The 56,007-nt window shown below is 70.7% G+C and carries 53 protein-coding genes and 2 pseudogenes (2 of these 55 only partly in view); 30 read left to right on the top strand and 25 right to left on the bottom strand.

Annotation, left to right across the window (positions count from 1 at the left end; genetic code table 11):
- From ACZ5XS_RS19090 to ACZ5XS_RS19080, 3 genes are all read right to left on the bottom strand, one after another.
- Positions 1-863, bottom strand: partial view of a carbohydrate ABC transporter permease gene (locus ACZ5XS_RS19090; protein WP_468652798.1) — the 5' portion only. Its footprint begins 76 nt before the window's first position; 863 of the gene's 939 nt are visible here — the first part of the coding sequence; it begins with the start codon at positions 861-863; its stop codon lies off the left edge, out of view.
- 88 nt (positions 864-951) lie between these two features.
- A complete protein-coding gene (locus ACZ5XS_RS19085) occupies positions 952-2,343 on the bottom strand; it encodes an ABC transporter substrate-binding protein (RefSeq protein ID WP_468652704.1) in 1,392 nt (463 codons plus the stop codon).
- Between the two features lie 400 nt (positions 2,344-2,743).
- Entirely contained in the window at positions 2,744-3,829 is a 1,086-nt protein-coding gene (locus ACZ5XS_RS19080; RefSeq protein WP_468652702.1) for a LacI family DNA-binding transcriptional regulator, read from the bottom strand.
- A 241-nt stretch (positions 3,830-4,070) separates the two neighbouring features.
- On the opposite strand from ACZ5XS_RS19080, the pseudogene ACZ5XS_RS19075 reads away from it, so the two are divergent.
- Both ACZ5XS_RS19075 and ACZ5XS_RS19070 read left to right on the top strand, forming a co-directional pair.
- A pseudogene (locus ACZ5XS_RS19075) lies at positions 4,071-4,340 on the top strand (hypothetical protein); the annotation flags it as partial.
- Positions 4,283-4,879, top strand: a pseudogene (locus tag ACZ5XS_RS19070) (LLM class flavin-dependent oxidoreductase); the annotation flags it as partial. The pseudogenes ACZ5XS_RS19075 and ACZ5XS_RS19070, both read left to right, overlap by 58 nt.
- Positions 4,880-4,941: 62 nt before the next feature.
- Here the strand turns inward: ACZ5XS_RS19070 and ACZ5XS_RS19065 are convergent.
- Complete coding sequence (locus ACZ5XS_RS19065; protein WP_468652700.1) at positions 4,942-5,574, bottom strand: TetR/AcrR family transcriptional regulator; 633 nt, start codon at positions 5,572-5,574, stop codon at positions 4,942-4,944.
- A gap of 96 nt (positions 5,575-5,670) precedes the next feature.
- On the opposite strand from ACZ5XS_RS19065, the gene ACZ5XS_RS19060 reads away from it, so the two are divergent.
- On the top strand, positions 5,671-5,883 hold the full coding sequence (locus ACZ5XS_RS19060; RefSeq protein ID WP_468652698.1) for a hypothetical protein: 213 nt from the start codon (positions 5,671-5,673) through the stop codon (positions 5,881-5,883).
- A gap of 222 nt (positions 5,884-6,105) precedes the next feature.
- A complete protein-coding gene (gene lpdA / locus ACZ5XS_RS19055) occupies positions 6,106-7,518 on the top strand; it encodes a dihydrolipoyl dehydrogenase (RefSeq protein WP_468652696.1) in 1,413 nt (470 codons plus the stop codon).
- Between the two features lie 401 nt (positions 7,519-7,919).
- On the opposite strand, the gene ACZ5XS_RS19050 is transcribed toward lpdA, so the two are convergent.
- From ACZ5XS_RS19050 to ACZ5XS_RS19035, 4 genes are all read right to left on the bottom strand, one after another.
- Positions 7,920-8,150 (bottom strand): hypothetical protein, encoded by a 231-nt coding sequence (locus ACZ5XS_RS19050; RefSeq protein ID WP_468652694.1) that lies wholly within the window; start codon positions 8,148-8,150, stop codon positions 7,920-7,922.
- Positions 8,151-8,291: 141 nt separating this feature from the next.
- Positions 8,292-9,356 (bottom strand): M14 family metallopeptidase, encoded by a 1,065-nt coding sequence (locus ACZ5XS_RS19045; RefSeq protein WP_468652692.1) that lies wholly within the window; start codon positions 9,354-9,356, stop codon positions 8,292-8,294.
- A gap of 38 nt (positions 9,357-9,394) precedes the next feature.
- The gene (locus tag ACZ5XS_RS19040) at positions 9,395-9,742 is read right to left on the bottom strand and encodes a hypothetical protein (protein ID WP_468652690.1); all 348 of its coding nucleotides are present in this window, start codon (positions 9,740-9,742) and stop codon (positions 9,395-9,397) included.
- Entirely contained in the window at positions 9,739-11,298 is a 1,560-nt protein-coding gene (locus ACZ5XS_RS19035) for a S8 family serine peptidase (RefSeq protein ID WP_468652688.1), read from the bottom strand. Before ACZ5XS_RS19035 ends, ACZ5XS_RS19040 begins: the two co-directional genes overlap by 4 nt.
- Before the next feature lie 525 nt (positions 11,299-11,823).
- On the opposite strand from ACZ5XS_RS19035, the gene ACZ5XS_RS19030 reads away from it, so the two are divergent.
- The 4 genes from ACZ5XS_RS19030 to ACZ5XS_RS19015 all read left to right on the top strand — a co-directional run bounded on the left by ACZ5XS_RS19030 (position 11,824) and on the right by ACZ5XS_RS19015 (position 14,941).
- Positions 11,824-12,066 carry a DUF5302 domain-containing protein gene (locus tag ACZ5XS_RS19030; RefSeq protein ID WP_468652686.1) on the top strand — a complete coding sequence of 81 codons (243 nt, stop codon included), beginning with the start codon at positions 11,824-11,826 and terminating at the stop codon, positions 12,064-12,066.
- 484 nt (positions 12,067-12,550) lie between these two features.
- Positions 12,551-13,030 (top strand): hypothetical protein, encoded by a 480-nt coding sequence (locus tag ACZ5XS_RS19025; RefSeq protein ID WP_468652684.1) that lies wholly within the window; start codon positions 12,551-12,553, stop codon positions 13,028-13,030.
- On the top strand, positions 13,027-13,440 hold the full coding sequence (locus ACZ5XS_RS19020) for a hypothetical protein (protein WP_468652682.1): 414 nt from the start codon (positions 13,027-13,029) through the stop codon (positions 13,438-13,440). Before ACZ5XS_RS19025 ends, ACZ5XS_RS19020 begins: the two co-directional genes overlap by 4 nt.
- Positions 13,441-13,789: 349 nt before the next feature.
- Positions 13,790-14,941 (top strand): acyl-CoA dehydrogenase family protein, encoded by a 1,152-nt coding sequence (locus ACZ5XS_RS19015; protein ID WP_468652680.1) that lies wholly within the window; start codon positions 13,790-13,792, stop codon positions 14,939-14,941.
- 23 nt (positions 14,942-14,964) lie between these two features.
- Here ACZ5XS_RS19015 and ACZ5XS_RS19010 read toward each other — a convergent pair whose 3' ends face one another.
- The 6 genes from ACZ5XS_RS19010 to ACZ5XS_RS18985 all read right to left on the bottom strand — a co-directional run bounded on the left by ACZ5XS_RS19010 (position 14,965) and on the right by ACZ5XS_RS18985 (position 21,947).
- Positions 14,965-15,486 carry a PaaI family thioesterase gene (locus tag ACZ5XS_RS19010; protein WP_468652678.1) on the bottom strand — a complete coding sequence of 174 codons (522 nt, stop codon included), beginning with the start codon at positions 15,484-15,486 and terminating at the stop codon, positions 14,965-14,967.
- Between the two features lie 31 nt (positions 15,487-15,517).
- The gene (locus tag ACZ5XS_RS19005; RefSeq protein ID WP_468652676.1) at positions 15,518-16,492 is read right to left on the bottom strand and encodes an LLM class flavin-dependent oxidoreductase; all 975 of its coding nucleotides are present in this window, start codon (positions 16,490-16,492) and stop codon (positions 15,518-15,520) included.
- Positions 16,489-18,918: a bifunctional acetate--CoA ligase family protein/GNAT family N-acetyltransferase gene (locus ACZ5XS_RS19000; protein ID WP_468652674.1), complete on the bottom strand. Its 2,430-nt coding sequence runs from the start codon at positions 18,916-18,918 to the stop codon at positions 16,489-16,491. Before ACZ5XS_RS19000 ends, ACZ5XS_RS19005 begins: the two co-directional genes overlap by 4 nt.
- Before the next feature lie 38 nt (positions 18,919-18,956).
- A complete protein-coding gene (locus tag ACZ5XS_RS18995; protein WP_468652672.1) occupies positions 18,957-20,036 on the bottom strand; it encodes an amidohydrolase family protein in 1,080 nt (359 codons plus the stop codon).
- A 98-nt stretch (positions 20,037-20,134) separates the two neighbouring features.
- Complete coding sequence (locus ACZ5XS_RS18990) at positions 20,135-21,097, bottom strand: electron transfer flavoprotein subunit alpha/FixB family protein (protein WP_468652670.1); 963 nt, start codon at positions 21,095-21,097, stop codon at positions 20,135-20,137.
- A gap of 70 nt (positions 21,098-21,167) precedes the next feature.
- Entirely contained in the window at positions 21,168-21,947 is a 780-nt protein-coding gene (locus tag ACZ5XS_RS18985; RefSeq protein WP_468652668.1) for an electron transfer flavoprotein subunit beta/FixA family protein, read from the bottom strand.
- Positions 21,948-22,090: 143 nt separating this feature from the next.
- Between ACZ5XS_RS18985 and ACZ5XS_RS18980 the strand changes: the two genes are divergently transcribed.
- From ACZ5XS_RS18980 to ACZ5XS_RS18950, 7 genes are read left to right on the top strand one after another with little or no spacing between them, the layout of a single operon-like run.
- Positions 22,091-23,413, top strand: coding sequence for a phenylacetate--CoA ligase family protein (locus ACZ5XS_RS18980; RefSeq protein ID WP_468652666.1), 1,323 nt, complete (start codon positions 22,091-22,093; stop codon positions 23,411-23,413).
- Positions 23,413-24,123, top strand: a complete 711-nt coding sequence (locus tag ACZ5XS_RS18975; protein ID WP_468652664.1) for a hypothetical protein — start codon at positions 23,413-23,415, stop codon at positions 24,121-24,123. The genes ACZ5XS_RS18980 and ACZ5XS_RS18975 overlap by 1 nt, the downstream gene beginning before the upstream one ends.
- A 23-nt stretch (positions 24,124-24,146) precedes the next feature.
- The gene (locus tag ACZ5XS_RS18970; RefSeq protein WP_468652662.1) at positions 24,147-25,058 is read left to right on the top strand and encodes an SDR family oxidoreductase; all 912 of its coding nucleotides are present in this window, start codon (positions 24,147-24,149) and stop codon (positions 25,056-25,058) included.
- A gap of 1 nt (position 25,059) precedes the next feature.
- The gene (locus ACZ5XS_RS18965) at positions 25,060-25,518 is read left to right on the top strand and encodes a Zn-ribbon domain-containing OB-fold protein (RefSeq protein WP_468652660.1); all 459 of its coding nucleotides are present in this window, start codon (positions 25,060-25,062) and stop codon (positions 25,516-25,518) included.
- Complete coding sequence (locus tag ACZ5XS_RS18960) at positions 25,515-26,663, top strand: thiolase family protein (RefSeq protein ID WP_468652658.1); 1,149 nt, start codon at positions 25,515-25,517, stop codon at positions 26,661-26,663. The genes ACZ5XS_RS18965 and ACZ5XS_RS18960 overlap by 4 nt, the downstream gene beginning before the upstream one ends.
- A 40-nt stretch (positions 26,664-26,703) precedes the next feature.
- Complete coding sequence (locus ACZ5XS_RS18955) at positions 26,704-27,948, top strand: acyl-CoA dehydrogenase family protein (protein WP_468652656.1); 1,245 nt, start codon at positions 26,704-26,706, stop codon at positions 27,946-27,948.
- On the top strand, positions 27,945-29,060 hold the full coding sequence (locus ACZ5XS_RS18950) for an acyl-CoA dehydrogenase family protein (protein WP_468652654.1): 1,116 nt from the start codon (positions 27,945-27,947) through the stop codon (positions 29,058-29,060). Before ACZ5XS_RS18955 ends, ACZ5XS_RS18950 begins: the two co-directional genes overlap by 4 nt.
- An 83-nt stretch (positions 29,061-29,143) precedes the next feature.
- Here ACZ5XS_RS18950 and ACZ5XS_RS18945 read toward each other — a convergent pair whose 3' ends face one another.
- Genes ACZ5XS_RS18945 through ACZ5XS_RS18920 form a run of 6 tightly spaced genes read right to left on the bottom strand, consistent with a single transcriptional unit; the run spans position 29,144 to position 34,548 of the window.
- Positions 29,144-30,301: an acyl-CoA dehydrogenase family protein gene (locus tag ACZ5XS_RS18945; protein WP_468652652.1), complete on the bottom strand. Its 1,158-nt coding sequence runs from the start codon at positions 30,299-30,301 to the stop codon at positions 29,144-29,146.
- 30 nt (positions 30,302-30,331) lie between these two features.
- Entirely contained in the window at positions 30,332-30,844 is a 513-nt protein-coding gene (locus tag ACZ5XS_RS18940) for a DoxX family protein (protein ID WP_468652650.1), read from the bottom strand.
- Complete coding sequence (locus tag ACZ5XS_RS18935; protein ID WP_468652648.1) at positions 30,841-31,752, bottom strand: SDR family NAD(P)-dependent oxidoreductase; 912 nt, start codon at positions 31,750-31,752, stop codon at positions 30,841-30,843. Before ACZ5XS_RS18935 ends, ACZ5XS_RS18940 begins: the two co-directional genes overlap by 4 nt.
- Before the next feature lie 23 nt (positions 31,753-31,775).
- Positions 31,776-32,954 carry a CaiB/BaiF CoA transferase family protein gene (locus tag ACZ5XS_RS18930; protein ID WP_468652646.1) on the bottom strand — a complete coding sequence of 393 codons (1,179 nt, stop codon included), beginning with the start codon at positions 32,952-32,954 and terminating at the stop codon, positions 31,776-31,778.
- Between the two features lie 57 nt (positions 32,955-33,011).
- Positions 33,012-33,791, bottom strand: coding sequence for an enoyl-CoA hydratase/isomerase family protein (locus ACZ5XS_RS18925; protein ID WP_468652644.1), 780 nt, complete (start codon positions 33,789-33,791; stop codon positions 33,012-33,014).
- 1 nt (position 33,792) lies between these two features.
- Complete coding sequence (locus ACZ5XS_RS18920; protein WP_468652642.1) at positions 33,793-34,548, bottom strand: SDR family NAD(P)-dependent oxidoreductase; 756 nt, start codon at positions 34,546-34,548, stop codon at positions 33,793-33,795.
- A gap of 85 nt (positions 34,549-34,633) precedes the next feature.
- Here ACZ5XS_RS18920 and ACZ5XS_RS18915 point away from each other — a divergent pair, with 85 nt between their 5' ends.
- From ACZ5XS_RS18915 to ACZ5XS_RS18870, 10 genes are all read left to right on the top strand, one after another.
- On the top strand, positions 34,634-35,776 hold the full coding sequence (locus ACZ5XS_RS18915) for an acyl-CoA dehydrogenase family protein (RefSeq protein WP_468652640.1): 1,143 nt from the start codon (positions 34,634-34,636) through the stop codon (positions 35,774-35,776).
- A 101-nt stretch (positions 35,777-35,877) separates the two neighbouring features.
- Positions 35,878-37,368, top strand: coding sequence for an aldehyde dehydrogenase family protein (locus ACZ5XS_RS18910; protein ID WP_468652638.1), 1,491 nt, complete (start codon positions 35,878-35,880; stop codon positions 37,366-37,368).
- A 36-nt stretch (positions 37,369-37,404) separates the two neighbouring features.
- Positions 37,405-38,979 (top strand): AMP-binding protein, encoded by a 1,575-nt coding sequence (locus tag ACZ5XS_RS18905; RefSeq protein WP_468652636.1) that lies wholly within the window; start codon positions 37,405-37,407, stop codon positions 38,977-38,979.
- A 4-nt stretch (positions 38,980-38,983) separates the two neighbouring features.
- Complete coding sequence (locus tag ACZ5XS_RS18900) at positions 38,984-40,135, top strand: thiolase family protein (protein ID WP_468652634.1); 1,152 nt, start codon at positions 38,984-38,986, stop codon at positions 40,133-40,135.
- A complete protein-coding gene (locus tag ACZ5XS_RS18895; protein WP_468652632.1) occupies positions 40,132-40,527 on the top strand; it encodes a Zn-ribbon domain-containing OB-fold protein in 396 nt (131 codons plus the stop codon). Before ACZ5XS_RS18900 ends, ACZ5XS_RS18895 begins: the two co-directional genes overlap by 4 nt.
- 239 nt (positions 40,528-40,766) lie before the next feature.
- On the top strand, positions 40,767-43,118 hold the full coding sequence (locus tag ACZ5XS_RS18890) for a sensor histidine kinase (protein WP_468652630.1): 2,352 nt from the start codon (positions 40,767-40,769) through the stop codon (positions 43,116-43,118).
- Positions 43,119-43,126: 8 nt separating this feature from the next.
- Complete coding sequence (locus ACZ5XS_RS18885; protein ID WP_468652796.1) at positions 43,127-43,555, top strand: roadblock/LC7 domain-containing protein; 429 nt, start codon at positions 43,127-43,129, stop codon at positions 43,553-43,555.
- A gap of 17 nt (positions 43,556-43,572) precedes the next feature.
- Entirely contained in the window at positions 43,573-43,941 is a 369-nt protein-coding gene (locus tag ACZ5XS_RS18880; RefSeq protein ID WP_468652794.1) for a DUF742 domain-containing protein, read from the top strand.
- On the top strand, positions 43,922-44,518 hold the full coding sequence (locus tag ACZ5XS_RS18875; RefSeq protein ID WP_468652628.1) for a GTP-binding protein: 597 nt from the start codon (positions 43,922-43,924) through the stop codon (positions 44,516-44,518). Before ACZ5XS_RS18880 ends, ACZ5XS_RS18875 begins: the two co-directional genes overlap by 20 nt.
- Positions 44,519-44,606: 88 nt before the next feature.
- A complete protein-coding gene (locus tag ACZ5XS_RS18870) occupies positions 44,607-45,395 on the top strand; it encodes a FadR/GntR family transcriptional regulator (protein ID WP_468652626.1) in 789 nt (262 codons plus the stop codon).
- A gap of 67 nt (positions 45,396-45,462) precedes the next feature.
- On the opposite strand, the gene ACZ5XS_RS18865 is transcribed toward ACZ5XS_RS18870, so the two are convergent.
- Genes ACZ5XS_RS18865 through ACZ5XS_RS18855 form a run of 3 tightly spaced genes read right to left on the bottom strand, consistent with a single transcriptional unit; the run spans position 45,463 to position 48,446 of the window.
- Positions 45,463-46,488: a TIGR03617 family F420-dependent LLM class oxidoreductase gene (locus tag ACZ5XS_RS18865; protein WP_468652624.1), complete on the bottom strand. Its 1,026-nt coding sequence runs from the start codon at positions 46,486-46,488 to the stop codon at positions 45,463-45,465.
- Positions 46,485-47,621 (bottom strand): acyl-CoA dehydrogenase family protein, encoded by a 1,137-nt coding sequence (locus tag ACZ5XS_RS18860; protein ID WP_468652622.1) that lies wholly within the window; start codon positions 47,619-47,621, stop codon positions 46,485-46,487. The genes ACZ5XS_RS18865 and ACZ5XS_RS18860 overlap by 4 nt, the downstream gene beginning before the upstream one ends.
- Before the next feature lie 3 nt (positions 47,622-47,624).
- Positions 47,625-48,446, bottom strand: a complete 822-nt coding sequence (locus ACZ5XS_RS18855; RefSeq protein ID WP_468652620.1) for an enoyl-CoA hydratase/isomerase family protein — start codon at positions 48,444-48,446, stop codon at positions 47,625-47,627.
- Positions 48,447-48,517: 71 nt separating this feature from the next.
- On the opposite strand from ACZ5XS_RS18855, the gene ACZ5XS_RS18850 reads away from it, so the two are divergent.
- The 3 genes from ACZ5XS_RS18850 (at position 48,518) to ACZ5XS_RS18840 (ending at position 52,539) form a co-directional block, all read left to right on the top strand.
- Positions 48,518-49,411 (top strand): crotonase/enoyl-CoA hydratase family protein, encoded by an 894-nt coding sequence (locus tag ACZ5XS_RS18850; RefSeq protein ID WP_468652618.1) that lies wholly within the window; start codon positions 48,518-48,520, stop codon positions 49,409-49,411.
- Entirely contained in the window at positions 49,408-51,009 is a 1,602-nt protein-coding gene (locus tag ACZ5XS_RS18845; RefSeq protein ID WP_468652616.1) for a GMC family oxidoreductase, read from the top strand. Before ACZ5XS_RS18850 ends, ACZ5XS_RS18845 begins: the two co-directional genes overlap by 4 nt.
- A gap of 114 nt (positions 51,010-51,123) precedes the next feature.
- On the top strand, positions 51,124-52,539 hold the full coding sequence (locus tag ACZ5XS_RS18840; protein WP_468652614.1) for a family 1 glycosylhydrolase: 1,416 nt from the start codon (positions 51,124-51,126) through the stop codon (positions 52,537-52,539).
- On the opposite strand, the gene ACZ5XS_RS18835 is transcribed toward ACZ5XS_RS18840, so the two are convergent.
- Both ACZ5XS_RS18835 and ACZ5XS_RS18830 read right to left on the bottom strand, forming a co-directional pair.
- On the bottom strand, positions 52,518-53,018 hold the full coding sequence (locus ACZ5XS_RS18835) for a MaoC/PaaZ C-terminal domain-containing protein (protein WP_468652612.1): 501 nt from the start codon (positions 53,016-53,018) through the stop codon (positions 52,518-52,520). The two genes, ACZ5XS_RS18840 and ACZ5XS_RS18835, sit on opposite strands and share 22 nt — an antisense overlap.
- A gap of 23 nt (positions 53,019-53,041) precedes the next feature.
- A complete protein-coding gene (locus ACZ5XS_RS18830) occupies positions 53,042-53,863 on the bottom strand; it encodes an enoyl-CoA hydratase/isomerase family protein (RefSeq protein WP_468652610.1) in 822 nt (273 codons plus the stop codon).
- A 109-nt stretch (positions 53,864-53,972) separates the two neighbouring features.
- Here ACZ5XS_RS18830 and ACZ5XS_RS18825 point away from each other — a divergent pair, with 109 nt between their 5' ends.
- Together ACZ5XS_RS18825 and ACZ5XS_RS18820 are read left to right on the top strand one after the other, a co-directional pair.
- Positions 53,973-55,097: an acyl-CoA dehydrogenase family protein gene (locus ACZ5XS_RS18825; protein ID WP_468652608.1), complete on the top strand. Its 1,125-nt coding sequence runs from the start codon at positions 53,973-53,975 to the stop codon at positions 55,095-55,097.
- Between the two features lie 20 nt (positions 55,098-55,117).
- Positions 55,118-56,007 carry the 5' portion of an acyl-CoA dehydrogenase family protein gene (locus tag ACZ5XS_RS18820; protein WP_468652606.1) on the top strand. Its footprint extends 289 nt past the window's final position, so the window shows 890 of its 1,179 coding nt (coding positions 1-890); the start codon lies at positions 55,118-55,120; its stop codon lies beyond the right edge, outside the window.

The following is a 56,007-nucleotide window of genomic DNA, read 5'->3' as shown; positions in this document are numbered from 1 at the left end:
GACACCGCGGCCGCGTAGTTGACCTGCTGGCCGGTGAAGGCGAGTGAGTAGGCGTAGAGGTTCGCGGTGTACGAACTGTCGATGACGTCGGGCGCGATGGCCTGCAGCAGCTTCGGTTCGTTGAACAGCTGGAAGCTGCCGATCACGGAGAACAGCAGGGTGAGCATGAGCGCCGGGCGCAGGGCCGGGAGCTTGATGGACCAGGCGGTCCGCCAGGCGCCGGCACCGTCCATCGCGGCGGCCTCGTACAGCTCCTGGGGGATGGTCCGCAGGGCCGCGTACAGGATGATCATGTTGTAGCCGACGAACTCCCACGTCACGACGTTCGCCAGACTCGCGAGCATCCATCCGTCGCTGAGGAAGTGGGGGACCGGCAGGTCGAACTTCTCACTCAGCTGGGCGAACGGCCCGAAGTCCGGCCCGTAGAGGTAGCCCCACATGAGGGTGGCGACCACGCTCGGGACGGCGTAGGGGACGAAGATGCCCAGGCGGATCACCCGTGCGAGGTGCAGCAGGCCGCTGTCGAGCGCGAGCGCGAAGAACAGTGCCAGCAGCAGCATCAGCGGGACCTGGATCACGAAGAACGTCGCGACCCGCAGGACCCCTTCCCTGAGGAGCGGGTCGTTCAGGGCCGTCACGTAGTTGTCCAGCCCGACGAACGCTGTCCCGCCTATCAGCCTTTCCTGGAACAGACTGAGGTAGGCGGCGTACCCGAGCGGAGTGAGGAACATCAGCAGGAACAGCACCATGAACGGTGCGACGAACAGGGAACCCGCCGCACCGTGGCGCAGGCCACCGAGCCGGTGACGCTTCGGCCCCGCTCGGCGCGGGTCCTCGGTGGAGGCCGCGGTAGTGGCAGTCATCATCGGGCCTTTCTGTGGGAAGAGGGCCGGCCGGGTGCGGGTCCCGTGCCCTTGCCGGGAAGCGTCGGAGCACGGGACCCGCCGGACCTCACGGGGTCTGAACGGTGAAGCCCTGGGTCTTGGCGTAGGGGGTCAGCCGCGTCTGCCACGCGTCGAGCGCGGCGACGGAGTCCTGCTTCTTGGCGAGGGACCTGCCGACCGTCTCGGTCCAGTCGGTGACGGCCTGGTCGAGGAACGGCGGCCACTGGAAGTCGGGTCTGACCGTCTCGCCGATCTCGGCGAACAGCTGGTTGACCTTCTGGCCGCCGAAGAAGGCCGACTCGGCACCGGCGAACACGGGGTCCGCGAGCAGCTGCTTCGTTGCCGGGAAGAACGACTGCTTGGTGTTGAACAGCTTCGTGCTTTCCGGGTCGCTGTTGAGGAACTGGGCGAACATCGCCGCCGCGATCGGGTTCTTGGTCACCTTCATGACCGCGCTGGTCGAGCCGCCCCAGTTGCCCGAGCTCGGCTTGGCGGGGTCCCACTGCGGCAAGAGGGCCGCCCGCCACTTGCCGGCGGTGGACTTGGCCGAGCCGGAGAGGAACACCGGCCCCCAGGCAGCGGTGATCCAGGTGGCGTACTTGCCCTTGTTGAGCCCGGAGAACCAGGCGTCGGTGAAGTCCGGATCGACGCCGATGACACCCTCCTGAGCCAGTCCGCCCCAGTAGGCCGCGAGCTTCCTGGAGATCTGGTCGTTGACGTCGATGGAGACGTTGCCCTTGCCGGAGGTCGCGTAGGGCTCGGCACCCGCCTGCCACAGCAGGCCGTGCCAGGCTGCGGCCTCGTTCGCGGCCAGGTTGGTCATGTAGACGTCCGGGTCGGCCTTGTGCAGCTTGCGCGCCGCGGCGGCGAAGTCGTCCCAGGTCTTCGGCGGCTCGATGCCGTGCTCCTCGAAGATGTCCGCCCGGTACAGCAGGCCCAGCGGACAGGTGTCCTGCGGGATCGCCCAGATTTCGCCCTTGGGGCCGCTGACCTGTCCCCACGTCCAGTTGACGAACGTGTCCTTCAGCTCGGACGCGCCGTACGGGCTCAGGTCCAGAAGGCTGTCGGTGATCGTGAACGTCGGAATCGCCTGGTACTCGATCTGGGCCACGTCCGGAGCGCCCTTGCCGGCCTTGATCGCCGTGCGCAGCTTCGTGTAGTGCTGCACGCCCTGGCCCGCGTTGACGACCTTGACCTTGATGGCCGGGTACTTCTTCTCGAAGAGCGCGACCTCCTGCTCGATCTCCGGGACCCACGTCCAGAACGTCAGCTCGGTCGGAGTCTTCATCGCCTTGTCGATGTCGGCCTGGCCGGCCGGCTTGTCGGAAGAGGCGGAGGCGCCGTCGTCGCTGCCGCCGCAGGCGGAGAGGGCGGCGCCCAGTGACACCGCTCCCGCGGCGGTGAGAAAGAGCCGGCGGCTCATCTGCGAGCGGCTGGGGATGGAGCTGGATGTGTCCATGGTGAACTCCCGCCAATGGCTGAGGGAATGGCACGCCGGGCGAGGGCGTGCGGAACGAGGGTGACGAGGGAGAAAGGGTGCTCGAACGTGACGGCCTGGACATGGAGGCCGACATGGCCCGGCTGTACGCCGTCGCGGACTTCGCCCGGCGGGCGTTCCGCCTGCTCACGAGGTGAGCCCGTGGCCGGGAAGAACGGGGTGGAGGACGAAACCGTTGCGGCGGGACTACTCGGTGGATGCCGTGTGATGGGGAGCGGATGCGTCGCCGCGTGACGGGGTGACCGCGAACCGCGGGAGCGTGGTCGGTGAAGAGACCAGGTGAGCACGGACCGGTACGGCGGCTCGCCTCGCGATCACGTGTCCGGCGGTGAAGACCGCTGCTTGGGCTGATCCGCCCGGGTCAGTCATGCGTGGACGTACCCCCGTTCAGAGGCGGACTGTGCCGGCCCCCACCCGAACGAGAGGCGGTACGCCGGCCACGGTCCGGGGTCGTCCGGGTCGGTGGGGGCGCGGTCGAGGCGCGGACCACGAGGTCGACCGGAGGATCGCTCGTCGGCAGGAGGTCCGCCTGCGGGTTCTCGATGGTGTGCAGGAGGCGTTTGAGTCCTTCTTGCGCCACGGCGTCGAAGGGCTGGCGAACCGTGGTGAGGGGAGGAGTCACATAGGCGGCGACGGGGATGTCGTCGAAACCGACCACACTGACGTCCTCCGGCACGCGTCGGCCGGCTTCCGTCAGCGCGCGGATGAGACCGATCGCCATGTCGTCGTTGGCGGCGAACACCGCCGTCAGGTCGTCGTCGGAGGCGAGTACGCGGCCCGTCGCGTAGCCGGACGCCGCCGACCAGTCGCCCTCGACGACGGGCGGTACCGCCCTGTCGTGCGAGGTGAGCGCCGCCCGCCAGCCCTCCAGACGGTCCCGGGCGGCATACCACCGCTGCGGACCGGCAAGGTGGTGGACGGTACGGTGCCCCAGGTCCAGCAGGTGCTCGGTGGCCGTGCGCGCCATCAGATCGGCGCCGACGCCGGCGGCCAACGCCCTCGCCGCGGGAAACGGCGGCGCACCGAGGACGAGCACCGGCACGTCGAGGCGGGCCGCCAGGTCTCCGTCGTACCCGTCGTCGATGGGCTCCGAGATGACGATGCCGTCCACGCCCTGATCGAGGAGCGAGTCCACGGCACCGGCCACTCCTGACGGGTCGCCTTCCACCGTGTTGACCACACGGAGGGCGTATCCCATGTCCCGTACGGCGCGCTCAACTCCCATGATCAGCGAGGCGGGCCCGTACAGGGCGGTGCCCAGCGTCACGACGCCGATGGACCGTGTACGCCCGGAGGCCAGCGCCCGGGCGGCGTTGTTCAGCCGGTAGCCGAGTTCCTCGGCGGCCTCCAGGACGCGTCGGCGTACCTCGGCGGAGACGTACGGTTCGTCGTTGAAGACCCGGGACACCGTCTTCTGTGAGACGCCGGCGAGCAGGGCCACGTCCACACTGCGAGGGGCGCCGGAAACCCCACCCCGTCTCGCCCCTCGCGTCATGGTGTCTCCCGATCGTGAGTCCAGCGCAACGCTGTCCGTCCGTGCGTCTGACTGCGCTGCCATGTCTACGCAGTCATGAGGCGTCCGTCAAGAGTTCGGAACGCATCCGTAATCTCGTTATTGATGGAACACAAGAGACCGCGCACCGGTCGCTGCTCGCTTCACCTGGTGGGTCTCACGACTGGACGAACCCGCCTGGGCGGTCGAGGATCCGCGGCACCCGACAGCGATCTGGCGGTTCACGCTGGAGCCGCAGAACGGCGGCACTCTGCTGAGGGAATGGATGCAGATGGGCCCGGCCCGCTCAGGTCTCTCCCTCGCCATCGACCGCATGCCGGACAAGGAGCAGAAGATCGTCTACGTGCGCATGCGGGAGTTCGAGGCCAACATGACCAGCACCCTGGAAGTGAGTACGACATCCCCGTCTACCTGGCCACCCTCTCGCCGAAGATGCTGCACCTGACCGGTGAGATCGCCGACGGCTGGCTGGGCACCAGTTTCGTACCCGAGGGCGCCCAGGAGGCGTACTTCGACCACCTGGACCGGGGCTTGGCCGGCGCCGGTCGCGAGCGCGCCGACCTCGACATCTGCCAGGGCGCCGAGGTCGCCTTCGCGGACGACGAGGACGCGCTGCGCGCGATGGTGGCCGGACGCAAGAAGGAACTGGCCTTCAGCCTCGGCGGCATGGGCTCCGCGACCACGAACTTCTACAACAACGCCTACAGCCGCCAGGGATGGGCCGAGGTGGCGGCCGAGGTCCGGACCCGCTGGCAGGCCGGGGACCGGGACGGCGCCGCCGGCCTGGTCACCGACGAGATGGTGCTGGCGACCACACTGATCGGAACCGAGGACATGGTGCGCGCGCGGCTGCGCGTGTGGCGCGACGTCGGTGTCGACACCGTTCGTTTCTATCCCGCCGGCGAGACCCTCGACGCCCGGCTCGCCACCCTGGGACGGGCCATCGGCCTGGTCCGCGACCTCGAGGATGAGGCGGCACGGTAACGAGAGGCCACGGCGGCCGAGGCGTGCCGCCAGGGGCCGACGCCGTCCACCAGGACCCCGTTTCAGGCCGACCGGGCGCTGATGCCGTCGGCAGCCAGGCCCGACATCAGCAGGGTGATCGCATGGAACGTCCTGTTCAGGGCGTCCTCCCGGTCCGCCGCGGCGGCGATGATCTGGTTGCCCTCGCACAGACCGGCCAACAGCAGCCGGGCGGCAGTGGGGACGGGAACGTCCGGTTGCAGTTCACCGCGTTCGGCCAAAGCGGTCAGCAGCCGTTCGGTCTGAGGCTGGGCGACGGTGTCGTTGATGTGCCGGTACTGCGCTCCCAGGACCGAGGGTGCCTGGGCCATCAGCTCTCGGTGCAGGGGGTCGTCGATGGTTCGCCGCAGGAAGGCGTGCGTGAGGCCGGCCACCGCGGCCATGGCGGGCTCGCCGGGTGCCGCACGGATCGCCTCGGACGTCACGTCTGCCAGGGCGCCGACCTGCTGGATCAGCTCCGTGTAGAGCTCGGCGAAGATCGCCTGCTTGTCCGGGAAGTGGTGGTAGAAGGTGCCCTTGCTGACCAGTGCCGCGCCGGTGATGGCCTCGACCGAGGTGCCCGCGAACCCGTTGTCCACGAACAACTTCCGGGCGGCCGCCACCAGGTCCGCCCGGGTCTGCTCCGCATACATCTGTCGTCGGTTTGGCCCTTGCATGCGACCATCGTATATTCGGTGACCCGAGGTCAGTGAATGACTTGAGGTCAGTCGTTGACCGTCATCGGCAATGCCCTCCGGAAGGCAGGCGGAGCCGTGGCAAAGCGCAGGATCGTGTGGCTGGGTGCGACGGGGTACATCGGGCAGCGTGTGCTGGCCTGGGGCGCCGCCCATGCGGCCCGGCCGGGTGCCGTCCTCAAGCCCGGTGCGCACGGCCCGGTCGCCGCCTTCGGCCTCGACACCCTCGGGCTCGGGGCCGCCGAAGCCGGAGTACACGAAGTCGACGGGGCGTCGGCCCGCCCCCGATGATGGCTGAACGGGCATAGATCACGGCGCCGGGACGCTGAAGCGGATGCCCGGGGAACCACCGCCGAGGTGGTGAACCACAGGGGCGCCTCCCTCGTCCTCCACCGGCTTCCCTGCGGCGGGCGGTGACGGATGCCGCCTCTGTCGAGTTGATGAACAGGTTGTTGGATAGGGAGCGAGTCGGCCCCTCACGGGAGCCGGCGCCCCAACGGAGAGGAACCTTCCATGGATGAGCAGGGCGAGCACTTCGACGTCGTCGTCCTCGGAGCGGGCCCCGGCGGATACGTCGCCGCCGTCCGCGCGGCCCAGCTCGGCAGGAGCGTCGCGGTCGTGGAGGAGAAGTACTGGGGCGGCGTCTGCCTGAACGTGGGCTGCATCCCCACCAAGGCCCTGCTGCGCAACGCCGAGCTGGCGCATGTCTTCACGCGCGAGGCGAAGACGTTCGGCATCAAGGTCGAGGGGAAGGTGTCCTTCGACTACGGCGAGGCGTTCCGCCGCAGCCGCAAGGTGGCGGACGGCCGGGTGAAGGGCGTCCACTACCTGATGAAGAAGAACAAGATCGCGGAGATCAGCGGGCGCGGCACGTTCCGCGATCCGCACACGATCCAGGTGGCCGACTACGACGGCAACACCCGCACCATCGGCTTCGATCACTGCATCATCGCCACCGGCGCGACACCGAAGCTGCTGCCCGGCACCCGCCGTACCTCCCGCGTGGTGACGTACGAGGAGCAGATCCTGGCCGAGGACCTTCCGCAGTCGATCGTGATCGCCGGCGCCGGCGCGATCGGCATCGAGTTCGCCTACGTGCTGCACAACTACGGCGTGAAGGTCACGATCGTCGAGTTCCTGGACCGGATGGCACCCCTGGAGGACACCGAGGTCTCCGCCGAACTGGCCAAACAGTACCGGCGCCTGGGCATCGACGTGCTCACCTCCACCAGGGTCGACTCCATCGACGAGTCCGGCCCACAGGTCCGCGTCACGGTCACCGGCAAGGACGGCGCGCAGCAGGTCCTGGAGGCCGACAAGGTCCTGCAGGCGATCGGCTTCGCACCGAACGTGACCGGTTACGGCCTGGAGAACACCGGCGTGACGGTCACCGAGCGCGGCGCCATCGACGTCGACGGGCGCTGCCGCACCTCCGTCCCGCACATCTACGCCATCGGGGACGTCACCGCGAAGCTCATGCTCGCGCACGCCGCCGAGGCCATGGGCGTCATCGCTGCCGAGACGATCGCGGACGCGGAGACCATGGAGCTGGACTACGCGATGATCCCGCGCGCCACCTTCTGCCAGCCGCAGATCGCCAGCTTCGGCTACACCGAGGCCCAGGCCCGGGAGAAGGGCTACGACGTCAAGGTCGCGAAGTTTCCCTTCACCGCGAACGCCAAGGCGCACGGCCTGGGTGACGCGAGCGGCTTCGTGAAGCTCATCAGCGATGCCAGGTACGGCGAACTGATCGGCGGCCACCTGATCGGTCCGGACGTCACCGAACTCCTCCCCGAACTGACCCTGGCCCAGCAGTGGGACCTCACCGTCCACGAGGTCGCCCGCAACGTCCACGCCCACCCGACCCTGGGCGAGGCCGTCAAGGAAGCCGTCCACGGCCTCGCGGGACACATGATCAACATGTAGCAGGGCGATGCCGTTCTCCAGACGTGGGCTCCGGACGTGAGCGCAAGAAGGCGCTACGTCAGATCGCCGGGCATACCACCCCGTCCACGGCGGACGACGATTCATTGCACGTGCGTCTGGGCGTGATGCCGTCGAAAGTTGGCATCGTGCCCCGGTGGCGAACGCATCGAGGGGCCGTCAACGGCAGGAGCGCAGCTCAGGCCACGGGCACTGCGGGCGGGCTGGGTGACGAGGAGGCGTCACCGCCCTGGACGGCGTTCCGGGCGCGGGCGGTCGCCGGGGTCGTGACAGTGAGGCGCCGGTCGCGCACTTCAGTACGCGTCCCGGCGCCTCTCGTCAGCCCTTCGCCGTTGCTCCCACGGTTCGTCAACGCTGCGATCCGGCGAAGGGGCTTTCTCTCGCTACTTGTACATGAACGTCGGGATCAGGCCGTTCTCGTGGAAACCGGTGATGAGTTCGCCGGCCTCGCACTTCGGCGCAGCGTTCGCGACCGCGACCACGTCGTAGACGTCTCCGTAGTTTCCCATCCAGTGCCACTGTCCGGTCGCTCTGGTCTCGGAGATTCGCTTCTTGAGCTCCTTGCCTTCCTCGGCAGAGAGGGCTCGGTCGGTAGGGATCTCTTGCGTAGTCATACGAGGCTCCTTCGAGAGAGGGGGGATCTCTTACAGAATCTGTCCTCTTCACCCGTCCTGCCACTTGAAGCACGGTGGTTGCATGGGCAACGAGTGAAGCCTGTCCGCACGGAGGTATCAGGTGCAGCTACAGGGTGGACTTCAGCGGACGTTGAGGGCGAGGGCCAGGAGCGCTGCCGAGACCTCGCGGATGACGTGCTCGGCCTCCTGGTACGGAGGCTGGAACGAGGTGCCGCATTCGATGGTGTAGCCGAGGGTTTTGGTGGCGGCAGGGGTGGTGAAATGGCGGCTGTAGGCGTAGTCGTCGCTGGTGCCGGAGGTGGGGTAGAGGCCGTATGCCGCCTCGAACCCGTAGTCGACGCCGCGCACTCCGCGGACTGCGTCGTTCATACGCTCGGCCAGTTCGGCGGCGGACTTCAGGTCCTGATGGGGAATGAACTCGCCGATGTCGTCGTCCTTGCGGCCGCGGACGGCGTCGAGTGCGGGGTTGCGGAAATTGTCGGTCGGGGTGGTGGACTGGTTCCGGTCCGAGCCCCAGTTGTGCAGGATCACGGGTACGGCGCTGTGGACGTCGACCAGCCAGCGGATGCGCGGATGGGTGTCGAGCGCCCAGACGACGTTGCGGGTCTCGGGCTCCGAGGCGGCGGACGGCCCCCGGTACGTCTGCGGGTCGCAGGGGTTGTCGGAGGTGTGGACGTCCGCGTCGGGGGCGAACTTGGCGATGTGGTCCCAGAGGAAGTCGAAATTGCGGTTCAGGTCCACGCCCGCGCAGGACGGGCTGCCGTGTCCGGCCGGTGCCGGACGGCGGTTCTTGCGCCACATCGCGTTGGCCGTCTGGCTGAAGGCGCGGCCGTCGGGGTTCACGCACGGGTAGAGGAAGAGGTTGAGGCTGTCGATGACGTGTCCCACCTGGGCGGCCGTGTACGACGTCGAGCCGTAGCCGAGGCCGGTGCCCAGACTGTGGGCTTCCAGCAGGTCTGCGGCGAGTGAGACGAGGGCGTCGGGCGGCGCCCATTCGCGGCCGTGGACACCGCCCAGGACCAGAATGCCGTCGGCGTCGTCGGCCGGCCTGGCCCCGATCCGCAGCAGGCGTGCCGTGCGGCCCTCGTGGGTGGGGTGGGGTGGCGTGAGGACCTCCGTCACCCCCGGGTGGACGGCGTGCAGGCTGCTGATCGCCGATTCGATCTCGGCTACGTTGAGGTACACGGTCACTCCGTCCGGACGCGCGGGTTGTCGGATCGTGGTCACTCCTTGCGGCCGAGCCCGCGGGGCAAGGCCCCCCGGGCCGCGAAGCGGTCGCCTTCGCTGACCTCCTGCTTCCTGGCCTGCCAGTTCTCCGTGACGTTCTCGACCGCGGTGATGTTCACGCGTGGTGCCGACCTGGCCGATCTGGCCGAGTCGAGCTGGTCCTGGCGGAAGTAGACGTCGAGGCCGAGGCCGGCCGCGGTGTCCCGGGCGATGGGGCGGCAGCCGGTGTCGGGCCCGGTCTCCTCGATGAACTTCCGCAGCGCGTCGGCGTTTTCGGCGACGACGTGGCAGCGCAAGACCGTGGGGACCTCGCCCGCGCCGCCTGTGCCGCCCGTGTCGCTCATCGCGGTGCCGTACGCCCGGCGACCAGTTGGGCGAGCGCGATGGCCTGCGCGGCGTTCACCCGACCGAAGCCGTAGTCGTCGTTGTGGCCGTTGCCGTCGTAGACGACACCCGGGCCGCCGATCTTGTCGGCCGACTGGTGCATGATCTCGCGCAGTTGGTCGCGGGTCAGGGCGGGACTGGCCGCCAGCGCCAGTGCCGCGCAGCCGGCTGCGCAGGGGGCGGCGAAGCTGGTGCCGGTGCTCGGGCCGAAGCCGCCTCCGGACGTCGTACTGAAGACATCGACTCCGGGGGCGATCAGTTCGACCTCGGGGCCGCGGGCCGCGTTGTCCTCCCGGTCCTTGTTGTTCGACCGGACCACCGCGATGACATCCGGATGGGAGACCACCTCGTCCAGCATGATGTCGACGTTCCTGCCGTTGCTGGCCGCCCAGAAGATCGGCAGTCCCTTGCCCTGGCGTCCAGTGGCGGCGGCGAATTCGAGGGCCAGCTTCAGCGTGTCGGTCAGGTCCCAGTCCGCACCGTTCGGGCCCAGGCTGCTGACCAGGATGTCCGCGCCTTGCTGTGCGCCGGCTCCGGGCTCGGTAGAGGGGTCGGCGGCGTACGCCACGGCACGGGCCAGTGTCGTCTGCGTGCCGACCTGGTCTCCCAGGCACGCCACCAGCATGAGGTCGCACTCGGGGGCCGCACCGACCCCGCCAGAGCCGTTGTGCCGGGCGCCGACCATCCCGGCGCAGAAGGTGCCGTGGTCCTCGTCGGGCATGCCCACGGTGTTCTGGGTGAAGGTCACGCCCACCACGCCGCTGCTGTAGAAGCCCGAGCCCGGGTGCAGCGCGTTGGCGAGATCCTTGTGGCGGACATCGAAGCCGTTGTCGATGACAGCGACGCGGACGCCCTCTCCGAGAGTCTGGTCCCACGCCTTCTCGATGTGGACGTCGGCGCCCGGCTTGCCGCCGTTGATACCGGTGTTGTCCCACTGCCACTGCCTGGGGTATTCGGGGTCGGAGGGGTGGAACCGGGGCGGGACGTGCTCGATGAACGACGGTTCGGCGAAGACGAAACGGTCGTTGTCGTGCAGCTCCACGGAGGCCGCGAGGGCGTCCTCGGCGGCCCTGGCCCGCACCTCGTACAGGTTCGTCGCGAAGCCGAGTTTGTTGACGACCGTCAGGCCGGCCGCCTCGATCTCGCGCTCCGCCTCCTCCCTCGAGAGCGACGGCTGCAGTTGGACGTTCAGCGCGTCGGTCGCGATACCGATCCTGCCGTTGGGCCGCCGGATGACCTTGCCCGCTGCCTCCGCCCTGGAGATGTCCTCCCCTACGTCGACCGCCGCTCGGGTTCGCCGGTTGGGCCTGACGAACACCCAGTGCGCTCGGGCGAAGGCGGCGGTGGTCGCGTCATCGATTCCCGCGTCACGCATCGCTCCCCGGGCACTGGTACCCAGCTCCGCCTCCGCGTCGGCGGCGGCCCTGACACCGTCCGTCTCCACTTTCACCGCGACCACATCGTCGAGTTCCTCCGCCTCGACGAGGTTGCCACGCTGGTAGTACTGACGCGACATCGCACTCGCCTCTTCTCATGGGCGTGGCTCTCCTCAGGGGCGCGGTCGTCCCGGCCGGATTCGTCACGGCGACAGGGCACTGCCCGAGAGATAAAACCCCGTTTAGGTAGGAAAACCCCCTTACTCGCCAGTCTCCTCGCCTCTTGGAAGGGGAGCAACCGCACGGTCCGCGGGGCCTGCGGGCTCCGTCCACACCTGGGAGCCGGCTGGTCGGGAACCGTGGAAGGTGGCGTCGCGGAGCACCGTGAAGGGCACGCCGACGTGTCGGCTCGTCCGGCGAGGCAAAGGGGGCCTGGATGTGGTGCTTTCCTGGTGCGATGTTCCTGGCCTAGCCGTTGGAGAACTCGACGGGAAGACGACCACGTGCCGGGAGGTGCCCGCCATGACCTCCATGAGGAGCCGGCCCCCGGTGAGCGTGAGGGGCCTCGGCGACCTTCGCGGACGCGGGCCCGGACTGGCGTCTGACCGCGGACCGCTTGGCCTGTGACAAGCTGTGCTTCCCACTGCCCGATCCAGGAGGCCACCATGACTGCAGAGCCCTCACCGCAGGAAAGTCCGGAGCCGGCCGACATCGAGGAGCCCGCGTCGGCCCCCGAGGACGAAGGCCAGGACGACTTGAAGCGCAAATTCCGGGAGGCTCTGGCGCGCAAGCGGGGCATGCAGGCGGACGCGGCCGCCCTCGCTGCGAACTCGGACGCGTCGAAGATCCGCGGGGCGCACGGCCCGGCTGCGAGTCAGCGGTCGTTTCGGCGTAAGAGCGGCGGCTGAGTCCAAAGGGCCGCCGGAGGGTACTCGGCAGGGCACGGTCCGGCTGCCGTGCGTTCCCACATCGGCACGTGCAGTCATGAACCGAACTGCGACGCGCGCTCCCGGGCTTGGCCGCGCCCGAGATGACGGGGCCGGCAGCGTGCCCGGCGCCGGAGTCCTCACCGGGCACGTCAGCGCCTTCGCCCCGATGCTCACCGAGCGCAAGGGCGAAGGACTCCCGAAGTGGTACGACGTTTCCGGCAGTTGACCTGGCCGCCATCCGCACCCTCGCCGCAGGCATCGACCGCGATGGGGATGCCGTCACCGCCGGCTCGCCCGCCACCTTGCCCTCGAACTCGGGCGGCGTCGAAAGACTTGCCTGCTGTGACTCGACTGTGACGGGAGGAGTGGCTTCCGCCACAGACGGGCCGGTGCGGCACTGATGAGGTGGCCGCATGCATGCCGCCCCTCGTGTCTCTCAAGCCTTGCCCCCGCTCGGAGGGGAGTGACGGGCGTGCTGGTGGCTTTCGGTCTCTTCGCGGCCTGCGCCGTCGGCTCGCTCGCAGCCGCGGCGAGGGTGGTCGCGATGGTGTTCCCCGGTCGGCCCGAGCCCTGGGTGGTGCATCTGCTGCGCCGTGCGGCGGGAACGGCCGCGTGGGCGGCCGCGGTTGTCCACTCGCTGGGGTTCCTTGCCGTTTCGATGTCAGAGCAGGCGTTCGGCGACGGCGCGGATTCGATTCCGGCTCCGGACTGCCGCGACGGCTTCGACGCGGAAACGAAACAGGGCCTCTCTCACCATCGGTCCTCGTATCTGCCACTCCGCTTCGACTGCGTCCGCGACGACGGCACGGTGTACTCCAGTGATCCCGGCTACGTGTGGATGAACTGGGCGACCGCGTCCCTCGCTCTTGCCGCCGCCCTGCTCGCCATCGGCGCGGGCTACGCGAACACGTTCCGCGCCCGGAAGGCCGCCGTGCGGTCATGACGCTGCTCCCGGTCTTCGTCGGGCTCGTGGTCGTCTGGGTCGCGCTGCGCGGGTTGCTGGTGCAGCCGAGGCTGCCGCTGTGGGTGCGGACCGCAGTGTTCTGGTCGGTGCCGCTCGGCGCCGTCACCTGGGTCGTGATCATGACGGCGGACGACCCCTTCCTGTTCCCGGAGACCGCCCCCTGCCCCAGGGAGCCGATGCAAAAGGGCATCATCGGGAGCGGGAAGGTCTCGGCAATATCCACCCCGTTTCCCCCGCGGGCCTACTGCCAGTGGGATGACGGCACCGTCTACGACCTTGCGCCCGAGGCCGTGTTCGTGTTCTGGGTCTGCTTCGCCATGACGGTCGTACCACTCGCAGCGGGACTGTGGCACGCCCTGCGGAATCCCGAGTCGCTCCTGCGCCGGTAGTCGCTCGCTGGTACGAACGAGGATGTGGCGAAGGCCGGCCTCGTGCTCCTGGCGTTGGTCGACGGTCCGGCCTGCCGGCAGATCCTCGGCCACCTCCACGACTCGCTGCGCACGGACACGATCGTGCTGAACAACAGCACCAGGCCTCCGCCGAAACGTCGAGTCCGGCCCGGCAACTCGGCCCGTCCCACGTCCACGCGCCCGTCCCACGTCCACGCGCCCGTGCTCGGCTCTGTGCCGGCTGCTGCCGCCGGCGCCCCTGCCGACGCTCCCACTACCGCCGTTCCCTCTATCCGCTAACATAGAATAATTAGATAGATGAATACCCTGTACCCCGCGAGGAGTGGCCGTGGACTTCGGGCTGACCGACGAGCAGGACCTGTTGCGCGCGACGGCTCGGCAGTTCGTCGCCGACGTGTGCCCGGCAGAGAAGGCCAAGCAGTGGGACGAGGAGGGCGTCGTGCCGCCCGAGCTGTTCGGGGGCATGGCCGACCTCGGGTGGTTCTCGCTTCCGTTCGCCGAGGAGGAGGGCGGTGACGGCGGCGGGCCGCTGGAGCTCATCCTGATCGCCGAGGAACTCGGGCGCGCCAGTTTCGATGTCGCCATGTGCTACATCGGCGTGCTCATCCCCGGGATCACGGTGTTCCGGTGGGGCAGCGAGGCGCAACGCGACTTCATCCGTACGCAGGTCATGACGGGCCGCCACCGGCTCGCCGTCGGCCTCAGCGAGCCGGACAGCGGGTCCGACGCCGCGGCGCTGCGCACCACTGCCGAGGACCACGGGGACAACTTCCTCGTCCGCGGCCAGAAGGCGTGGTGCACGGGCGGCGGCCTGCCCGACACGACCATCGCCACGTACGTCCGGACCGGGCCTCGCGAGCCCAAGCACGGCGGCATCAGCCTGCTGCTCGTCGATCCCGCGACCGAGGGCGTCGAGGTCCGCCGGACGCCGACGCTGGCCCGGCACATCCTGGGCACCAACGAGGTCTTCTTCAACGACGCCCTGGTGGCGAAGGAGAACCTCGTCGGCCCGCGCGACGAGGGCTGGAAGGTGATGCTCTCCAACATCGAGCTGGAGAAGGTGATCATCACCGGAGGCTACCTGGGCGCGGCTCAGGCCACGCTCGACGAGATGCTCGAATACGCCCGCACCCGGCACGCCTTCGGCCGTCCGATCGGCAACTTCCAGGCGCTCGCCCACGCCATGGCCGACCTGCAGACCGAGATCGACTCCGCCCGGCTGCTCGCCTACCGGGCCGCCTGGCTGCTCGCCCAGGGCAAGCCTTGCACACGGGAAGGGTCGATGGCGAAACTCAAGGGCTCGGAGACGTATGTGGCGGCGGCCCGGCTCGGGATGCAGGTCTGCGCGGGACACGGCTTCTCGACCGAGAGCGTGATGAGCTTCCGCTACCGGGAGTCGATCGTGGCCACGATCTCCGGGGGTACGAGCCAGATCCAGCGCAACGGCATAGCCCGCAGCATGGGGCTCAGGTCCTACTGAGCCCCGCCGCCCCGGCCCGCCGGCTACTCCTTCTTGGCCTCGCCGTCCTGGCCGGCCAGCCATTCCTGGTGCCGCGCGAAGTGGCCCTGGTCCCGGGTCACCCAGATCCCGGAGACCCGGGCCAGCACGGCCCGCGTCGGCAGCAGCACCATCTCTCCCGCGATGTACCAGCGCCTGCCCTCCCGCTTCTCCACCCAGGCCCGGACCTCCAGCGGCCGCTGCACCGGCACCGGCTTCACGAAGCTCACGGTCAGTTCCGCCGTCACGCTCAACACCCGGTGCAGTAGCGGAAGGTGGCCGAGACAGTCGTCCAGGACGGCCGCGGTCCAGCCGCCGTGCGCGACGTCGGGTCCGCCCTCCTGGTCACGCGGGCAGGACAGCTCGAAGCACGCCGACCCGTCCTCGTCGAGCCGCTCATGCTCAATCCCCAGTCGGCAGGAACCGGCGGCGCGGCACGCCCCGCACAGGGCCACCCCGCCAGGGGTGCGGGGCGGTTCCTGGAAGTCGGCCCCCGCCCAGGGACCCGTCGGTGGCGTCGTGGACATGATGTGACTCCTCTTGTCGGGCGTCGGAGCGTCAGGCATCGGCCAGCAGCGGGCGCAGCTTCCCGGCGATGAGCTGGACCTGCCGGGCCACCATCTCCTCGGGCATCCCGGCCAGCGAGGCCCACAGGAACACGCCCTCGACCGGCAACCCTGTCACGTACGCCTTGATGGCATCGGCGACCTCCTGCGGAGTGCCGTACAGGAACTGTCCGACTCCGGTCGCGCTCAGCCCCGTCTCCCGCCACTTCTCGGGGTCGATGGGGCGAGGGGCCGGCTGGTCGGTCCCCTCCACCATGTACCGGCGGTAGCTGTCCCATTGGTACGCCAGGTGTCGGCGCACCACGGGCCAGTCGCCGTCGGGGTCCTCGGTGACGAACGTGGTGAACGAGCCCTGCATACGGGCCGCCGACACGTCGTATCCGCTCTCGGCGAGCCCTTCCCGGTACGGCGTCAGCAGCGCCGGGTTGAGGGACAGCAGCCCTGTGCCGAGCCGGCCGGCCCGCCGGGCGCCCTGCGGACCCTGGTAGCCGAGCCAGATCGGCAGCGGATCCTGGACCGGGCCGGGGACGACCAGGGACTCGGCCCACAGGCCGCGGATCTCCCGTACTCGTTGATCGGTCGTGGTGTAGCGCTTGGTGAGGTCCGCTCCGTACAACCGGTACTCGGGCACCCGGTAGCCGGTGCCCAGACCGAGGTCCAGGCGGCCGTCGCTGATGATGTCCACGATCGCGGCCTGTTCGGCGATCTCGGGTGCCGCGTGAAGCGGTGCGGGGATGACCGCGGTGCCCAGGCGCACCCGGCGGGTGCGGGCGGCGGCCGCGGCGGCCATGGTGAGCGGCTGGGGGAGGTAGCCGTCCTCGAAGCCGTGGTGTTCGGAGAACCAGACCGAGTCGAGGCCGAGGCGGTCCGCTTCCTCGCACATCTCCAGGGCGAACCCGTACACCCGCGACCAACTCTGCCGCCACGGCGGTGGGTTGCGCAGGTCGAAGTAGATGCCCACCTTCACGAGGAACCTCCTGCTGCTGGGTTGTGGGCCAGCCGGATCGTCGCGTGCGCGACGGCCACGCCGTCCCCGGGTGGCAGGAGCCGTACCGGGCGCAGTTCGAGCGCCTCGATCCCGGGATGGTCCTCGACCATCGCCGAGATCCGCAGGACGGTCTCCTCAAGGGCTGCGAGATCCACACCCGGGCCGCCGGCCCGGCCGTCCAGCAGCGGGGCCGCCCGCAGCGAGCGGACCATCTCGCGGGCGTCGCGGTCGCTGAGCGGAGTGACGCGGTGGGCGACGTCCGCCATGAGGTCGGCGTAGTCCCCGGTGAGGCCGAAGGCGACCACCGGGCCGAAGACCGGGTCGGCGCGGACGGTGAGAAACGCGTCCGGTCCGGGGGCCGGTTCGCCGGCGCGTACGGCGATTCCGTACGCGGCGAGCAGTTCGGCGGCGACCGCCGCGGGGACCGGCCCGGGGGTGGAGGAGGCGATGAGCGACCGGGCCCGCTCGGCGTCGACTCCCGCGAGGTCCGGTACGACACCCGCGGGGGTGCTGCGCCAGGCCTGGTAGGCCGCCGCGTGTCCGAGCGAGGTGGCCGCGGCCTCGGGGAACGTGTACGTCGGTACCACCAGGTCGCCCCGGTGCAGGAGATCGGCGACGCCCGCGCCGCCCAGGAAGCTCGCCAGCACCGGTTTGTCGGGTCGGGCCGTTGCCGCGTCGAGGATCGCCGAGGCGACCTCGTCGGGCTTGTCCGCCAGCGGCGGCATGAACAGGACGACGGCCGCGTCGATGTCGTCGTCGGCCAGGGCGGCGTCGAGCGCCTGGCGGTAGTGGGCGGCCGTGGCCGTGGGCGTCAGGTCGATCGGGTTGGAGACGTCCGCGTGGGGCGAGAGGGCCGAACCGAGCGTCTGCCGGGTGTGCTCGCCGAGTGTGGGTACGCACAGGCCGCTCGCCGCGCACGCGCCGACCGTCAGCGACGCGGGGCCGCCGGCGTTGGTGATCACGGCGACCCGGTTGCCGGGCGGGGGCGGCTGGTGGGCGAGCAGGAGGGCAACGTCGAACAGCTCCTGGAGACTGCGGGTGCGGATCACGCCGGACTGGGCGAACAGCGAGCTCACGGCCGAGTCCGCATGGCCGGGGTGGACGGCGACGATCGGTTTGCGCGGTGCGATGCGGCGGGCGACGCGGGCGAACCGGCTCGGGTCGCCGAACGTCTCGACGTGCAGCAGGATCACCGAGGTGCCCGGGTCCTCCTCCCACCACTGGAGCAGCTCGTCGGTGGACACGTCCACGGCGTGGCCCACCGAGACGAAGCCGGAGAAGCCGAGCCGCAGCCGACGGGCGAAGTCGAGCACCGCGAGCCCCAGCGGCCCGGACTGGCTGGACATCGCCACCCGGCCGGGCGTGGGCAGGGCGGGCGAGAAGGTGGCGGCGAGGCGCGCCGCGGGGGTCGTGTTGACCACGCCCATGCAGTTCGGGCCCACCAGCCGCATTCCGGAGGCACGGGCGAAACGGGCCAGCTCCAGCTCGGTGGCCCGTCCTTCAGCCCCGGTCTCGCCGAAGCCCGTCGAGACGACGACCACCGCCTTGACCCCGACGTCCGCGCACTCCCGTACGGCATCGGGGACGGCCTCGGCCCGCACGGCCAACAGGGCCAGGTCCGGCGGTTCGGGCAGGTCGCGGACGCTTGCGTAGGCCGGCAGGCCGGCGATCCGCTCGGCCCGCGGGTTGACCGGGAACACACTGCCGCCGAACCCGCCCCGCAGCAGGTTGGCCACGATCTCGTGGCCGATCGTCAGCGGGCTGCGGTTGGCCCCGATCACGGCGACCGAACGTGGCTCGAACAGTGGCCGCAGGGAGCGTCGTACCGCCGTGTGCTCGCGGCGCTCGGCCCGGGCCACGGCCTGGGCCTGAGGGTCGACGGCGATCTCGAAGTGGATGATCTGGCCGGGCGGGCCGGCCTCGATCCGGTAGCCGGAGCCGAGGAACACGTTGATCATCCGGGTGTTGTCGGCAAGGACGTCGGCCTCCAGCACCCGGATACCCCGTGCGCGTGCGGCGGCGGCGATGTGCTCCAGGAGCAGCCTGCCGAACCCCTCGCTCTGGTGGTCGTCCCGGATGGTGAACGTGACCTCGGCGTGTTCCGGTTCCTCGGGGTCGCGGACGTAGCGCACCAGGCCGGCGATCTCGTCACCGGCCAGGGCGACGAGCGCCAGTTCGTTGAGGTAGTCCACGTGGGCGCCGCGCCGGATGACGTCGTCGCGGGCGCGGACCACCGGACCGAGCGAGCGGTAGGCAAGGGTGGCCCGGGACAGGCTGCCGACGAACGCGACCAGGCGGTCGGCGTCCTCCGGGCGGATGGGACGGACGAAGGTCGACCGCCCGGTCCTGACGAGTCCGGGCCGCTCCAGGTCTTCGGGATACGAGGGGTACGGGGGAGGGGGCATGCGTGGTCCGTCCGAACGCCTGGCGTCGTCGGCGCCGCTCAGACGGCCGCCTCCTGGGGAGTCTGCTCCGGCAGGCGGAAGAGCTCGTTGAAGGTGCCGCGGGTGACGCGCTCGCGGATGTCGTCCGGCACGCCGTCGAACAGGTCGTGGAGCGTGGACTGGGTGTGGCCGTAGGTGCCTTCCAGGTGGGGGTAGTCGTCGCCCCACATCACGTTGCGGTAGCCGGTCGACTCGACGATCTCCACCGAGCTCTTGTCGTGCTGGAAGGAGGCGTACACCTGCTGCCTGATGATCTCGCTGGGCAGCCGGCTCAGCTTCGGCCGGACGAACATGCCGTGCTGGCGGTACGCCTCGTCCATCCGGTCACCGATGGCCGGCACCCATCCCGCGCCACCCTCCGCGATCAGGATCCTGAGGTCGGGGTGGCGGTCCAGAGCGCCGCCCGCGACCATGTGGGACACGACCCGCATGCCCGGGTAGGTCGTCTCCATGTAGTTGACGACCGCGCCGCCGGGCCCGCGGAAGACGACGTTCTGGGCGCCCGTGCCGATGTGGAAGCCGAGCACCAGCCCAGCCCTCTCGACCGCGGTCCACAGCGGCTCCCAGCGCTCGAGGGCGTACTCCTCGCCCGGCCGGGTCGAGCAGGGCAGGAAGATCGCCTGGAAGCCCAGTTCCGCCACCCGCTCGACCTCGGCGACCGCGTCGTCGATGTCGGCCGTAGAGACGCAGGCCGTGGTGATGACGCGCTTGTTCTTACGGAGGATCTCGTCGTGGGCCCAGTCGTTCCACGCCCGTACCGTCTCCCGGGCGAGCTCCCGGTCGGTGATCGAGACGAGCCAGAATCCCATGGAGGGGAAGGCCAGCTGGCCCCACACGCCCTCCTGGTCGAGGTCCTTGAGCCGGACCTTCAGGTCCCAGGCACCCGGCGGGCGCATCGCGTCCATGAAGTCGCCGAGCTGGCGGTCGATGCGTTCGCCGTCGATGTAGAGCATCTCGTACTTCTCGCCGCGCTCACTGCGCGGCGCCCGCGCGCCGAGCCGCGTGGACATCCGCTCGGTCCACACGTCGGCGGGTTCCATCACGTGGGAGTCCCCGGAGTTGACCCAGATCTTCGTCATGACGTCCCTTCGGGTCAAGGCTGCAAGCTCAATGGATGCAATCAGTTAGCGATTTTAGTTGTATGGGTGGCGGAAGGGAAGGCCGGGCCCTTGAAAGATCAGGTCCGGCGCCGGTCGATCTCGTCCACCAGCTGCGGCAGCACCGCGAAGAGGTCCCCGACCACGCCGTGGTCGGTGAGCTCGAAGATCGGGGCGTCGGCGTCCTTGTTGACGGCGACGATGGTCTTGGACGTCTGCATGCCCGCCCGGTGCTGGATGGCACCGGAGATGCCTGCGGCGAGGTAGAGCTGCGGGGACACCTGGGTGCCGGTCTGGCCGACCTGGTGGCTGTGCGGGTACCAGCCGGCGTCCACGGCCGCGCGGGACGCCCCGACGGCCGCGCCGAGCGCGTCGGCGACCCGTTCGATGAGGGCGAAGTTGTCGGCGCCGTTCACGCCGCGACCGCCGGAGACCACGATGTCGGCGTCGGTCAGCTCGGGCCGGTCGCCGCGCTCCCGCGGTGTGCGGGACAGGACCCGGACGGCGTGCGAGGCCGGGCCGAAGGTGACGTCCTGCTTCTCGACGACGGGTTCGGCGGGCGCGGCCTCGGGGGCGGCGGCGTTCGGCTTGACCGTGATCACCGGCACGCCTTGGGTGATGTGCGCGGTGACCTGGTACGTCGCGGCGAACGCCGACTGCTCGGTGACCGGGCCGTCGGGCCCGGCGGTGACGTCGACGGCGTCGGTGATGAGCCCGGAGCCGAGCCGCAGCGCGACCCGCGCGGCGATCTCCTTGCCGTCCGCCCCGGACGGCACCAGGATCGCCGCCGGGCCGGTGCGTTCGGCGATCTGCGTGAGGGCGTCGACGGCCGGGGTGACGAGGTACTCGTCGACCTCGGGAGCGTCCACGACATGGATCTTCCGGGCGCCGTAGCGGCCGAGCACCTCGGTCGCGATGTCCGCGCCCGGCCCCAGGAAGACGGCCGAGGGCTCGCCCAAGCGGCGAGCCAGGGTGAGCAGTTCGAGGGTCGGCTTGCGTACGGCACCGTCGACGTGGTCGACGAGGACGAGAATCTCGGCCACGGTGATGCAGCTCCTTCTGGACGGGTGATGGATGGGGCGATGGACAAGGTGGGTGGTAGGGGCGGCGCGGTCAGATGAACTTCTTGGTGGTGAGGAACGCGGCCAGTCCGGCGCCGCCCGTCCCCTCGTCGGTGACGATCTCGCCCTTGGTGCGCGGCGGGCGCCTGGTCGCGGTGGCCACGGCCGACCGCGCGCCGGCCGGGCCGACCTGATCGGCCTCGATGTCCAGGTCGGCGAGGTCGAGGGTCTCCAGCGGCTTCTTCTTCGCGGCCATGATCCCCTTGAAGGAGGGGTAACGGGCGTCCCCGGAGCGGTCGGTCACCGAGACGACGGCCGGCAGCGCGCCCCGGATCCGTACGGTGGCCCCGTCGCCCTCGCGGCGGCCGGTCACGGTTCCGTCCTCGATCGCCAGGTCTTCGAGGTGGGTGACGGCCGGGACGCCGAGGCGCTCGGCCAGTAGCGCCGGCAGGACGCCCATGGTGCCGTCCGTCGAGGCCATCCCGCACAGGACGAGGTCGAAGCCGTGCCGCTCGATCGCCCTGGCCAGCACGAGTGACGTACCGAACGCGTCGCTGCCCTCGATGTCCTCGTCGCTGACATGGATCGCCGCGTCGCCGCCCATGGCCAGAGCCTTGCGCAGGGCGTCGCGCGCGTCGTCGGGTCCGACGGTGAGGTAGCAGATCTCGGCGCCGGCGTCCGACTCGGCCAGGCGCAGGGCCTGCTCGACGGCGTACTCGTCGAGTTCGGACAGCAGCGAGTCGACCGACGCCCGGTCGGTGGTGCCGTCCTCGGTGAAGGTGCGGTCCGCCGTGGCGTCGGGGACGTGCTTCACGCAGACAACGATCTTCACGGCAGCCCTCCTGTGGTTCAATGAGTGCTAATAGTTAACTATATAGACGAAGGGAGCGCGAGTCCCGCGCCTAATCCGTCGAATTGGTTGACTGATTGCGCTGATAGCTGGAAGATCTGGGCACTGAGCCGCGAGGAGGCGCCATGGTCGGTGACAGGGACACCGCTGACAGGTACTTCGAGCCCCGAGTGGAGACCATGCCGCGCGAGGAACTGCGCGCGCGGCAGGAAGAACGGCTCCTGGAGCTCGTCCAGTACGCCTACGCCAACTCCGCCTTCTACCGCGAGCTGTGGGACGAGCACGGGGCCCACCCGCGTGACATCCGCTCCCTGGAGGACTTCCGGGCACGGATTCCGTTCATCACCAAGGACATGATCCGCGCCTACCGGGCCCGCACCAAAGATCCCTTCGCCGGCCTGCTCTGCGTCCCGGTCGAGGAGCTGACCTCGGTCTCCTCCAGTTCCGGTACCACCGGAGACCCGGAGTTCTTCGCCGAGATCTGGCAGGACGCCCCGCCCCTGGTGACCGCGCAGGTGCGTGACCTGTGGGAGCTGGGGCTGAGGCCCGGGGACCGGGTCCTGAGCCCGCCCGGCACCTTCCGCAACTTCATGGACGCCGGCTTCCAGGCGCTGGGCGCGGTGGTCATCGAGGTGGACACCTGGATGGGGAACATGCCCGAGGTCGTCGAGGCCCTGCGCACCTACCGCCCCGCCTATCTGCAGATGATGTATCCGCAGATGGTGGAGCTGGAGCACCTGGCCGAGAAGACCGACCTGAGGGAAGCCTTCTCCTCCCTCAAGGGCGCTTCCTGCGCCGGCCAGCCCCTCAGCCGGAAGATGCGCGAGCGGATCCGCGACGACTGGGGCATCGACGTCTACGAGTACACCAGCGCCGCCGACACCGGCACCGCCTGGGAGTGCCGCGAGCACGACGGCTTCCACCTCTGGGAGGACACCGTCTTCGCCGAGTGCGTCGAGGTCGACGAACACGGCTGGCACGACGTACCCGCGAGCGAGCTCGGCGAACTGGTCGCCACCGACCTGGACAACCGGGCCGCGCCACTGATCCGCTACCGCAGCGAGGACCTTGTCCGCCTCTCCCGCGACACCTGCGGCTGCGGCCGCACCCACGCCCGCATGTGGGTGGCCGGACGGCGCGGCGACGAGACGGTGGTCCAGGGACGCTCCGTGGTCCTGCGGGACGTCTGGCAGGCGGTCGAGGACCAGCCGGAGACCGTCGCGGGGGTCTTCCAGATCGTCCGGGACCGGCGCGAGGTCGACGAACTGCGGCTGCGCGTCGGCTACGACCCCCATCTCACCGGCGACGTCGACGCCCTGGCCGGACGCCTGAGCGAGGCCGTGCGCGAGCGGACCGGAGTCAAGCCGGTGCTCGACATGCGCACCGAGGAGGACCTGTTGAAGACCATGACCAGCGTCGCCAAGTTCCCCCGGGTGGTGAAGACCTGATGGCCCGCGCCGACACCCTGGCCCGTGCCAGGACGCTCGACCGCCCCGAACTCGCCTATCTCATGCGCTTCCCCACCGCCGACGGCACCCAGGACCTGGAGCTCACCTGGGCGGAACTCGCCCGCGACACCGAGTGGGCCACCGCACGGCTACGGGACCACGGCCTCGCCGCCGGGCAACGGGCCCTGCTGACCGCCTCCGGCTTCGAGGGCTTCTGGGGCCACGCGGTGATCGGCGCCCTGCGCACGCTCAAGGTGCCGTACGGCATCGCCGAGGCGATGGGCTGGGACCATCGCCGCACCGCGGTCTTCCACCGCGAGCTGACCCCGCACGCCGTGATCGGCCTGTCGGCGGAGACGCTGGAAGGGCTCGCCGGCATGGCCGACATCGGCGAGATGTTCCGGTCCACGCCCGTCGTGCTGGCCCGGCCCGCCGCCGTACCCGTCCTGCGCGGAGTGGGGGTGACCGCCTCCGTGATCTCGGCGGTGGGACCGGCTCTCGCGCTGGAGTGCCCCGAGCGCAGCGGCGCGCACGTCAACGCGGCCGAATGGCGGTTCGGCGAGCGGGACGGACAGCTGACCGTGGCGGCGGGTGAGGGGCGCACGTCGCCGCTGCCCGAGACACCGCTCGGCATCGCCGGCCGCGTCGTCACCGGCCGGTGCGGCTGCGGCAGCGACAACCCGCGGGTGCTGCTCGCCGAGGCCAACTGACCTATCCGATGGAGGAGCTGAGCATGTCTGCAGGAGTGGTCGAAGGCCGGGTCGCGGTCGTCACCGGCGCCGGCAACGGGATCGGCCGGGCGCACGCCCTGGCGTTCGCCGCGCACGGGGCGAAGGTCGTGGTCAACGACCTGGGCGGCGGGCGTGACGGGGCGGGTGCCTCGGCCGGGCCCGCCCAGAGTGTGGTCGACGAGATCGTCGCGGCCGGCGGCGAGGCGGTGGCCAACACGGACGACATCTCCAGCTGGGAGGGCGCCGGCCGGCTCGTCCGGCAGGCCGTGGACACCTACGGCGGCCTGGACGTGCTGGTCAACAACGCCGGCATCCTGCGTGACCGGATGATCGTGTCGATGACCGAGCGGGACTGGGACGGGGTGATCGCCGTCCACCTCAAGGGCAGCTTCGCCACCCTGCACCACGCGGCCGCGTACTGGCGCGAGCGCGCCAAGTCCGGTCAGGACAACGACGCCCGGGTGATCAACACGACCTCCCCGTCCGGCATCTTCGGCAACCCCGGTCAGTCCAACTACGGCTCCGCGAAAGCCGGCATCGCCAGCCTCACCCTTATCGCCGCCGCCGAACTCGCCCGCTACGGCGTGACGGTGAACGCCATCGCGCCCACCGCGCTGACGCGGCTCACCGAGGACATCGCGATGATGAAGCAGGCCGCCGAGAGTCAGGACCTGACTCCCGAGGCCATCTCACCGCTGGTGGTGTGGCTGGGCTCGGCCGCCTCGCGCGAGGTCACCGGCCGGGTGTTCGGCGTCGTCGGCAACCGGATCAACGTCCTGGAGGGCTGGGTCAACGGCCCCGCCGCGAGTGCCGACACCCGCTGGACGCCGGAGGAGCTGTCCTCCGTCGTCCCGAACCTGGTGGCCAAGGCGGCTCCGAACGCCGACGTCCTGGGCAACCGGAACGGGGCCTGAGATGACGACGACACAACGCCCGGTTGCCGAGGGCCTGTTCACCTGGCCGCCGGCCGCCGCGCCCCTTCGGCTGATCGGTTCCGAGTGCCGGGTGTGCGGGCTGGTGAGCTTCCCGGCGGCCGCGACCTGTGTCCGGTGCGCGAGCGACGAGTCGAAGGAACGGCTGCTGGCGGACCGCGGCACGCTGTGGACGTACACGACCCAGGACTTCCGCCCGCCGTCCCCGCCGTACGACGGCCCCGAGGCCTTCGAGCCGTACTCCGTCGGATACGTCGAGCTCCCCGGCGAGCTGCTGGTCGAGGCGCGGCTCACCGAACCCGACCCCGGGAAGCTGCGGATCGGGCAGGACATGCGACTCACGCTGGTGCCCTACACCGTGCAGGACGACGGCACCGAGGTCATGACGTTCGCGTTCGCCCCCGCCGAAGAGCCCGCCCCGTACGAGGAGGAGACACCGTGACCGAGGCCGTCATCATCGGCGTGGGGCTCCACCCCTTCGGCCGCTTCCCCGGCAAGCCCGCGCTGGACATGGGCGCGGACGCGGTCCGGCTGGCGCTCGCCGACGCGGGCGTGAACTGGCCGCAGATCCAGGGCGGTTACATCGGCAGCTACGAGGTCGCCAATCCGGACGCGATCGTCGGCCGACTGGGCCTGACCGGCGTACCCCTGCGCGGTGTCTTCAACGGCTGCGCGACGGCCGGTACGGCGGTGGCGCTGGCCGCCCGCGCGATCGAGAGCGGTGAGCACGACCTGACCGTCGCGATCGGCCTGGACAAGCATCCGCGAGGCGCGTTCGCCGCCGACCCGTCCGTGGCCGGCATCCCCGCCTGGTACGGGCAGACCGGACTCTTCCTCACCACCCACTTCTTCGGCATGAAGATCAATCGCTATATGCACGAGCACGGCATCTCCCACGAGACGCTCGCCCGCGTGGCCTCCAAGAACTTCCGCAACGCGGCCGGCAACGAGAAGGCCTGGCGCCGTACGCCCCTGTCGCCCGAGGAGGTCCTCGCCTCCCCGGTCCTCAACTACCCCTTGCGTCAGTTCATGTACTGCGGCCCGAACGAGGGCGCCGCGGCCGTCGTGATGTGCCGGGCCGACCAGGCCCACAAGTACACCTCCACCCCCGTACGGGTCCGTGCCACCTCCCTGCGCAGCCGCAGGCTCGGCGCGTTCGAGGTGCAGAGCCCGTCGTTCCCCGTGGGGGAGCCCGTGGACAGCCCGAGCGTGGAGGCCTCCCGGGAGGCGTACGAACGGGCGGGCATCGGCCCCGAGGACGTCGACGTCGCCCAGCTCCAGGACACCGACGCCGGGTCGGAGATCATCCACATGGCGGAGAACGGCCTCTGCAAGGACGGCGAGCAGGAACGCCTGATCGCCGAGGGCGCCACCGAGATCGGCGGCCGGCTCCCGGTCAACACCGACGGCGGACTGCTCGGCAACGGGGAACCGATCGGCGCGTCCGGACTGCGCCAGATCCACGAGATCGTCCTCCAACTGCGTGGCACGGCGGGGAACCGGCAGATCCCCGGCACCCCGCGCGTCGGCTACACGCACCTGTACGGCGCGCCCGGCGCGTCGGCGGTGACGATCCTCTCGACCTGAGATCGACCTGAGATCGCTTTGAGAGCAGCAGGGACCCGCGATGGAACAGGACATGCAGGACTTCGCCGCCGAGGCGCGCCGCTTCCTCGACGCGCACGCGGCGAAGGCCCCCGACCGCTCCGCCTTCACCTGGGGCGAGGGCGACGACTCGATGGCGTACTTCAGCAGCCTTTCTCCCGAGGAGGACCGCGAGCACGTGCGGCGGGCGCGGGAGTGGCAGCGGATCCGCCACGAGAACGGCTTCGGCTGGATCACGGGGCCGGTGGAGTACGGCGGCCGGGGCCTGACCCCCGTCCACGACCTGCTCTACGACGCCGTCGAGTCCGAGTACGACGTGGCCGACACCGGCGTGCTGAGCGTGGTGGGCCTGGGCATGATCGGGCCGACGGTCCTCGCCCACGCCCAACCGCATCTCAAGGACCGCTGGCTGCCCACGATGTACCGCGGGGACGCCATCGCCTGCCAGCTGTTCAGCGAGCCCGGCGCCGGTTCCGACCTGGCGAGCGTGGCGACCCGGGCCGTCCGCGAGGGCGGGGACTGGGTGCTGAACGGGCAGAAGGTGTGGACCTCGGTCGCCCAGCACAGCCAGATCGGCCTCGCCCTCACCCGGACGAACCCGGACGCGCCCAAGCACCGCGGGATCACCGCGTTCCTGGTCCCCATGGACGCCCCCGGAGTCGAGGTCCGGCCGCTCAGGCAGATGACCGGCGGCGCGGACTTCAACGAGGTCTTCCTCACCGACGTGCGCATCCCCGACGACCACCGTCTCGGCGAGGTCGACGGCGGCTGGACCGTCGCCCTGACCACCCTGATGAACGAGCGCGCGACCGTTGGCAGCGAGGGCGCGGGCCCGGTGGCCGCCGCCCTGTCCCCGGACCGGCTCTCCGCGCTGATGCGCGCCACCTGGACCTGGGACGACCGCGCCCTGCGGGCCCGTCTCGCCGAACTCCTGGTGGACGCCATGGCCACCGAACACCTCAACGCGCGGGCCCTGCGCAAGCTGCGCGGCGGGGTCGCACCGGGCCCCGAGATGTCCGTCTCCAAGCTGATGTACGGGCAGAACCTGACCCGGGCCGCCCACTTCATCGCGGACGCCCTCGGCCCGCGCGCGATCGCCGACACCGGCGGGTGGGGCACGTACGCCTGGAGCGAACTGCTCCTCGCCACGCCGGCGTTGCGCATCCTCGGCGGCACCGAGGAGATCATGAAGAACATCCTCGCGGAACGGGTCCTCGGCCTGCCCAAGGAACCGGTGGCCGCCGCTGCCAAGGAGGCGCGCCCGTGATCGCCGACGACAGTGAACTGCACCAACTGCGTTCATCTGTACGGGAGTTCCTCGACGCCAAGTCACCCGAGGAAGCCGTGCGCAAGCTCATGGAGAGCGACCCGCGCTTCGACCCGGCAGTGTGGGCCCAGGCGGCCGACCAGCTACGGCTGCCGGGGCTGGTGATCCCGGAGGAGTACGGCGGTGACGGCTTCGGGCTCGTCGAACTCGGCGTCGTCCTGGAGGAGATGGGCCGCGCGCTGTTCTGTGCGCCCTTCTTCGCCACCGTCGTCCTGGCGGCCCAGGCCCTGCTCGCCTCGGGAGACGAGGACGCCTGTGCGCGCCACCTCCCCGGCATCGCCTCCGGCCGGACCACGGCCACCCTCGCCGTCGCCGAGGACCACGGCTCCTGGGACCCCGCCATGGTCTCCGCGCGCGCCGTACCGGACGAGGGCGGCGGCTGGACCCTGCGCGGCCGCAAGTTCTTCGTCATCGACGGGTCGACGGCCGATCTGATCCTCGTCGTCGCCCGAACCGTCGCCGGCCCCACGCTCTTCGCGGTGGAGCGGGAGGCCGCGGGACTCGTGGCGGAACCGATGGAGACGATGGACGCCACGCGGGCCATGGCCCGGCTGACGCTGGACGCCGTGCCCGCGACGCTCGTCGGGACCCAGGGAGCGGGCGGGCGCATCATGGCCAGGGTCCTGGACGTCGCCACGGTCGCACTGGCCGCCGAGCAGGCGGGCGGAGCGCGCAGGTGCCTGGAGACGGGCGCCGAATACGCCCGTACCCGGCATCAGTTCGGCCGGCCCATCGGCTCCTTCCAGGCGGTCAAGCACAAGTGCGCCGACATGCTCGTCCAGGTGGAACTGGCCGAGGCCGCGTCCCGGGAGGCGGCCCGGCTGGCCGCCGAGGACTCCCCGGACTTCCCGGTCGCCGCGGCCGTGGCACACGCGTGCTGCTCACGGGCCTACATGTTCGCGGCCATGGAGAACATCCAGATCCACGGTGGCATCGGCTTCACCTGGGAACATCCGGCCCACCTGTACTTCCGGCGGGCCAAGTCCTCGCAGCTGCTCTTCGGGGGTCCGGCGGTGTACCACGAGCGGCTGCTGGACCGGCTCGGCATCTGAGGACCGCAGCAACGGAAAGGCCCCGGGACATCCCGGGGCCTTTCCGTTGCGGACCGGTCAGGCGTGCGCCCGTGTGGGCGCGGTCAGCCGCGCGCCGCCTCGCCCAGCAGTGCCTTCGCGATGATGACCTGCTGGATCTGGCTGGTGCCCTCGTAGATGCGGAACAGCCGGGCGTCGCGGTAGAAGCGCTCGACGGCGACTCCGCGCATATAGCCGGCGCCGCCGTGGATCTGCACCGCGCGGTCCGCGACCCGCCACACCATCTCGCTGGCGAAGTACTTCGTGCAGGACGGGCCGATCTTCGTGTCCGTACCGGCGTCGAAGGCGCGGGCGGCCTCCAGCACCGTGGCACGCCCGGCGTAGTAGTCCGTCATGGAGTCGGCGATCAGGCCCTGGACGAGCTGGAAGGAACCGATGAGCCTGCCGGACTGGCGACGCGTACGGGCGTACTCCACCGACTCGTCGACCAGGCGCTGGGCCATGCCCACGCACAGGGACGAGATGTGCACCCGGCCGTGCGCGATGCAGCCCATCGCCGTCGAGAAGCCCCGGTTCAGACCGCCCTCGCCGCCGACGAGCGCGCAGGCCGGTACGCGGACGTCGTCGAAGTACACGTCCGCGGTCCAGGCGCCGAACTGGCCCATCTTGTGGTCCTTGGGCGCCACGGTGAGGCCGGGGGTGCCGGCCGGCACCAGGAACGTGGAGATGCCCCGGGTGCGCGGGGCGTCGGGGTCCGTGCGGGCGAAGACCATGAAGACGTCGGCGAGGGGAGCGTTGGTGATGTACCGCTTGGCGCCGTTGATCACCCAGTCGTCGCCTTCCAGGTGCGCCTTCGTGGTGAGCGTCGAGGGATCGGAACCCGCGTCCGGCTCGGTCAGCGCGAACGACGCCAGGACGTCGCCGGAGGCGATCCTCGGCAGCCACTCGGCCTTCTGCTCCTCGGTGCCGCCGACCATGAGGACATGACCGGCGATGCCGTTGTTGGTGCCGAACATCGAGCGCAGGGAGGGGGTCGTGTAGCCCAGCTCGAACATCAGCTGGGCCTCCTCGTACATCGACAGCCCCAGCCCGCCGTACTCCTCGGGCAGCGCGAAGCCGAACAGGCCCATCTTCTTGGCCGCCTCGCGGATGTCCGCGGGCATCTCGTCCTTCTCGTCGATCTCCGCCTCGAGCGGCACGACGCGTTCCCGGACGAAACGCCGGACCTCGGACAGCACCGCGCTGAAGTCAGCCGCGTCCATGTCGACTCTCCCTTGTTGCCCTCATCGGTCTCATTGCTCTGTCTCGTCCGGCTTCTGCTCCGGCCGGTAGCACAGCGCCAGCAGCGCCGCGGCGCTCACCGTGCCGATTCCCGCCGCCAGCAACGCGGTGCCGGCGCCCGCGCGTTGGCGGCGCAGCAGCCCGTCGAGCGAGTACCGGCCGTTGCCCAGGGCCGCCAGTGCGACGGCCGCGCCGCCCACGACACCGGCGTACTCCCAGCCGCCCTTGAAGACGAAGAAGCCCTTGCCGCGGTGGTCGGTCCGCGCGGCCACGGTCATCAGGCCCACGGCCGCGGCGGCGGGGAGCGGGTTGGCCGCGCCGAGGACGATGCCGACGCCCGCGGCCATCTCGGTGCCGGCCGCCATCCGGGCGTGCACCTCGGCCGGCTTGAGCCCCAGCGCCTCGAACCAGCCCGTGGTGCCCTTGAGCCCGCCCGGCCCGGCGACCTTGTTCCAGCCGTGCGCGAAGAGCATCGGGCCGAGAGTCGCGCGCAGCACGAGGGCGGCGGCGTCGTGGCCCTTCACTGGCCGACGCCCGTCGCCCGGCCCGCGGGGGCGGCGCCGTACAACTGCGGTACCGCGTCCACGAGTTCGTTGTAGGTGAGGGCCTGGCCGGACCGGCTGGGGTGGACGCCGGCGACGGTCCAGCCCTGCAGGCGGTTGAGCCGGTTGCCCTCGATGCGCAGGACCTGGCCGGTCAGCCAGGCCGCGCTGTCGGAGGCCAGGTAGACGACGACCCCGGAGGCGTTGGCGGGATCGCGCGGGTCGAAGCCCTCGACGGCCTGGAGGGACTCGCCGACGGCCAGCCCGTCCGTCATCCGCGTGGCCGCGATCGGGGAGATGGCGTTCGCCGTGACGCCGTAGCGGCGCATCTCCAGGGCGGTGAGGACGGTGAGCCCGGCTATGCCGGCCTTCGCGGCCCCGTAGTTGGACTGGCCCTGGTTGCCGAACAGGCCCGTCCCGGAGGTCGTGTTGATCACCCGGCCGGCGACCCGCTCGCCCCGCTTCGACGCCTCGCGCCAGTACGCGCACGCGTGCCGCGTGAGGGCGAAGCTGCCCTTCAGGTGCACCGCGATGACGCTGTCGAAGTCGGCCTCCGTCATCGAGAACAGCATGCGGTCGCGCACGATGCCCGCGTTGTTCACGACGATGTCGAGGCGCCCGAACTCCGCGACGGTGTCCGCGACCATGGTCTCGGTCGCCGCCCAGTCGGTCACCGAGGAGTGGTCGGCGATCGCCCGGCCGCCGAGCTTGGTGATCTCGGCGACGACCTCGTCGGCGGGGGAGTCGCCGGTCTGCTCGCCGTGTATGCCCGAGCCGAGGTCGTTCACCACCACGGTCGCGCCGGCCTCGGCGAGCGCCAGACAGTGCGCCCGCCCCAGGCCTCTTCCGCCGCCGGTGACGATGGCGACCTTGTCGTCGAGGATGCCCACGCCGTACCTCCAGATGTATGAGTTCAGTTGGCTTCGCGCGGCAGTTCGCCGGTGAGTTCGCGGAGCACTTCGTCGGTGTGCTCGCCGAGCGTCGGCGCGCCGCCGCGCGGCTTCTCGTCGACGCCCCAGAAGGCGACGGGCGTGGCCACCGTCCGCAGCGGCGGCGCGTCACCCATGCCCGGCTGTTCGACGAACGCCCCGACCGCCTCCGCCTGCGCGTCGGCCGCCACCTCCGCCAGGGTCTGCACGGGCGCCCACCACACGCCCTCGGTGTCGAAGCGCTCGGCCCACTCGGCCAGCGGCCGCTTGGCGAACTCCTCGTCGAACACGGCGATCAGCTCGCGTACGTGGCCGCGCCGGGCCTTGCCGGTCGCGAACCGCTCGTCCGCCACCAGGTCCTCGCGGCCGAGCGCCTTGACGACACCGGGCCAGTGCCGGTTGCCCTCCAGTCCGACCAGCCAGAACCAGCGGTCGTCGGACGTCCGGTAGGAGTTGTAGAGCGGCGACTCGTGCTCGGTGCGGTGGCGGGTGCGGCCGCGTTTGCCGAAGAAGTTCTGCAGGGCGAGGTCGTTGCCGTTGGCGTAGGTGCCGGAACGCAGCAGGGACACGTCCACGACCCCGCCCTCGCCGGTGCGTTCGCGTCGCAGCAGCGCGGCCAGCACGCCGGCGACCAGGTTGGCCGCGGCCGTACGGTCGCCCAGGCCCGGCCGGATGCCGGGCGGCGGCTCGCCGGCCGGGTTGAGCATGGCGGCGATGCCGGGCCGGGCCCAGAACGCGGAGACGTCGTACCCGGCGCGGTCGCGCTCGGCACCCGCCCAGCCGTAGCCCGTCAACGAGCCGACGACCAGGCGGGGGTGGCGAGCCCGCAGTTCGTCGGGTGCGAGGCCGAGCCGCTCCAGGGCACCCGGGCGGAGGTTGGTGACGAACACGTCGGCGCGTTCCAGCAGCCGCTCCAGTACGTCCTTGCCCTCCTGCGAGCGCAGATCGAGGACGATCCCACGCTTGCCGCGGTTGTCGGTCTCGAACGGGGGTGCGCTGTCGATGTCCTGTCCGACGTGCTTGAGCGTGTACCGGTTGGGGTCGCCGGTCGGCGCCTCCACCTTCACCACGTCCGCGCCCCAGTCGGCGAGCATGGTGGCCGCGGCCGGTGCCGCCACCCACATGCCCAGCTCGACCACGGCAATGCCCTCCAGTGGCCGCACGGCCCACCTCCAGATCTGTCGGGGCCGGCCGGTACGTCTGTACGCCCGTACCGCCTGCTACACGCCGCGGAAGTCGCCCGGTCGGCGTTCCCGGAAGGCCTTGAGCCCCTCGGCCCGGTCCCCGGTTGAGAACAGCACCGAGACGGTCTCGCGCTCGTACGCGATGGCCGCCTCCAGGTCCATGCCGAGCCCGTAGTCGATCAGCCGCTTGCCCGCCGCGAGTGCGAGCGGGGCCCCGGCGGTCAGCTTCGCGGCCAGGGCTTCGGCGGTCTTGAGCGCGCCGCCGGGCTCGGCGAGTTCGTTGACGAGCCCGAGCGCGTGAGCCCGCTCCGCGTCGATCGGCTCGCCGGTGAGGATCATCTGCTTGGCGATCGCCGGCGGCAGGAGGCGGGGCAGCCGCTGGGTGCCGCCCGCGCCCGGCAGCACGCCGAGCTTCATCTCGGGCAGGCCGAGCCGGGTGCCGCGCTCGGCCACCCGCAGGTCGCAGGCGAGGGCCAGCTCCAGGCCGCCGCCGAAGGCGAACCCGTGGACGGCCGCGACCGACGGCTTGGGGAAGTCCTCCAGAAGCGCGAACGCGTCGGTCAGACGCCCCACGAAGGCACGGAACTGGCCGGGTGCCGTGAACGACTCGATCTCACCGAGGTCGGCACCGGCCGAGAAGGCCCGTCCCGCACCGGTGATGACCAGGGCGCGTACCTCGTCGTTGTCGCGGACGTCGGCGAGAGCCTGTTTCAGCTGTTCGGCGGTCTCGGAGCCGATGGCGTTGAGCTGCCCCGGCCGGTCGAGGGTCAGCACGGCGATCCGGTCGCGGAGTTCGGCACGCAGCACGGTGTTCACCTCAGACCATCGTCAGTCCGCCGCTGACCGAGAGCGTCTGCCCGGTCATGTACGCGGCGTCGTCGGACGCGAGGAAGGCCACCACGCCGGCGATCTCGTCGGGCTGGGCGACGCGGCGCAGCGGGATGGCCCGCACCGTCGCGTCGTACATCTTCTGGCTGTAGTCGGCGACCTGCCCGAGCAGGGCGGTGTCGGTCGGCCCCGGGCAGACGCTGTTGACGGTGATGCCGTGCCTGGCGACCTCGCGGGCCAGCGCCTTGCCGAAGGCGATGACCCCGCCCTTCGTCGCGGAGTACACCACCTCGCCGGACGAACCGACGCGGCCGGCGTCCGAGGCGATGTGCACGATCCGGCCGCCACCGCTTTCGATCATCGAGTCCAGTACGGCCCGGGTCACCGTGATGGTGCCGCGCAGATTGACGTCGATGATCCGGTCCCAGGTGTCCGGGGTGCTGTCGACGAAGCGGCCGATGACGTCGACGGCCGCGTTGTTGACCAGTACGTCGACCGGTCCGAGCTCGACGGTCACCCGCTCCACGGCCGCGTGCACGGCCGCGCTGTCGGAGATGTCGGCGCCGACCCCGGTCGCCCGCACCCCGTACCGCTCGACGAGTCGGCCCGCGACCTTGGCGGCGGCCTCCGGGTCCAGGTCGCAGACGGCGACCGCGGCTCCCTGGGCTGCGAGCCGGTCGGCGATCGCCTCGCCGATACCGCGTCCCGCTCCGGTGACGAGTGCCACCTTGTCCCGTACGCTCACGCGCCCTCCCTCGCCCAGGTCCCGATACAGCGCTATCGTATAACTACTTCAGCTAAATAAGCGAGATGCGTGAGTGGAGTCGAGCATGCGCCGAACGATCTTCACCGAGGAACACGAGCTGTTCCGCGAGACCGCCCGCACCTTCTACCTGCGCGAATGCGCCCCGTACGCCGAGCAGTGGGAGCGCGACGGCCAGGTGAGCCGGGCCGCGTGGGCGGCGGCAGGCAAGGCCGGGCTCATCGGCTGGCAGTTCCCGGAGGAGTACGGCGGCCAGGACATCCGGGACTTCCGCTACAACGCCATCATGGCGGAGGAGATGGCGGCCACCAGCTCGGTCGGCATCGGGCTCGGGCTGCAGAACGACGTGATCCCGCCCTACCTGATGAACCTCGCCACACCCGAGCAGAAGGCCCGCTGGCTGCCCGGCGTGATCAGCGGCGAGACGATCTGCGCCCTCGCGCTGTCGGAGCCGTCCGCCGGGTCCGACCTCAAGGGCATCCGCACCACCGCCCGCCGGGACGGCGACGAGTGGGTGATCGACGGCTCCAAGACCTTCATCACCAACGGCATCCTGGCCGACCTGGTCATCGTCGCCTGCAAGACCGACCCGGAGGCGGGCCACAGGGGCATCAGCCTGATCGTCGTCGAGCGCGGTACCGAGGGCTTCGAGCGCGGGCGCAAGCTCGACAAGGTCGGGATGAAGGCCCAGGACACCGCTGAGCTCTTCTTTCACGAGGTGCGGGTCCCGGCGGAGAACCTCATCGGACAGGAGGGGCGCGGTTTCTACCACATGATGGGCAACCTCCCGACCGAGCGGCTCGCCATCGCCGTCTCCTCGCTGGCGGCTGCCGAGCGGGCCTACACGCTGGCACTGGACTACGCCAAGACGCGTACGGCCTTCGGGCAGCCCATCGGGGAGTTCCAGGCCAACAGGTTCGCTCTCGCCGGCATCAGGGCCAAGCTGAACGCCGCCCGCGTCTACGTGGACGGCTGCATCATGGCCCTGCTCCAGGGCGAGCTGACGGCCGAGGAGGCCGCCGCCGCCAAGTACTGGACCTCCGAGACCGGCTGGGAGGTCATCGACCGCTGCATGCAGCTCTTCGGCGGCTACGGCTACGTCAACGAGTACGAGATCGCCCGCATCTGGCGGGACAGCCGGGTGCAGCGGGTCTTCGGCGGAACCTCGGAGATCATGCTGGAGATCATCGGGCGGTCGCTGGGCCTGTAGTCACGGTCCGGGGTGTCCTGACCTTATTGACTACCTTGGATAAATAGGTTAGCTATTTAGCCTGGATGTGCGCAGCGTTGCGCGGTCTCTAGGAGGTATGCGTGGTCACGGTCGATGTGAAGCTGCACCAGGACAGGGCGGAGCACGACCTGCCGCAGCCGCGTCTGGTCATCGGCGGCAAGGACGTCACCGACACGAGCGGTGGACTCTACGAGCACCGCAACCCGGCGACCGGCCTGATCCAGGCGCACATCCCGCTCGCCGGGCCCACCGAGGTGGACCAGGCGGTGGCGGCCGCCCGCCAGGCCTTCGAGGTGTGGGGCACCATGCGCCCCGCCGAGCGCCGCCGGCTGCTCACCCGCTTCGCCGGCCTGCTGCGCGACCACATCCCCGACTTCGCGGCGATCTGCCCGCTGGAGAACGGCGTCTGCATCGGCGGCTGGGCGGAGAACGTCGGACCGCACGTCGCCGAGTGGACCGAGTACTACGCCGGCTGGGCCGACAAGATCGAGGGCATGGTCGGCGCGGCCTACAGCCCGCACGAGAACGTCGAGTACACCATCGCCGAGCCGTACGGCGTCATCGGCCACATCATCACCTGGAACTCGCCCGCGCTGTCGCTGGCGATGAAGGTCCCGCCGTCGCTCGCCGCCGGCAACACCGTGGTCATCAAACCGGCCGAGTCCACGCCGTTCTCCGCGCTGCTCTTCGCCGACCTGGCCCGCGAGGCCGGCATCCCCGAGGGCGTCATCAACGTCGTCACCGGGCTCGGCGACGCGGGATCGGCCCTGGTGACCCACCCCGGCGTCGACAAGATCTCCTTCACCGGCGGTCCCGCCACCGCGCGCCGCATCATGGCCGACGCGGCCCTCAGTCTCAAGCCGGTCGTGTTCGAGCTCGGCGGCAAGTCCGCCAACCTGCTCTTCGCCGACACCGACCTGGACACCGTCGTCCCGTACTGCGCGGCCTTCGCCATGAGCAACACCGGCCAGGGCTGCGCACTGCCCACCCGGCTCCTGGTCGAGCGACCGATCTACGAGGAGGTCATCGCGCGGGTCACCGGTGTGATCGCCCACCTGCCGGTCGGCGACCCGCTCGACCCGACGACGTACATCGGACCCCTCATCAACGAGGCCGCCCGCGAACGCGTCCAGGGCATGATCGACAAGGCGGTCGAGGACGGTGCCGGCCGGCTCGTGTTCGGCGGCGAACGCATCGCATCCGACGGCTACTTCGTCTCACCGACCGTCTTCGCGGACGTCGACAACCGCAGCGACCTCGCCCAGCAGGAGGTCTTCGGCCCGGTCCTGGCCATCACCCCGTTCGACACCGAGGACCAGGCCGTCGCCCTGGCGAACGACAGCGAGTACGGCCTGTCCGCCTACATCCAGTCCCGTGACATCGCGCGCGTCAACCGCCTGGTGCCGCGCCTGAAGGCCGGGACGGTCTACGTCAACCCCGGTCCGAACCCCATCACTTCGCCCGCCACGCCGTTCGGTGGGGTCGGCATGAGCGGGTTCGGGCGGGAAGGCGGCAAGGCCGGCCTGGACGAGTTCATCAACGTCAAGGGCGTGGGCATCGGCCGCGTCTGACGGCCCCCACCTCTCCAAGCCTTTGGAGCCAACAGCATGCATTCCGCCCGCCGCCTGACGTTCGGCGACATCATCCGTGAGCACCGAAGGTCCTTCCCCGACGGCGTCGCCCTCGTCGACGGCGACGTCCGGCTGACCTGGCCCCAACTGGACGAGCGCACCAACCGACTCGCAGGCGCCCTCGCGGACGCGGGGGTCGGCCCCGGCGACCGCGTCCTGTGGCTGGGCCAGAACTCCTTCCGGATCTGGGAGCTGCTCGGCGCCGCCGCGAAGATCGGCGCCATGGTCTGCCCCGGCTACTGGCGCTGGGCCGCCCCCGAGATGGCCTTCGCCGTCGAGGACTTCGACCCCAAGGTGATCGTCTGGCAGGACGAGGAGATCGGCGACACGGTCGCCAAGGCGCGCGCCGAACTCGGCAGCGACCACCGGGCGTTGTGGCTGCGTCACGACTCCGAGGGCGCCGACTCCTACGAGTGCTTCCTGGCCTCCGGCTCGCCCGAGGACCCCGTCGCCGAGGTCGACCCCGACGCCGCGCTCCTGGTCATCTACACCGCGGCGATCTCCGGCCGGCAGTCCGGCTCGATGCTCTCGCACCGCAACCTGCTCGCCATGGGCGCGAGCGGCGCCTGGATGGGGGACATCGGCACGGAGACCGCCTTCCTCGGCGCCGGACCGATGTTCCACATCGGCAACTACCAGTTCTGGGGCGTCCCGGCCTTCGTCCACGGCGGCAAGAACGTGGTCGTCCGCCGCGTGGTCGCCGAGGAACTGCTCCCGCTGCTGGCGGCGGAGCAGTGCACCCACGCCTACCTGATGCCACCGACCATCGCGCAGCTCGTCGCCCTGAACCGCGAGGCCGGCCACGACCTCTCCCACCTGCGCGCGAGCGTTGCCGCACCCCTGTGGCAGGGCACCGTCCCCACCGACCAGAGCCGCTTCACCCGCAACGGCGGCGGCGAGGGCCGCGGGTACGGACAGACCGAGGTGACCGGCTTCGCGGTGACCGGCGCCTACGGCGGCTCGGGCGCGGGCAACGCGGGACGGCCGGGGCCCTTCACCGCCGTACGCGTCCTGGACGGCGCCGGCCAGGAATGCGCGGCCGGCGAAGCCGGCGAGATCTGTGTCCGCGGCGACCTCGTCCACCTCGGCTACTGGAACCGGCCCGCGATCAACGAGGAGCGCTTCCGCTTCGGCTGGTGGCACACCACCGACCTCGGCCGGCGCGAGAGCGACGGCACGATCAGCTTCCTCGGGACGACGACCCGCATGCTCAAGTCGGCGGCCGAGAACATCTTCCCGGCCGAGGTGGAGAACTGCATCGAGTCCCACCCCGCGGTGAAGGAGGCGGCCGTGATCGGCGTGCCCAACGAGCGCTGGGCGCAGGACGTGAAGGCCGTCGTCGTGCTCCAGCCGGGCGCCGAGCCGGTCACCGCGGCGGACGTCATCGAGCACTGCCGGGCGCGGATCGCCTCGTACAAGAAGCCGAAGACGGTCGAGTTCGTCGAGTCCCTGCCGCGCACGAAGGACTACGCCAAGGACTACGAGGCGCTCGACGAGCGCTTCGGCGGGGGTGGCTATCCCGGCGGCGACACGCTCGGCGCGGGACGGTGACCTCGTGAACGGTCGCCAACCCGTGGTCGTCGGTGTGCACGCCACCGAGCAGGCGTTGATGCTGCCCGACCGGGACGCCATGGACCTCGCCCTCGAAGCGGTACGCGGCGCGATCGCGGACGCCGGACTGACCCCGGCCGACGTCGACGGCGCGCAGGTCGACTGGCCCGGTCCGGGCGGCGTACCCGGCGAGGGCAGTTCCTGGGCACGGATGCTCGGCCGGGACCTGCGCTGGACCAGCGACTCGATGCTCGACAACGCCGGCTCGCGGGGCCTGCTGAAGGCGGCCGCCGCCATCGGCGCCGGATACGCGGACACCGTCGTCGTCGGCGGCTGCAAGCTGGTCTCGCGCGGCGCCGGTCCCGTCGGGGCCGGGGTGCCCCTGGAGTTCGCCGACGTGTGGGGCAGCTATGTCGTCGCCCAGTTCGCGCTGGTGGCGGCCCGGCACATGCACGAGTACGGGACGACGTCCCGGCAGCTCGCCGAGGTCGCCGCCACGATCCGCAACAACGGCGCCACCAACCCGGAGGCGATGATGTACGGCCGCGGGCCGTACACCGCCGACGACGTGCTCGCCTCCCGGATGGTGGCCACGCCCTTCCACCTGCTGGACTGCTGCATCGTCGGCGAGGGCGGCGCCGCCATGGTGGTGACCACCGCCGAACGGGCCCGCGACCTGCCGCACCCGGCCGTCGCCGTCCTGGGCGGCGGCATGGAGTACCACCAGGCCGCGTACGCCAACCCGGCGCTGTACCGAGAAGTCGGGCAGCTCGGCCGGGACGCCGCGTCGCGCGCCTACGCCATGGCGGGCGTCAGCCCGCACGACGTGGACGTCTTCTCCCTGTACGACCCCAACTCCTTCGAGATCATCCGGCAGTTGGAGGCACTCGGCCTGTGCGGCGAGGGCGAGGGCGGACCGCTGGCGGCCAGCGGCGCCATCGCCGTGGGCGGCAAGCATCCCGTCAATCCCGACGGCGGCTGTCTGTCGTACGCCTGGAACGGGACGCAGCAGATGACGCTCAAAGTCGTCGAGGCCGTACGGCAGTTGCGCGGCACCGCCGTGCACCAGGTCGAGGGCGCCGAGCTGGCGGTCGTCGGGAACGCGGGGTCCGGCGCGCAGCACTACGAGATGAGCCTGTTGGGGAGAACGCGATGAGCCGGCCCGTACCCGTCCCCACCGAACTGTCCGAAGCGTTCTGGGACGCGGCCCGACGCGGCGACCTGGTCGTCCCGTACTGCTCGGCCTGCGACCTGCGCTTCTTCGTTCCCGAGCCCGCCTGCCCCGGGTGCATGGCGCCGGACTGGCGGTACGTGCCCAGCGTGGGCCGGGGGGCCGTCTACTCGGTGACCGTGGTGCACCGCGCACCCGGCCCTGGCTTCGACACGCCCTTCGCGCTCGCCGTGATCGACCTCGACGACGGCGGCACCCTGCTCTCCCACGTCGACGCCGGCGATCCGGACACCGTCGGCATCGGCATGCGGGTACGTGTCGACTTCCGGCCCCTCACCGACGAGATCACGCTGCCCTGTTTCGTGCCGGAGCGCTGATCGCGTCGATGGAAACCGATACCTGTGAAACTTTAGTGCTCTAAGTGTATTTAGATAGCGGTATCCACAGATAGCATCGGCGCGTCATCGTGTGGGCCCATCGGAGCGGCCTGTCACTTGGAGCATCGCTGGGGACCTCAGTGGCAGTGCACGCGCGTGCGTCGAACAGGCAAGGCCCAAGGGGCAACGGATCCCGGCGACAGCCGTCCCTCCGCACGGTTCTGCTCATCCTGGCTCTCGTGCCCAGCGTGACCGTCGTGGCCCTCTGGCTGGCGAGTTCCGCGCAGCTCTACACGGACTGGCAGAGGCAGAAGGACCGCAACGCGGCCTCCTCCGCGGCGGCACGTCCCATCATGGCCGCCTTCTTCGACCTCCAGGAGGAACGGCGGCTCAGCGGTGCGGCACTCGCCGATCCCAAGGGCTACCGGAAGGCGCTGCGCGAGCAGCGCGGCCGCACCGACGCGGACGTCACCACCGTCCAGAATCTGCCCGACAGCAAGTGGAGCGCCCCGGACGACATCCGGCGCAACGTCGTCCAGGTGGGCAGCAATCTGCGGAAACTGGCCGACTACCGGGCGGGGGTGGACCAGCGGACCGCCTCGCAGCAGCAGACGTTCGACCGCTATACGAGCCTGATCTCCGGCCAGTTGAACCTGTTCACCACTCTGAGCCATGTCGGTCTGCCCAACATCGACTACCTCGCCCGGCCGGCCATCGACTCGGTGTGGGGCATGGAGATGATCTCGCGGGAGAACGCGCTGTTCACCCGCGGCTCGGTGACCGGACGGCTCTCCGCCACCGAACGCGGGCAGCTCGCCGGATGGATCGGCTCCCAGCGATTCATCTACGACAACAAGATCGTGCCCCTCGTCCCGGACGACCAGGGCGCGCTCTACCGGAAACTCATGGCGAGCGGCGCGTGGGAGCAGAAGACGGCGGCCGAGCAGGACTTGCTGTCCGCATCCGCCTCCGACCCGGACAAGTTCTCCGAGGCACTGGGCAAGAGGTGGGGCGACAGCGTCGGGCCGGTCGCCGCCCAGCTCCAGAAGCTCAACGCCACCTACTCCGCGACCCTGACGGCGGCCACCGAGAGGGAACTGGACGCGATGGTGCGGCGGCTGGTCGTCACCAGCGTGATGGGCGCGGTGGCGGTGGCCCTGGTCATGCTGGTCACCGCGGTGTTCACCCGGTCGCTGCGCCGGCGGATCTCCGCGCTGCGCGCGGCTGCCCTGGATCTGCAGACCCGGATGCCGGACGTGGTCGAACGCCTGCGCAGAGGAGATGTCGTCGACCTGGACGCCGAACTCCCGGCCATCCAGCACGGCGACGACGAACTGGGCCAGCTGGGCCAGGCGCTCAACCTCGCGCGCCACAGCGCCCTGGACACGACGATGGCGCAGGTGTCGCAGTTCCGCGGGTTCGAGAAGCTCCTGCAGCGCATCGCCCGGCGTACCCAGCTGCTCATCGGACTGCAGATGAAGAAGCTCAGTGAACTCGAGCGTCGGCACGAGGATCCCGAGGTCCTGGAGGGCCTGTTCGACCTCGACCATCTGACCGCCCGGCTGCGGCGCTACGAGGAGAACCTGGTGATCCTCGGGGGCGGCCAGCCGCAGCGTCGCTGGCGCAAGCCCGTCCTGCTGCTGGATGTGCTGCGCTCCGCACAGAGCGAGGTGCAGGACTACCGGCGGATCCAGATCGATGTCGAGGAGCGCGTGTGGCTGGCCGAGCGCGCGGTCGGTCTGGTGATCCACGTGCTGGCCGAACTCATGGAGAACGCGGTCGGCTTCTCCAAGCCGCCGACACCGGTGGAGGTGTACGCCGCCCGCGTGGGGCGCGGCCTCGCGGTGGAGATCGAGGACCGCGGCGTGGGCATGGACGACGCGCAGTACGACGAGGCCAACCGGCTGATGAGCGAACCGCCCCGCATGGACGTCATGTCCCGGGCGGACGACGTCAGGCTCGGACTCTATGTGGTCGCCCGGCTGGCGCGTGGCCTCGGCATCCAGGTGGAGCTGCGGCCCTCCTCGTTCGGCGGCACCCGGGTGGTCGTCCTCATCCCCGACGAACTCGTCGTCGACGCCCCCGAGCGGACCGGGCCCACGGCCGGGGAGGCCGACGCCGCCTGGCAGCCGGCCCACGACGCGGCCGTGGCGGACGTCCCCGGGCCGGAGCACGGGACGGCGCTGGACGTGGACACGCTGGTGACCGGCCGCATCGGCCCGCCCGGAGTCACGGCGCCCGCCGGCGATGTGTGGACCCGGCCACCGCGCCCCCAGGGAGTGCCGCAGATGGCGGGCGCACCGCGGATGAGCGGCCCACCGCGCGTGCATGCCGCGCCGGACGCGCAACCACTGCCCAAACGGGTCCGCCTGGCCAGTCTCGCCGACGAACTGCGTGACCCGAACGCGGACCTGCGGGCGCCTTCGCCCGACGAGCGGACGCCGGCCCGGCGGGCCGCGCCCGCCCGCTCCGGCGCGACGATCGGCGCCTTCCAACGCCAGTCCCGGATGGTCCGGCGCGATGCTCCCCCGACCGACCACGAACCCACCGACGTGCTGCCGCAGCGTAGACGGATCCCGACGGAAGACTGACCATGACAATGCGAACGACCGCCACCCATCCGGACCTCGACTGGTTGCTGGACGCGCTGGTCGAGCAGGTTCCCGGCACGCGCCACGCCATCGTGCTGTCCGACGACGGGCTGGTGGTCAGCCAGTCCCGCACCATCGCCCGCGGTGACGCGGAGCGTCTCGCCGCCGTGGCCACCGGCCAGCAGAGTCTGGCCCGCGGGGTCGGGCAGCTGTTCGGTGGCGGTTCGGTGCACCAGGTGATCGTCGAGATGACCGACCTGTGGCTGTTCATCTCCGCCGCGGGCCGGGGCACTCATCTGGCCGTCGTGGCATCCCAGGAAGTGGACGCCGAGTTGATGGCCGTGGCCATGCACACCCTCATGCAGCAAGTGGGCCGGCGCATGAGCACCGAGGCACGCTTCGGTGCGCCCGCCGACGAGGGCGGTGTACGTGAGTGAGCCACTGGATGGACGGCCTGGAAGCGGGGGACGCTGAAGCGCTGTCGGTACGGCCCTACACCATCACCCAGGGCCGGACGGCACCCGCGCGCGACGACCTCACTCTCATCACCCTCGTGACGACCGTCGAACCGGCCCCCGGCCGGGCCGGGATGCGCGGCCTGCAACCCGAGCACCGCTCGATCCTCCAGCAGTGCCGCACCCCCGCGGCGGTGGCCGAGATCGCCGCGGAACTGAACCTGCCCGTGGCGGTCACGAAAATCCTGATCGACGACCTGGTCGCGCTGGGCAGGGCCACCACCCGTCCACCGATCGCTGTAGCAGTGGGAAACACATTGGACATGACACTTCTTCGGGCGGTGAGGGATGGCCTTCGCAGACTCTGACCCCGCGGGCCGGGCCTACGACGGCTCGGCGCCGGCGGCGGTCAAGATCCTCGTTGCCGGTGGCTTCGGCGTCGGCAAGACGACCCTGGTCGGGGCGGTGAGCGAGGTGGCGCCGCTGCGCACCGAGGAGTACCTGACCGTCGCGAGCGTGGGCGTCGACGACGTCGAGGGCGTCGAGCGGAAGTCCACCACCACCGTGGCCATGGACTTCGGCCGCATCATGGTGAACCCCCGCCTGGTGGTCTACCTCTTCGGGACACCCGGCCAGGAGCGCTTCTGGTTCATGTGGAACGACCTCGTGCACGGCGCGCTCGGCGCGGTGGTCGTCGCCGACACCCGGCGGCTGGAGTCCAGCTTCGCGTCCATCGACTTCTTCGAGAGCCGCGGCATCCCGTTCGTGATCGGCGTCAACTGCTTCCACGGCCGCCAGGAACGCGACGAGTGGGAGATCCGCGAAGCGCTGGACCTGGACCCGGAAGTCCCCTTGGTGATCGGGGACATGCGGCAGCGGTCGGTCGGCCGCGATCTGCTGCTCGCGCTGGCCGAACATCTCATTGCCGCGAACTCGGTAACCTAGTTCAATCAGTTATCTAGTAGAGTGAACCGTCTACCCGGTGCTCGGGCTGTGTCCCGCACCTGTGGGTCGGACGGAGGTGGGCCCGGTGATGAGTGCGGCGGGGCGGCAGGGCGGTGGCGGTGGCGGTGTGAACGGTGTCAAGGTCCGCGTCCCCAAGATGGCCGAGCTGGTGGCGGCACAGCTGCGCCGCAAGATCGTGCGCGGGGAGCTGACCGAGGGCGAGGCGCTGCCCGCCGAGTCGGCGCTGATGGCGGAGTTCGCCGTCTCCCGGCCGACGTTGCGTGAGGCGTTCCGGGTGCTGGAGTCGGAGTCGCTGATCAGCGTGCGCCGGGGCGCCCGGGGCGGGGCACGCGTGCAGACCCCGGAAGGCACGGTCGCGGCCCGGTACGCCGGCGTGGTGCTCGAATACCGGGGCACGACCCTCAAGGACGTCTACGACGCCCGTACGGTCATCGAGGCACCGTGCGCCGGTCTGCTGGCCGAGGGGCGCACGGAGGAGGACCTGGAGCGGCTGCGAGCCGCCGTCGCCGAGGCCGAGGCGCTGATGGACGACCCGTCGGCCTTCATCCGTGCCCACATGGAGTTCCACGCCCTGGTCGTCGAACTGGCGGGCAACGAGACGCTGAGCGTCCTCAACGGCATGGTGCGGCACATCATCGACCAGGCGAACTGGTCCCACGTCGACCTCGACGCCGGAAGCCCCGAGAACGTGCGGGCCAACCGCCGGGGCTTCCGCGCCCACGGCGCGCTCGTCGAACTGGTGGCCGCCCGCCGGACCGAGGCCGCCGAGGAGCTGTGGCGCCTCCACCTCCAGGAGGCCGAGGACTACCTGCTGCAGAACAGGTCCATGACGACAGTCCTGGACCTGCTCGGCTGACCTACGGGACCGGAGCGGGCGCGGCCGCCGTCGCGGGAGCCGCGGCGGCGACCTGCTCGGCCGAGCGTCACTCGGGTGTGCGCAACTCCTGCACGATGGGCTCCCACACCTCGGCGTCGATCTCGTACGCCGTGTAGAAGGACACCCGGTCGACCAGCGCCCCGTACCGGCGCCGGATCTCGCCCGCGACCCGCTCCGGTTCCGCCACGACCGCGAACGTGTGCAGCACCTCGTCGTCGACCAGGCGGCTCATCGCCTCCCACTTGTCCTCGCGCCGGGACGTCGACAACGCGTGCAGCTCGTCGCCGAGTTCACCCCAGCCGTGCAGCTCCAGCACCCCGCGATAGGCGGGCGTGCTGCCGTAGAAGGCGATCTGGGCACGGGTGCCGTCGATCGCGCGGGTCATCTCCTCCTCCGTGCGGCCGGTCGCGGTCAGCAGCAGATGGGAGACGGCGAAGTCGGCCCGCGTGCGGCCGGACGTGGCCAGACCCGCCTCCACGGTGGGCAGGGTCACCTCCCGCAGGTATCGCTCCGTGGTGAAGCCGTGCGCGAGGAGCCCGTCGGCGACCTCGCCCGCCACCTTGGTCATCGCCTGACCGACCGCGGCCACGAACACCTTGGGCGCTCCGCCGGGAGCGGGCGGAGGAGAGAAGAAGGGCGACATCAGGGTGTGCGAGTAGAAGTCGCCGCGGAAGTCGAGCTTCCCGCCCTCGTTCCAGGCCGACCAGATGGCGTGCAGCGCGCTCACGTACTCCCGCATGCGGGCCGCGGGCCGGCTCCACGGCATGTCGAAGCGCCGCTCGATGTGCGGCTTGATCTGGCTGCCGAGACCGAGCGAGAACCGTCCGCCCGCGTAGGTCTGCAGGTCGTGCGCGGTGTACGCGAGCTGCATGGGGGAGCGGGCGAAGGCCACCGCGATGGCCGTCCCCACCTCGAGGCGGTCGGTGTGCTCGGCCGCCAGCACCAGCGGCAGGAAGGGGTCGTGCTTGGACTCCGACGCCCACAGGCCGTCATAGCCGGCCTTCTCGTGGTGCCTGGCCTCCTCCACGACCTCCGTGGTGCTCCACACGTTGAGCTTGCCGTCGACCTTCATGCCGCTCCCTCGTCCGTTTCCATGCCGATTCTCCGTGCGAGCAGTTCCCGGTGGTACGCCGGATCCCCGAACAGCAGCTGTGACGTCTTGGCCCGCTTCAGATAGAGGTGGGCCGGGTGCTCCCAGGTGAAGCCGATGCCGCCGTGCACCTGGATGTTCTCCTCCGTCGCCTGCAGACAGGCCTCGGAGCAGAACGCCTTGACCAGGCTGGCCGTGGCGGGCAGCTCCGGGTCCTCGGTCTCGGCGGCGAGCAGGGCGTAGTGGGCGGCGGCGCGCGCCGACTCCACCTCCAGGAGGACGTCGGCGAGCAGATGTTTCACGGCCTGGAAGGAGCCGATGGGCCGCCCGAACTGGTGGCGCACCTTGGCGTACTCCACCGCCATGTCGAGCGCGCGGGAGGCCACTCCGACCTGCTCGGCGGCCAGCGCCACCGCGGCCCGGCCGAGCACCTGCGACACCAGGTCCCATCCGTCGCCGTGCGTACGCAGCCGGGTCGCCGGTACGTCCCGGTAGTCGAGGCGGGCCTGGCGGCGGGTCGGGTCCATCGTGGGCAGCGGCTCACGCGTCAGGCCGGTCGCGTCGCCCTCCACGCAGAACACCCCGATGCCGTCGCCGGTGCGGGCGACGGTGAGGACGACATCGGCGGTGGCACCGTCCAGGACGAACATCTTGTGCCCGGTCAGCAGCCAACTCCCGTTGCTTTCACGGGCGGTGAGCCGGACTCCCGCCGCGTCCCAGCGGGCCGAGTCCTCGGTCAGGGCGAGTGTCCCGACGAGTTCGCCGGAGGCCAGGCCCGGCAACAGGCGCTTGCGGGCGTCCTCGTCGGCGCAGCGCAGCAGCGTGGTCGTCGCCAGCACGGCCGAGGACAGGAACGGCGCACACAGCAGCGCACGTCCCATCTCCTCCATCACCACACCCACTTCGACCGGCCCGCACCCGGCGCCGCCGTACTCCTCGGGGACCGCCAGCCCCTGCAGCCCGAGCTCCGTCCCCATCCGGCGCCACAGCGCCCGGTCGAAGCCCTCGGGCGTCTCCATCAGACGCCGCACTTCGGTCTCCGGCGAGGTGTCCGCCAGGAACGCCCTGACCATGCGCCCCAGTTCGGCCTGCTCCTCGCTGAACGCGAAGTCCATGCCTCAGCCCTCCTCGGCGGTCCTGCGACGGCCGCGGGACGCGATGATCTTCTCCACGACGGCGATGTGGTCCGGCGAGTGCATACTCTCCTGCTCGGCGAGCAGGGCCGGTTCCAGCACGGTGGCGAGCGCCTGTTCCAGGTGCAGGTTCACCGCGCGCTTGGTCTCGCGCAGGGCCTGCGAGGGCAGGGCGGCCAGCCGCCCGGCGAGGTCCATGGCCTCGTCCAGGAGCTTGTCCTTCGGCACGGCGCGGTTGGCGATGCCCAGCCGGACCGCCTCCTCGGCGCTCACCCGGTCGCCGAGGAACAGCAGTTCCTTCGCGCGGGTGAGGCCGACCAGCAACGGCAGGACGAGAGCGCCGCCGTCACCGGCGACGAGCCCGACCTGGACGTGCGGGTCGGCCACATAGGCGTCGTCGGCGATCAGGACGAGGTCGCTCAGCAGGGCCAGGCTGCACCCCAGGCCCACCGCGGGCCCGTTGACGGCCGCGATCACCGGCAGCGGGCAGCGGACCATGCCGGTGATGATCCGCCGTGCCTCGTCGACGTTGCGTTCGCGGAAGGCGCGGTCGCGCTGGACGCGGGTCATGATGTCGAAGTCGCCCCCGGCGCTGAACGCCCGGCCGCGCCCGGTGAGCACCACCACCCGGGCATCCGGATCGGCGGCGAGCGAGTCCCAGAGGGACGCGAGGGAGGAGTGCAGCTCCTCGCTCATCGAGTTGAGCTGGTCCGGCCGGTTCAGCTCGATCAGCCGGACCGGCCCGACAGCCGTCACCACCAGGTCGGTCATCTCCACCGCCATCAGTCGTCCATCGGTCAGGAACAAGTCAGTAGAGTTGAATGCTATAACTAATTAAGCTTTCTGGAAACGGCTCGCTGGAGTGACGGAGGACGCGTATGCCGGAGCAGGAGTACGAGACCGTGCGGGCCGAGGTGGCGGACCGGATCCTCACCGTCACCCTCAACCGGCCCGAGAAACTCAACGCCTTCAACCCCCGGATGATGGCCGACCTGCTCGACGTCCTGGACGCGGCCGACGCCGACGACGACGTACGCGTGACCGTGGTGACCGGCGCCGGACGGGGCTTCTGCGCGGGCGCCGACGTCAGCTCCGGCGGCTCCTCCTTCGACCATCGCAAGGCGGGCGCCCGGCACCGGGACACCGGTGGCCGGGTGGCGCTGCGGATCTTCTCCAGCACCAAGCCGGTGATCGCGGCGATCAACGGCCCGGCGGCGGGCGTCGGGGCCAGCATGACCCTGCCCATGGACATCCGACTGGCGTCGACCTCGGCGAAGTTCGGCTTCGTGTTCGCCCGCCGCGGCATCGTGCCGGAGTCGGCGGCGAGCTGGTTCCTGCCGCGGGCCGTGGGCATGCAGCGGGCCATGGAATGGGTGGCGACCGGCAGGGTCTTCGGCCCCGAGGAGGCGCTGGCGGCGGGGCTGGTCCGCTCCGTGCACCCGCCGGAGGAACTGCTGCCGGCGGCGTACGAACTCGCCCGGGAGATCGCCGAGAACACCTCCGCGATCTCGGTCGCCCTCTCCCGTCAGATGATGTGGCGGATGCTGGGCGAGCCGCACCCGATGGCCGCCCACCGGCTCGACTCCCGGATCATGAGCCAGATCGGCGGCGGCCCGGACCCCGTGGAGGGCGTCCAGTCGTTCCTCGCCAAACGGCCGCCCGCATTCCCTGGCCGGGTCAGCAAGGACATGCCGCCTCTCTACCCCTGGTGGCGGGAGGAGGAGTTCCGCCCCCTCGAGGAGCAGGCACCGGCATCGGAGGACCAGGGATGACGACGTTCGACTACATCGTGGTGGGCGCGGGGTCCGCGGGTTGCGTACTCGCCGGCCGTCTCTCCGAGGACCCGAAGACGTCGGTGCTCCTGATCGAGGCCGGCGGCCGGGACACCACACCGCTGATCAGAATGCCCAAGGGGTTCGGCAAGCTGCTGGGCGATCCCCGGTTCGCCTGGCACTACCCGGTCGAGCCGGTGGGCCCGAGCCGCCGCGTCGAGCAATGGGTCCGGGGCCGGACGCTCGGCGGATCGAGCTCGGTCAACGGCATGGTCTACAACCGCGGCGACCGCGCCGACTACGACGAGCTGGAACGCCTCGGCAACCCCGGCTGGGGCTGGGACACCATGCTGCCGGTCTTCCGGCGGATCGAGGACAACGCGCTCGGCGCCTCCCAGGCCCGCGGCGCCGGCGGCCCACTGCACGTCTCCACCGCACCGCGGCCGGAGCCGCTCTGCGAGGAGGCGATCGCCGCCGGGACCGGACTCGGCTGGCGTCGCACGGACGATCTGAACGCGAGCGACGACGAACGCATCGGCTACGCCATGGCCACCATCAGGAAGGGGCAGCGGTTCAGCGCCGCCCGCGCCTTCCTGCACCCCGTCGCGGACCGGCCGAACCTGACCGTGGCGGTGGACACCCACGTGACGCGCGTCCTCGCCGAGCACGGCAGAGCCGTCGGCGTCCACGCCCGCAACAAGGGCCGGGAGGCCGACTTCCGGGCTCGGCGCGAGGTGATCCTCTCCGCCGGCAGCATCGCCACGCCCAAGATCCTCCAACTGTCCGGCATCGGCCCGGCCGAGACGCTGAAGTCGGCGGGCGTGGACGTCCTGGTCGACAGCCCGCACGTGGGCGGCCGGATGCGCGAGCACCGGTGTTTCGTCGTCCAGTACCGGCTGAAGGACGACCTCGGCTACAACAAGGCCCTGAGCACACCGCTGCGGCAGGCCCTGTCGGGGGCGAGATACCTGGCCACCCGCCGTGGACCGCTGGCCGCGCCCGCCTTCGACGTGATCGCCTTCTTCAAGACCCGCCCCGAACTCGCCCGCCCGGACGCCCAGTTGCTCATCGCACCGGTGTCCCTGCTGCCCGACGTGCCCGGCAAGGAGACCGGCGTGGAGCGCGAGCCCGGGGTGATGGGCCTCGGCTACATCCTGCGCCCCACCGCCGAGGGCGGCCTGCACATCACGTCGGCCGACCCCGACGCCCCTCTCACGATCACACCGAACTACTACGGCTCCGACCACGACCGCACGGTGGGGGCCGCCCTCTTCCGGCGCATGCGGGAACTCTTCGAGACCGATCCGATCGCCGCCCGGATCACCGCCGAGACGCTGCCGGGCCCCGGGGTCCGCGACGACCAGGACATCATCGACGCCGGTCTCGACCAGGGCCGCTGCGGCTACCACGCCATCGGCACCTGCGCCATGGGCCCCGCCGACGAAGACGTCGTCGACGCCCGGCTGCGCGTACGCGGCATCGAGGGCCTGCGGGTCGTCGACTGCTCGGTCATGCCGACGATGGTGTCCGGCAATCTGAACGCGCCGATCATGGCCATGGCGTGGAGGGCGGCCGACCTCGTCCTGGGGACGGTCTGATCCCGCACCGGGAGATCTGGCCGAAACATTGTCGTAGTTTGTTTGACCTGTTAGCGTCCGGTCGGCGGACATTCAGTTGAATGCGCTAAACCATTGACCGCCTGGATGGTCACCATGAGCGATGGTTTCCTGCACGAATCCCTGCGCTGTGCCGACTGGGGGGTCGCCACCGCGGACACCATCGCGGCGCCACCGCCGCCCCCGCCGGAACGCGGCGGCCACTTCCGGCAGTGGACCGACGACCTCCGGCAGCTGACCGGGGTCGTCGCGGACACCCACCGCATGGTCGCCGGCTGGCCGCAGCTCCAGCCCGACGGCCCCGGCAGCTGGGACCGGGACGCCCTGGACCGCTGCGACCGTGCGCTGGACGCACTCCTCGCTCAAGGCACCCGGCCCGGACTCACCCTGCTCGACCGCTCGCTGCCACCGTGGCTGGACGCGGCCGGCGGCTGGCTGGCCCGCGACACCGCCGAGCACTTCGCCGCCTTCGCCGCCGAGTTGGGCCGCCGTTTCGGCGACCGGGTGGAACGCTGGATCACCTCCACCGACCTCGCCGGCCCCACACTCGCGGACCACGTGGCCGGAATGTACCCCCCGAACCGGGGAGCGGGCCGGGCCGGGCTGCCCGCGGTCCACCACATCCTGCTGGCCAACGGACTCGCCGCCCAGGCCCTGAGGGCCACCGGCGCGCGAGGCCCGATCGGCACCACGGTCACCCTCGTGGGCGGCTACCCCGCCACCGAGGATCCCTACGACCGCCTCGCCCTGGAACGCCTGGAGAGCTGGACCAACCGTCTCTTCCTCGACCCCCTGCTGCTCGGCGAGCACATGGTGACCGAAGACGGCGACTCACCGGTCGAGGACACCGGCTGCGTACACCCCGGCGACCTGGAGACCATCGCCACCGAGCAGGACCTGCTGGGCCTGTCCTGGCACACCCCGTTCCGTGTCACCGCACCGGAGAACCTGCCGCGCGTGCTGCCGACGAGGACGTGTCAGAGCGCCCTCAACGAGGTGAACCGCCTCCTCGTGGGCCTGGGCTTCGCGATCGTCCCGTTCGACGACGTGGAGACCACCGCCTACGGCTGGCCGATCATCCCCGAGGGACTCGCGGACGCCGTCGCCGGCCTGTACGAGCTGTACGGCGACGTGCTGCCGCCGCTGTCCGTCATCGACAACGGCATGGGCGACCTGGACCTGGTCGACGACACGGGACACAGCGACGACGACCGGCGCCGGGCCCTGCTGCGCGCCCGGCTCACCTGGCTGGCCGGACTCACCGCGGCCGGGGTGGAGGTGTGCGGCTACGAGTACTGGTCGGTCCTCGACAACCTGGAGGCCAAGTTCCGCTACACCCGCCTGTACACGATGGCGGTCCCCGACCACGAGGCCCCGCCGCGCCCCCCGATCCCCTCCGACTGGTTGCACCGCGGCGCCTTCGCCGGCACGGCCGTACCCGAGGCGGGGCGCGCCGCCGGTCTGAGTCTGGTGCCGGGCGCCCCTCGGGCTCAGGATGCCGGAGCCTCGTAGTCCCTGCCGCGGATCAGCCGCACCGGCGTGTAGACGAGGACGTCCTCGTCCCGCTGGTTGCGTACCGTGATCCTGCTGGTCACCACGCCCCGGCCGGGCTTGCTGGAGGGCCGGGAGTCCGTGGTCTCCACGACGGCGTACACGGTGTCGCCGACGTACACCGGACCCAGCACGTCGAGTTCCATGTGCAGGAAGGCGAGGCCCGTGCCGTGCAGCACGTTCGTCTGCAGGACGAGCCCTTCGGCGATGCAGTACGTCAGTCCCCCCGGGACCAGTCGCCCCGTGTAGCCGCCGTCCGCCGCGTGCGAGGCGTCCCAGAAGAGGGGCTCGGTGAAGCCGCCCCAGGTGACGAAGTTGACCAGGTCGGTCTCCGTGATGGTGCGGCGGGCGGTCCGGAAGACCTGTCCGGCCGGCATCTCCTCATAGGTGAGTCCCTTGACCAGAAGGGGGACTTCGGTGCTGGTCTGCTGCGGCGCCATGATCGGTTCCTCTCGTACGGTGGTCACAGGTCGAGCGGGTGCTTGTCGCTGACCCCCTCGAAGTCCGCGGGCCGCTTCTCGCGGTGGGCGGCGAGTCCCTCGACGACCTCGTGCCCGCCGAACCCGAAGAACTCCAGCCCCAGCGAGGCTTCGAAGATCGGCTGGGCCGTGCGGTACCAGTGGTTGAGGGACCGCTTGGTCCAGCTGATCGCACTGGCCGGCCCGGCGGCCAGGGCCGTCGCCACCCGCAGGGCCTCGGTGTGCACGTCCGCGTCGTCCACGCACTTCGACACCAGCCCGATCCGCTCGGCCTCCTCGCCGGTGAGCGTCTCGCAGGTGAGGAGGTAGTACTTGGCCTTGGCCATGCCGCACAGCAGCGGCCAGCAGATGGCGGCGTGGTCACCGGCCGCGACGCCGAGCCGCGTGTGCCCGTCGACGATCTTCGCCGTGCGGGCGGCGACGGAGATGTCCGCCAGCATCCCGATGACCAGCCCCGCCCCGACCGCCGGGCCGTGGAGCGCGGAGACCACCGGCTTGGAGCAGTTGAGCACCCCGTAGACCATGTCCCGCGCCTCCCGCATCACCCGGGCACGCACGGCGTAGTCCTCGGTCATGGTTTCGATGGAGTCGAAGGTCCCGCCCGCCGAGAACGCCCTGCCCGCACCCTGGACGAGCACCGCCCGGGTCTCCTCGTCCCGGTCCACGACGGACCAGATGTCGGCGAGCTCGCCGTGCATCCGCGGATCCACGGCATTGAGGTTCGGCGCGTCGAGCACGATCCGCAGCACGCCGGGCGCGGGCCGCTCGAAGGTCAGGCTCGTGAACGGGGCGTAGGGATCGGTCACGTCGCGCTCCTGGTGCATTCAGTGTGGATACTATAATTATCTAACTGTATCGAAGGGTGGGCGGCAAGCAGGCCGCACGTGACGTTGCACGGAGGACGGGAAGCTCGGCATGGATCTCACCTTCAGCGAGGAACAGGACGAACTGCGCAAGGTCGTCCGCTCGTTCCTCGCCAAGCACTCCGACGAGGCGGACGTGCGCCGCCTGGCCGCCGACCCCCGGGGCCACGACCCTGTCGTCTGGCGGCGGATGGCCGGCGAACTCGGTCTGCAGGGCCTCGCCGTACCCGAGGAGTACGGCGGCTCGGGCTTCGGCTACGCCGATCTCGGCATCGTCTTCGAGGAGACGGGCCGCGCGCTGCTCGGCGGGCCGTACTTCGCCACCGTCGCCCTGGCCGTCGAGGCACTGCTGCGCTGCGCCGACGAACAGGCGCGACACGACCTCCTCCCGGGCATCGCGTCCGGCGAGACGGTGGCCACGCTGGCGCTCACCGAGGACAGTGGCCGCTGGGACGAGCAGGGCGTCCGGCTCACCGCCGCCCACGACGAAACAGGGGGCTGGCGGCTGACCGGCGCGAAGACCTACGTCCCCGACGGACACCTCGCCGACCTGCTCCTGGTCGCAGCCCGGACGCCCTCGGGCGTCAGCCTCCTGGCTGTCGAGACCACCGACGCGCCCGGCCTCACCCGCACCCCCCTCCCCACCCTCGACCAGACCCGCAAACAAGCCCGGCTCGAGTTCACGGACACGCCCGCCCGCCTCCTGGGCTCCGAGGGCGCGGCATGGCCCGCGCTGGAGCGCACCCTCGCCACCGCCGCCGTACTCCTGTCCGCGGAACAGGTCGGGGGAGCCGCGGCCGCCCTGGACGCCGCCGTGGAGTACGCCAAGATCCGCGAGCAGTACGGCCGGCCCATCGGCTCGTTCCAGGGGATCAAGCACAAGTGCGCCGACATGCTCATGGAGATCGAGTCCGCCCGCTCGGCCGCGTACGGCGGACTGTGGGCGCTGGACGGGGGCGACGAGACGGAGATCGCGATGGCGGCCGCCCTCGCGCAGGCCTTCTGCTCGGAGGCGTTCACCAAGGTCGCCGCCGACAACATCCAGATCCACGGCGGTATCGGCTTCACCTGGGAGCACCCCGCACACCTGTACTTCAAGCGGGCCAAGAGCTCCGAAGTACTGCTCGGCACACCGTCGTACCACCGGGAACTGCTCGCCGCCCGGCTCGGCATCTGAGACCTCAGGGAGAAGCAGACATGGAGCTGGACTTCGGGCCCGCCGTACGCGACTTCCGCGACGAGGTGCGGGACTGGCTGGCGGACCACCTGGTGGGGGAGTTCGCCGAGCACCGGGGCGTGGGCGGCCCCACCGACGGCGCTGCCTGGGAGGTCCGCCTCGCCTGGGACCGCGAGCTGTCCGCCGGGAACTGGCTGGGCGTCGGCTGGCCCAGGGAATACGGAGGACGCGGGCTCGGGCTGCTGGAGGAGATCGTCTTCGAGTACGAGTACGCCCGCGTGAACGCCCCGTACCGGGCCACCGTCAACGCCCTCGACCTGCTCGGCCCGATGCTCCTCGCGATGGGCGGCGAGGCGCAGAAGAAGCGCTTCCTGCCGCCCATCCTCGCCGTCGAGGAACTGTGGGGCCAGGGCTTCAGTGAACCCGGCGCCGGCTCCGACCTGGCATCCGTGCGCACCCGGGCGGAACGGGACGGCGACGAGTGGGTGGTCAGCGGACAGAAGGTGTGGACCTCGTTCGGTGTGCACGCCGACTGGCTGTACGTCCTCACCCGCACCGATCCGCGATCCGTGCGGCACAAGGGTCTGAGCCTGCTGCTCCTGCCCACGGACCAGCCCGGGGTCGAGATTCGCCCCATCCGCAACCTCGCAGGCCAGGACGAGTTCGCCGAGGTGTTCCTCTCCGACGCCCGCACCGGCGCCGACATGGTCGTCGGCGAGGTCGGCCAGGGCTGGCGCACGGCGATGGCCACGCTCGGCATCGAGCGCGGCACCACGCTCCTGCCTCAGCAGCTCACCTTCGAGCGGGAGGCCGAGGCACTGATCGACCTGGCCCGCGAGGGGGGCGCGCTCGACGATCCGATGCTGCGCCGCCGCATCGTCGACGCCTGGATATCCGTACGCATCATGCG

The organism is Streptomyces sp. NPDC033131 (genome assembly GCF_055578365.1).
Note: the sequence above shows the minus strand (reverse complement) of the source record. Positions and strands in the feature narration are given on the sequence as shown.

What these genes read in the sequence shown, in the direction of transcription:
- ACZ5XS_RS19065 (WP_468652700.1), bottom strand. Translation starts at nt 5,574, where the DNA reads ATGCAAGGGCCAAACCGACGACAGATGTATGCGGAGCAGACCCGGGCG.
- ACZ5XS_RS18905 (WP_468652636.1), top strand. Translation starts at nt 37,405, where the DNA reads ATGCATTCCGCCCGCCGCCTGACGTTCGGCGACATCATCCGTGAGCAC.
- ACZ5XS_RS19030 (WP_468652686.1), top strand. Translation starts at nt 11,824, where the DNA reads ATGACTGCAGAGCCCTCACCGCAGGAAAGTCCGGAGCCGGCCGACATC.
- ACZ5XS_RS18865 (WP_468652624.1), bottom strand. Translation starts at nt 46,488, where the DNA reads ATGAAGGTCGACGGCAAGCTCAACGTGTGGAGCACCACGGAGGTCGTG.
- ACZ5XS_RS19035 (WP_468652688.1), bottom strand. Translation starts at nt 11,298, where the DNA reads ATGTCGCGTCAGTACTACCAGCGTGGCAACCTCGTCGAGGCGGAGGAA.
- ACZ5XS_RS19040 (WP_468652690.1), bottom strand. Translation starts at nt 9,742, where the DNA reads ATGAGCGACACGGGCGGCACAGGCGGCGCGGGCGAGGTCCCCACGGTC.
- ACZ5XS_RS18970 (WP_468652662.1), top strand. Translation starts at nt 24,147, where the DNA reads ATGTCTGCAGGAGTGGTCGAAGGCCGGGTCGCGGTCGTCACCGGCGCC.
- ACZ5XS_RS18885 (WP_468652796.1), top strand. Translation starts at nt 43,127, where the DNA reads ATGCGAACGACCGCCACCCATCCGGACCTCGACTGGTTGCTGGACGCG.
- ACZ5XS_RS18895 (WP_468652632.1), top strand. Translation starts at nt 40,132, where the DNA reads ATGAGCCGGCCCGTACCCGTCCCCACCGAACTGTCCGAAGCGTTCTGG.
- ACZ5XS_RS18980 (WP_468652666.1), top strand. Translation starts at nt 22,091, where the DNA reads ATGGTCGGTGACAGGGACACCGCTGACAGGTACTTCGAGCCCCGAGTG.
- ACZ5XS_RS18975 (WP_468652664.1), top strand. Translation starts at nt 23,413, where the DNA reads ATGGCCCGCGCCGACACCCTGGCCCGTGCCAGGACGCTCGACCGCCCC.
- ACZ5XS_RS19050 (WP_468652694.1), bottom strand. Translation starts at nt 8,150, where the DNA reads ATGACTACGCAAGAGATCCCTACCGACCGAGCCCTCTCTGCCGAGGAA.
- ACZ5XS_RS18915 (WP_468652640.1), top strand. Translation starts at nt 34,634, where the DNA reads ATGCGCCGAACGATCTTCACCGAGGAACACGAGCTGTTCCGCGAGACC.
- ACZ5XS_RS18850 (WP_468652618.1), top strand. Translation starts at nt 48,518, where the DNA reads ATGCCGGAGCAGGAGTACGAGACCGTGCGGGCCGAGGTGGCGGACCGG.
- ACZ5XS_RS18875 (WP_468652628.1), top strand. Translation starts at nt 43,922, where the DNA reads ATGGCCTTCGCAGACTCTGACCCCGCGGGCCGGGCCTACGACGGCTCG.
- ACZ5XS_RS19010 (WP_468652678.1), bottom strand. Translation starts at nt 15,486, where the DNA reads ATGTCCACGACGCCACCGACGGGTCCCTGGGCGGGGGCCGACTTCCAG.
- ACZ5XS_RS18965 (WP_468652660.1), top strand. Translation starts at nt 25,060, where the DNA reads ATGACGACGACACAACGCCCGGTTGCCGAGGGCCTGTTCACCTGGCCG.
- ACZ5XS_RS19000 (WP_468652674.1), bottom strand. Translation starts at nt 18,918, where the DNA reads ATGCCCCCTCCCCCGTACCCCTCGTATCCCGAAGACCTGGAGCGGCCC.
- lpdA (WP_468652696.1), top strand. Translation starts at nt 6,106, where the DNA reads ATGGATGAGCAGGGCGAGCACTTCGACGTCGTCGTCCTCGGAGCGGGC.
- ACZ5XS_RS18995 (WP_468652672.1), bottom strand. Translation starts at nt 20,036, where the DNA reads ATGACGAAGATCTGGGTCAACTCCGGGGACTCCCACGTGATGGAACCC.
- ACZ5XS_RS18835 (WP_468652612.1), bottom strand. Translation starts at nt 53,018, where the DNA reads ATGGCGCCGCAGCAGACCAGCACCGAAGTCCCCCTTCTGGTCAAGGGA.
- ACZ5XS_RS18955 (WP_468652656.1), top strand. Translation starts at nt 26,704, where the DNA reads ATGGAACAGGACATGCAGGACTTCGCCGCCGAGGCGCGCCGCTTCCTC.
- ACZ5XS_RS18840 (WP_468652614.1), top strand. Translation starts at nt 51,124, where the DNA reads ATGAGCGATGGTTTCCTGCACGAATCCCTGCGCTGTGCCGACTGGGGG.
- ACZ5XS_RS18945 (WP_468652652.1), bottom strand. Translation starts at nt 30,301, where the DNA reads ATGGACGCGGCTGACTTCAGCGCGGTGCTGTCCGAGGTCCGGCGTTTC.
- ACZ5XS_RS18825 (WP_468652608.1), top strand. Translation starts at nt 53,973, where the DNA reads ATGGATCTCACCTTCAGCGAGGAACAGGACGAACTGCGCAAGGTCGTC.
- ACZ5XS_RS18870 (WP_468652626.1), top strand. Translation starts at nt 44,607, where the DNA reads ATGAGTGCGGCGGGGCGGCAGGGCGGTGGCGGTGGCGGTGTGAACGGT.
- ACZ5XS_RS19085 (WP_468652704.1), bottom strand. Translation starts at nt 2,343, where the DNA reads ATGGACACATCCAGCTCCATCCCCAGCCGCTCGCAGATGAGCCGCCGG.
- ACZ5XS_RS18845 (WP_468652616.1), top strand. Translation starts at nt 49,408, where the DNA reads ATGACGACGTTCGACTACATCGTGGTGGGCGCGGGGTCCGCGGGTTGC.
- ACZ5XS_RS19020 (WP_468652682.1), top strand. Translation starts at nt 13,027, where the DNA reads ATGACGCTGCTCCCGGTCTTCGTCGGGCTCGTGGTCGTCTGGGTCGCG.
- ACZ5XS_RS18860 (WP_468652622.1), bottom strand. Translation starts at nt 47,621, where the DNA reads ATGGACTTCGCGTTCAGCGAGGAGCAGGCCGAACTGGGGCGCATGGTC.